The following is a 55134-nucleotide window of genomic DNA, read 5'->3' as shown; positions in this document are numbered from 1 at the left end:
TGCCGAACTCAGAAGTGAAACGCCGTAGCGCCGATGGTAGTGTGGGGTCTCCCCATGTGAGAGTAGGGAACTGCCAGGCATCAAACAAGTGAAGAGGCCATCCGCAAGGATGGCCTTTTTGCGTTTGTACGTCGAAAAACGATAGGCCGGGTCAGGCGAAGCCGTCACCCGGCAGCTTTCAGACTGCACACCACGCCAAAATAAACTCTGCAATCCCCTCCACATTATTCAAATCCAGAACCGGTACTTCCAGCGTCAACGCAGCGTCACTGGCCACAGCAATCACATGTTCATCCAGCGTTAACTCACTTACATCATGCCCGGCACCGTTTCTGAACAGCAGGATCTTCGCAACAGCCTCGTGCTTAAACCCCTCAACCAGCACCAGATCCAGCGTGGAATGATCCATCCGGCTGACAAGATAAGCGAGATCCAGCGGTGCTTCATCCGGAGTTTCTGTCATTAACGCCCAGCGCTGGTTACTCGCCACCATCGTTTGTGCAGCGCCAGCCTTACGCAGCTCATAGCTATCTTTCCCCGGCTTATCGACATCCATGTTATGGTGCGTGTGCTTAATCAATCCGGGACGAATACCTTTAGCGCAAAGTGCAGGTATCAGCTTTTTTAGCAGCGTAGTCTTCCCGGTGCCGCTCCAGGCAGAGATCGCTAATACGGGTATCATTTCTTCTCCTGCATCATCTGCAAATCTTCCGTCGTGTTTACATTCACAAACGCCGATTTCATGTCGCTGAAATCAACGGAATGCCCTCCCGACTGGCGCATAAATACCATAACGCGTCGCTCTCCTGCGGCCAGGTAATCTTCCAGCGCAGATATTAACGAGCGATTAATCAATGCGATCGTCGGATGGTCGCGTTCGCCGTCGTGTACCCAGACGACGGGAGCACCCTCGCACCGCTGCACCAGACGTTCAACCAGACAGGACGGGATGAAGGGCGTATCACATGAACAAAAGAGAAACCACTCTCCATGCGACTGCTGCATAACGGAAAGCATTCCCGCCAGCGGGCCGGGGTAGTCCACAAGCTTATCCTGATAAACCGGATATCCACTGCGCTGGTAAATATCAACATGTCGGTTAGCGCTGATCGCCATCGACGACACCTGATTTGCCAGGGTATCAGCAACATGCTGCCATAAGGGGGTGTTGTTCAGGAGCTGAAGACCTTTATCTTTTCCGCCCATTCGCGTTGCCCTGCCTCCGGCAAGAACGACCCCGATGATTTCCTGGCATTGATTCACGAATATCGCCTCTTTTATTGTGGGATTGACCCTGCTAACGTGTCTCTCTAAATGAAAGGAGCACTACCATGAAATGTAAACGTCTTAATGAAGTCATTGAGCTTCTCCAGCCGGCCTGGCAAAAAGAGCCAGAGCTGAATCTGATGCAATTTTTACAGAAACTGGCGAAAGAGTCAGGTTTTGATGGCGAACTGGCAGACCTTTCTGACGACATCCTGATCTACCACCTCAAAATGCGTGACTCGGCTAAAGATGCTGTTATTCCTGGTATTCAGAAAGATTATGAAGAGGATTTTAAAACCGCATTACTGCGCGCCCGAGGCGTAATTAAAGAGTAAAAGCTTGTAAGCGGAGCCACCGAAATCGCCACAAGATGATATCCTGAATCATTCGTATAATTTCCGGATGATCGGATGAACGACCAGGCTTTTACTTTCCAGACACTACACCCGGATACCATTATGGATGCGCTGTTCGAGCAGGGTATTCGGGTGGATTCCGGGTTAACCCCTTTAAACAGCTACGAAAACCGTGTCTACCAATTTCAGGACGAAGAGCGGCAGCGCTTTGTCGTAAAGTTTTACCGGCCACAGCGCTGGTCCGCAGAACAAATTCAGGAAGAGCATCAGTTTGCCCACGATCTGCTGGATGACGATGTTCCCGTTGCGGCACCGCTCAAATTTAATAACCAAACGCTGCTGACCCATCAGGGTTTTTACTACGCGGTATTTCCGAGCCTGGGCGGAAGACAGTTTGAGGCAGATAATATCGATCAGATGGAATGGGTTGCCCGTTATCTGGGGCGCATTCATCAGACGGGACGTAAAAAATCGTTTGTTGCCCGACCGACGATTGGTGTTCAGGAATATCTTATTGAGCCGCGAGAGGTATTCGAAACATCGGCGCTGATCCCAAAGGCGCTTAAGGATAATTTCCTCACGGCGACCGATAAGCTTATTGATGCTGTAAAAGCCTGCTGGCGGGATGATATTACCGCTCTACGCCTGCACGGTGACTGCCACGCCGGGAATATTCTCTGGCGCGACGGCCCGCTATTTGTCGATCTTGATGACGCTCGTATGGGACCTGCGGTGCAGGATCTGTGGATGCTGCTCAACGGTGATAAAGCCGAGCAGCGCATGCAGCTTGAGACCATAATTGAAGCTTATGAAGAATTTAGCCCCTTTAATTCAGACGAAATTGCCCTGATTGAGCCTTTACGTGCGATGCGATTTGTTTATTATCTCGCGTGGTTAATCAGGCGTTGGGAAGACCCGGCTTTTCCCCGAAATTTCCCCTGGCTTACCGGGGAGGATTACTGGCGCAACCAGATATCCACATTTACCGAGCAGGTTAAGGTTCTACAGGAACCCCCTCTGCAATTAACGCCGATGTATTAATTGGACACACCCAGGAGAGAGTTAATCATGAAAAAAATTTGGCTGGCGCTGGCTGGTATGATTCTGGCATTTAGCGCAACTGCTGCGCAGTTTACCGACGGTAAGCAGTACATTACGCTGGACAAGCCTGTAGCTGGCGAGCCTCAGGTGCTGGAGTTCTTCTCCTTCTACTGCCCGCACTGCTACGAGTTTGAGCAGGTACTTCATGTTTCTGACAACGTGAAGAAAAAGCTGCCGGAAGGCACCAAAATGACGAAATACCACGTTGAGTTCCTTGGCCCATTGGGTAAAGAGCTGACTCAGGCATGGGCGGTTGCGATTGCGCTGGGTGTGGAAGATAAGATCACCGCGCCTATGTTTGAAGCCGTACAGAAAACCCAGACCGTACAAACTACGGCAGATATCCGTAAAGTGTTTGTTGATGCCGGTGTGAAAGGTGAAGACTACGACGCTGCCTGGAACAGTTTTGTGGTGAAATCTCTCGTGGCACAGCAGGAAAAAGCTGCCGCTGACTTCCAGTTGCAGGGCGTGCCAGCGATGTATGTTAACGGTAAATACCAGGTAAATATGCGTGGTATGGACACCACCAGTATGGATATCTTCGTACAACAGTACGCTGATACCGTGAAACACCTGGTTGAGATGAAGTAACAAACATAAAGAAAACGCCGGTCATTGACCGGCGTTTTTGTATGAAGATTTTAACTCCGCTATCTGTTCGTCTTTCTCTTTCCAGAGTGTATTGAGCCAAAGCTGGAAACGACGTTTGAAGTTTTTATCGTTAACGTAATCACCGTGCAGTTCCGTATCGATGGGCAACAGATCAACGCGGACTACGATACGCGTCAGCTTGCCGCTGAGCATATCGTAGAACGGCGTCCTGTCGTTTTCCGGATAGCAGAGCGTTACGTTCAACAATTTATCAAACTGCTCACCCAGCACGTTGAGGGCCATTGCGATACCCGCTGCCTTTGGCGGTAACAGGTGCTGATACGGAGAGCGAGTCTGCTGGCGCTTCTCTTCGGTAAAGCGCGAACCTTCGACGAAATTAACTATGGTGGTGGGATGCGCGCGAAACTTCTCGCAAGAACGGCGCGTAGTTTCCACGTCCATACCGCGGCGTTCCGGATGACGAATCAGATAGCTGCGTGAATAGCGTTTCATAAACGGCATATCCAGCGCCCAGCAGGCCAGACCAATGAAAGGCACCCATGCCAGTTGCTGTTTCAGAAAGTATTTGTTCATCGGAATATGTTTGCGAAACAGCACGCACAATACAACGATGTCGGCCCAGCTGTGATGATTGCAGATCAGCAGATACCAGTTCTTTTTATTCAGCTTCTCGAGGCCCTGAACGTCCCACTTTAACCAGGGGTTCAGATACAACAGGATCGCCAGCCCTTCACACCAGCAGTACATCATAAAATTACAAAAAGCAGACACTGCACGCCATACCGGAGGGACGGGCAGCAGGAGCTTAATTATTCCGGCAACGATGATTGGCACAGAACAGGCGATGGTAACCAGAATAGTTAAAATGACGCTTAGCAATAAGGTTATCGCAGCGAGTATTTTCGACATAATGAATTTTTTCAGATAGTTAGCTGTAATTAAGCAGCCGGCTATCCGGTGCTGGGCGCCGATCTTATCAGATATTGGCCCAGACCAGGGCGCTTTCACACGAAGAGGCTGCGGCTTTTCCTGCCATGCAGCGAAATTTTCTATATAGACAGGGTGCTTACGTCTTATATCCACATAGACTAAATAACCATCAGTGGGATGGGATCTTAAGTGATCTAATTTCAAATTATTGATTTTATTTGATAAATAATTTTTCAGTATCAGTTTTATAGAACTGTTATTCACCTGTATTAAAAATATGCACAAACTTATCCACAGTTTGTTTTTGCGAGCGATCTTCACGATCGCAAAATCTTTTTCTGTATAAAGCGCTAAAACCTGATGTTTTCATCCTTCTGTGGCATCCTTTACCCATAAATTAATTAAAGGCACGGACATTATGGTTCAGATCCCAGAAAACCCACTTATACTCGTCGATGGCTCTTCTTACCTTTATCGGGCGTATCATGCGTTTCCTCCTCTGACCAACAGCGCAGGGGAACCTACCGGCGCAATGTACGGCGTGCTGAATATGCTACGCAGCCTGATTCTGCAATACCACCCAACCCATGCGGCCGTGGTGTTTGATGCGAAGGGGAAAACCTTCCGCGATGAATTATTTGAGCATTACAAATCTCACCGTCCTCCCATGCCTGACGATCTGCGTGCGCAGATTGAACCGCTGCACGCTATGGTCAAAGCGATGGGGCTGCCTTTGCTGGCTGTCTCGGGCGTTGAGGCTGACGACGTTATTGGCACCCTGGCGCGCGAAGCTGAAAAGGCTGGCCGCCCGGTGCTTATCAGTACCGGTGATAAAGACATGGCGCAGCTGGTAACACCTGGGATCACGCTGATTAATACCATGACCAACACCATTCTTGGCCCGGAAGAAGTGGTTGCCAAATATGGCGTGCCGCCAGAACTCATTATTGATTTCCTCGCCCTGATGGGGGATTCCTCGGATAACATCCCTGGCGTGCCGGGCGTGGGCGAAAAAACAGCTCAGGCGCTGCTGCAAGGGTTAGGTGGGTTGGATACGCTGTACGCTGAGTCCGACAAAATTGCCGGACTTACCTTCCGTGGTGCAAAAACCATGGCCGGAAAGCTCGCCGATAACAAAGAGGTGGCTTACCTCTCTTATCAGTTAGCCACCATCAAAACCGACGTCGAGCTGGAGCTTACCTGCGACCAGCTTGAAGTGCAGGAACCCGCCGCAGAAGAACTGCTTGGCCTGTTCAGAAAATACGAATTTAAACGCTGGACCACGGATGTCGAAGCCGGGAAATGGCTTCAGGCGAAAGGGGCAAAAGCTGCGGCGAAGCCGAAAGAAACTATCGTTGTCGATGCCGAAGAGCAGGCAGAAGAAGCAGCGGCAGCACTCTCATTCGATAACTATGAAACCATCCTTGAAGAGTCGCAGCTCGTCGCCTGGATTGAAAAGCTGAAAAAAGCACCGGTATTTGCGTTCGATACCGAAACGGACAGTCTCGATAACATATCTGCCAATATGGTAGGTCTGTCATTCGCGACGGAGCCGGGTATGGCAGCCTATGTTCCGGTAGCGCATGACTATCTGGATGCGCCGGAGCAGATCTCGCGCGAGCGCGCCTTAGAACTGCTGAAGCCGATTCTGGAAGACGAGAAAGCGCTGAAGGTCGGGCAAAACTTGAAGTACGACCGCGGTATTCTGCAAAACTACGGCATTGAACTGCGTGGTATCGCTTTTGACACCATGCTGGAATCTTACATTCTGGACAGCGTGGCGGGCCGCCATGATATGGATTCCTTATCCGATCGTTGGCTGAAACACAAAACCATCACCTTTGAAGAAATTGCCGGTAAGGGCAAAAATCAGCTGACCTTTAACCAGATCGCGCTGGAAGAAGCAGGCCGCTACGCCGCGGAAGACGCTGACGTCACGCTACAGCTGCATCTCAAAATGTGGCCGAAATTGCAGAAGCACGAAGGGCCGCTGAATGTTTTCCAGAACATTGAGATGCCGCTGGTGCCTGTGCTGTCCCGCATTGAGCGTAACGGCGTCAAAATCGACCCAACGGTGCTGCATAATCACTCTGGCGAGCTGGCGCAGCGCCTGACCGAGCTTGAACAGAAAGCGCATGAGCTTGCTGGAGAGGCATTTAACCTGTCGTCACCGAAACAGCTGCAAACCATCCTGTTTGAAAAGCAGGGTATCAAACCGCTGAAGAAAACGCCGGGCGGCGCGCCTTCAACCTCTGAAGAGGTGCTGGAAGAGCTGGCGCTGGACTATCCGCTGCCAAAAGTTATCCTGCAGTACCGTGGTCTGGCGAAGCTGAAATCGACCTATACCGACAAACTGCCGTTGATGATTAACCCGAAAACGGGCCGCGTGCACACCTCCTATCACCAGGCTGTGGCGGCGACCGGGCGACTTTCGTCAACCGATCCTAACCTTCAGAACATTCCGGTGCGTAATGAAGAGGGCCGCCGTATACGCCAGGCTTTCATTGCCCCAGAGGATTATCTGATTGTCTCAGCAGACTACTCGCAAATCGAACTGCGTATTATGGCGCACCTGTCGCGTGACAAAGGCCTGCTGACGGCATTTGCCGAAGGGAAGGATATCCACCGGGCGACAGCTGCCGAAGTGTTTGGCCTGCCGCTGGACAGCGTGACAAACGAACAGCGTCGTAGCGCAAAAGCGATTAACTTTGGCCTTATTTACGGCATGAGCGCATTTGGCCTATCACGCCAGCTCAACATTCCGCGTAAAGAGTCGCAGAAGTATATGGATCTCTACTTTGAGCGCTATCCGGGCGTGCTGGAATATATGGAGCGTACCCGCGCGCAGGCGAAAGAGAAAGGCTACGTTGAAACGCTGGATGGCCGTCGTCTTTACCTTCCGGACATCAAATCCAGCAACGCCGCGCGCCGTGCTGGCGCTGAACGTGCTGCTATCAATGCCCCGATGCAGGGCACTGCGGCAGACATCATCAAACGCGCGATGATCGCCGTTGATGCCTGGCTGGAAAAAGAGAAACCGCGCGTGAAAATGATCATGCAGGTACACGATGAACTGGTATTTGAAGTCCATAAAGACGACCTGGAAGAGGTCTCTCAGAAGATCCATGAACTGATGGAAAACAGCATGAAGCTGGACGTTCCGTTGCTGGTGGAAGTGGGTAGCGGCGAAAACTGGGATCAGGCTCACTAAGCGTTATCGGAATAACGCGCTTTTTATGTAAGTAAGCAACATAAGTACGCGCGTTTTGTGACGATCATTAGAATTCCCTATGTAAAGAATGAAAAAAAACTACAAAAAGTGCTTTTTCAAGAGACAAAAAAAGAGTAGAGTTAACGACGTAGGGTACAGAGGTAAGATGTTCTATCTTTCAGACCTTTTACTTCACGTAATCGGATTTGGCTGAATATTTTAGCCGCCCCAGTCAGTAATGACTGGGGCGTTTTTTATTGCGGAAAGGAAAGTTTCGGGCGAAAAAAACGCGGTCATCGCCGCGCCTGTTGTTACTCTGCTTCCGCTTCTGTCGCCGGTTCCAGATCGTTAAACCAGCTGTCTAGCTTCTGTCGCAGTTTGTCCACACCCTGCTTTTTCAGCGAGGAGAACGGTTCAACCTGTACATCACCGTTGAATGCCAGCACCGCTTCACGCACCTTGTTCACCTGCGCCTTGCGCGCGCCGCTCGCCAGCTTATCCGCTTTTGTCAGCAGCACCAGCACCGCAATATCGCTTGCCACCGCCCAGTCAATCATCTGCTGGTCGAGATCTTTTAGCGGGTGTCGAATATCCATCAGCACCACCAGACCTTTCAGACACATGCGTTTTTCCAGGTATTCACCCAGCGCACGCTGCCATTTGATCTTCATCTCTTCCGGTACCTGCGCGTAACCGTAGCCCGGTAAATCGACCAGGCGTTTGCCTTCAGCCACTTCAAACAGGTTAATCAGCTGAGTACGGCCAGGTGTTTTTGAGGTACGCGCCAGGTTTTTCTGATTGGTCAGCGTATTCAGGGCGCTGGATTTTCCCGCATTGGAGCGGCCAGCAAATGCCACCTCAATCCCTGTGTCTGAGGGCAGGTGGCGAATATCGGGCGCACTGGTGACAAAATGCGTCTGTTGGTAGTTCCAGGTAGTCACGTGGTCGTCTCCAAAAATCGTAATCTGCGGGGGATTATACCTGAATGCGGGCAAAAGGCTTTTCCCTTCGTCATTGACGTGTAAGTGAAAGCCCTACGGAATGTAAGAGATCTGCCCTTAAGCTTATGAGAAATTTAAGAGAAATCGCAGGCGCTAAAAAACTCAAAATATTAAAATTCAAAGAGTTATTAATGAGTAATTATCTGAAAATCCGGTTTAGTACCTTTTCGTTGCTTGTTAGTTTAAGAGAACAAGGTAAAGTGTGCGTCAAGGCGAGGATGCCAGCAGGAAAACGACTTAAGGATAAGGGTCAGGAGCGCCAGGAGGCGAAGACTCAGGATTGTCAGGACGACCGGCGCCTGGAGGCGTTTTTAACAGGAAACGGAACCGTATCACGGACGGTAGTAGCCAAGGGATAAACAGGGTTTGTTGAAGGCAAACAGGGAATGTCTGACCCGTTAAGGGTTGTGAGTCAGGAAAAAAGGCGACAGATTGCTCTGTCGCCTTTTTTCTTTGCTTGCTTTCTGCTAGATTTCGCCGCAATTCTATACTGAAGAAAACGACTTAAAGATAAAACATCATGAAAAAACCGACCTCCGCTGCGGGCGCGAAACGCCCTGCAAAAGCCCGCCGCAAAACGCGCGAAGAACTGAATCAGGAAGCGCGCGATCGCAAACGCGATAAAAAGCATCGTGGCCATACTGCGGGTAGCCGTGCTAACGGTGGCGGTGCCGCAGGCGCTTCTGCAAAAGGCAAACAGCAGAAAGATCCTCGTATCGGCAGTAAAACTCCCATTCCACTGGGCGTGACAGACACGCCGGTCACTAAGCAGCACAAACCAAAGAGCGAGAAACCTATGCTTTCACCGCAGGCTGAGCTGGATATGCTGGAGAACGATGAGCGCCTGGATGCGCTGCTGGAACGTCTTGAAGAGGGTGAAACCCTGACCGCTGAAGAGCAGTCCTGGGTAGATGCCAAACTGGATCGCATTGATGAACTGATGCAGAAGCTGGGTCTGTCCTACGATGATGAAGAAGACGAAGAGGAAGACGAAAAGCAGGAAGATATGATGCGTCTGCTGAAAGGTGGAAACTAACATTTGCACCCGGCAGGTACACTCGTCCTGCTTATAACCCTTCCGGTTATATGTTATCTGGTGTGGTTATTCGTTAAACTACGGCGGTTGTCGCGGCGACAGAAGTGGCTGCGCACCCGAATGATGGCCCGCAACGGGACCAGAACGGGCCGCCGTATACGAACGCGACACCAACGGAAGGAGTGAGCATGTCTGTACCATCTATCGACTGGGATTTGGCCCTGATCCAGAAATATAACTATTCCGGGCCGCGTTATACCTCATACCCCACCGCGCTGGAGTTTTCTGACGCTTTCGGCGAGGCGGATTTTCAGCATGCTGTGGCGCGCTATCCCGAGCGCCCGCTGTCGCTCTACGTCCATATTCCGTTCTGCCACAAGCTCTGCTACTTCTGCGGCTGCAATAAAATCGTTACCCGCCAGCAGCACAAAGCCGATCAATACCTCGATGCGCTTGAACAGGAAATTCTGCACCGCGCACCGCTGTTTAAAGGCCGTCACGTCAGCCAGCTTCACTGGGGCGGCGGTACGCCAACCTATCTGAATAAAGCGCAGATCAGCCGCCTGATGGCGCTACTGCGCGGCAATTACAGTTTTAACCACGACGCTGAAATTTCGATCGAGGTCGATCCGCGTGAAATCGAGCTGGATGTGCTGGATCATTTACGCGCCGAAGGCTTCAACCGCCTGAGTATGGGTGTACAAGACTTCAACAAAGAAGTACAGCGCCTGGTCAACCGCGAGCAGGATGAAGCGTTTATCTTTGCCTTACTCAACCATGCGCGTGAAATCGGCTTTACCTCAACGAATATAGACCTGATTTACGGCCTGCCGAAGCAGACGCCGGAGAGCTTCGCCTACACGCTTAAACGCGTGGCTGAGCTCAACCCGGACCGTCTGAGCGTCTTTAACTATGCGCACCTGCCGACGCTGTTCGCCGCGCAGCGCAAAATCAAAGATGCGGATCTGCCTTCCGCCCAGCAGAAGCTGGACATTTTGCAGGAGACCATCGCCTCGCTGACCGAAACCGGCTATCAGTTTATCGGGATGGATCACTTTGCCCGCCCTGACGACGAACTGGCGATTGCCCAGCGCGAAGGTGTTCTCCATCGTAACTTCCAGGGATACACCACCCAGGGAGATACCGATCTGCTCGGAATGGGTGTCTCCGCTATCAGCATGATTGGCGACTGCTACGCCCAGAACCAAAAAGAGCTGAAGCTGTATTACCAGCAGGTTGATGAAACGGGCAACGCGCTGTGGCGCGGCATTGCGTTAACGCGCGACGACTGCATCCGTCGTGATGTGATTAAGGCGCTTATCTGCAACTTCCGTCTCGAATTCCGCGAGGTGGAGTCGCAATGGGATCAGCGATTCAGCGATTACTTTGCCGAAGACCTGAAGCTTCTTGCGCCGCTGGCGAAAGACGGGCTGGTGGATGTGTCGGAGAGCGCGGTGGTCGTCACGCCGAAGGGGCGTCTGTTGATTCGTAATATCTGCATGTGCTTCGATGCCTATCTGCGCCAGAAAGCGCGTTTACAGCAGTTCTCGCGCGTGATTTAAGTTGCAATGCCGGGAGGCGCTTCGCTTACCCGGCCTACAACTCGCACTTATGTAGGCCGGGTAAGGCGAAGCCGCCACCCGGCTTTTCATCGACAGCTCGTTAGCTAAACAGCCCAACCAGTGCCGCACACAATACCGCCGCAACGGCAGTTTGTGGCGTGTGGCTTTCTGCTGCACCGCTCGAAAGCAAGGTCACTAATGATTCCAGCATGATGCTCCCCCCAGTTTCCGGGCACGATCATACAAAACTCATCGGAACAGTAAAGCGCAAAATAACGGCACTTTGCGCTCAATTAGTAACCTTTACACAGCGGAGTAAGATCACTCCATTCCCAGCTCTTTCAGCTTGCGCGTGAGGGTGTTTCGACCCCATCCCAACAGGCGAGCCGCTTCCTGTTTGTGGCCTTGGGTATGACGAAGCGCGGTGGTCAACAGCGTGCGCTCCATTTCAGGCTGTGCTTCAGAAAGCAAGTTTTGATGACCGGAACGCAGCGCGCGATCTGCCCACTGCGCCAGCAGCGTTGCCCAGCTGTCCGGCAGCGTATGTCCTGCGGTGCTCTCGGGCACGGTGGCTTCAAACAGTTCTGCTGGTAAATCCTGAATCAGCACTTCCTGGCCGGCGGCCATCACCGTCAGCCAGCGACAGGTGTTTTCCAGCTGACGCACGTTGCCCGGCCACGCCAGACGGGTGAGGGCGGCATCCGTTTCCGGATGAAGCTGCTTGGCTTCCACGCCCAGCTCGCGGGCCGCCACCTGCAGGAAATGGCGCGCCAGACGCGGGATATCTTCCCGACGCTCGCGCAGCGGCGGCAGGTGGACGCGGATCACGTTCAGACGATGGAATAAATCCTCACGGAATTTCCCCTCCTGTACGCGCAGCTCCAGGTTCTGGTGCGTCGCGGCGATAATGCGTACGTCCACCTTCACCGGCGCATACCCGCCCACACGGTAAAACTGTCCATCTGCCAGCACGCGCAACAGTCGGGTCTGTACATCCAGCGGCATATCGCCGATTTCATCCAGGAAAAGCGTGCCGCCGTCAGCCTGTTCAAAGCGTCCCTGACGAATGGTATTGGCTCCGGTAAATGCCCCTTTTTCGTGGCCGAACAGCTCAGATTCAATTAAATCCTTAGGGATCGCTGCCATGTTCAGGGCGATAAAGGGGGCTTTCGCCCGCGGGCTGTGGCGATGCAGGGCGTGTGCGACCAACTCTTTACCGGTCCCTGATTCACCGTTAATCAAGACGCTGATAGACGAACGCGACAGACGCCCGATGATGCGAAACACGTCCTGCATGGCCGGCGCTTCACCGATGATGTCCGTCGTTGGTCCAAAGTCGGGGGCATTGCGGGGCTGCTGTTGCTCCTGATAGTGGCTGATAGCGCGCTCAACCAGCGCAACGGCTTCGTCGATATCAAACGGTTTTGGCAGGTAATCAAACGCGCCCTGCTGGTACGCGCTGACGGCAGCATCCAGGTCGGAGTGGGCGGTCATTATGATGACCGGAAGCATAGGGTGGCGCTGTTTGATCTGCTTTAAGAGCGCCAGTCCGTCCATACCCGGCATGCGAATATCCGAGAGCAGAACGTCCGGCGTTTTGGTGGTGAGTGCGTCGAGCACCTCGCTGCCACTCTCAAACGTCGTGCAGCTTAATCCCGCTCCTGTGAGCGCGCGTTCAAGCACCCAACGGATGGAGCTATCGTCATCGACTACCCAGACTATCCCTCGTTGCATAAACGTCACCTTTATTTTTTAATCGGCAGGAAAACCGAAAACTCGGTATGTCCCGGCCAACTGGTAAATTCAATTTTGCCGGAGTGTTGGTCAATCAAATTTCGGGCTATGGATAACCCCAGCCCGGTGCCGCCTTCGCGACCGCTGACCATCGGGTAGAACAGGGTGTCCTGGAGATGCGGCGGGATCCCCGGTCCGTTATCTTCCACATCAATACGTGCTGCCAGACGATAACGTACGCCGTGCAGCGTCAGCTGGAACGCGGTGCGGGTACGCAGAATAATTTCGCCACCCTCCGGGCCCAGCGCCTGCAACGCGTTACGCACAATGTTCAACAGCACCTGTTCAATCTGGTCCGGATCGTGCGCCAGCTCCGGCAGGCTTGGGTCATAGTCACGCACCAGCGTGACGTTATCCGGCAGCTCCATCGAGACGAGTTTCACCACCCGCTCCGCGACCTTATGAATGCTTTCTGAAACGTGCATCCCTGGCTGCTGCGGCCCGAGCAGGCGATCGACCAAATTACGCAGACGGTCCGCCTGCTCAATAATGACGTTGGTATACTCCGCCAGGGCAGGGTCAGGCAGCGCTTTGGTCAAAAGCTGTGCCGCACCGCGTAAGCCGCCCAGCGGGTTTTTGATCTCATGGGCCAGCCCGCGCACCAGGTCGCGCGCCGCAATCTGCTGCGCATGCTGAAGCTGCTCCTGGCTGAGACGACGCTGGTTATCCATCGGCGCCATTTCCAGCAGAATCATGCCATCTGGCAGGCGCTGTGCGGTGAGGGACAAAATATGCGAGCGTCCGTCAATCACCAGTGTCACTTCGTTATCGGTGAAGCCCTGACCCGCCTGCAAACTCTCCTGCATCAGGCCAATATTCAGCGAGAAATAGCTCAGCAGTTCTGGCAGCGGCGTGCCAAACAGTTTACGGGCGCTTTGGGCGAGCAGCTGCTGCGCCGCTGGGTTGGCGTAATGCACCGCCAGCTCGTCGTCGACCAGCAAAATACTGTTAATTAAAGAATTGAGGATCTGCCCAGCATCGGGCAGCGTGCCAGTTGCCATTCAGCAGTCTCCTGGAGTCGTTGCACTATTTTAGTGCAGTATAGCGTTTTAGAGGTAAAAAGCGCGTGAGATCAGGTTGTTGGTGGAGAAAAAAGCCCATCCGAAGATGGGCTAAAGTTTCCACGGCAACGACTCCCGACGCGTATGCGCCGGGTAAAACAAATCAATTAAACGCTGTAGTACAGTTCGAACTCAACCGGGTGCGGCGTCATGCGAACGCGGTCGTTTTCTTCGGTACGCAGCGCGATGTAAGCGTCGATAGCTTCATCGGTGAACACGCCGCCAGCGGTCAGGAACTCGCGGTCTGCGTCCAGCGCCTGGAGGGCTTCTTCCAGAGAGCCGGCAACCTGTGGGATCTCTTTCGCTTCTTCTGGCGGCAGGTCGTACAGGTTTTTGTCCATGGCTTCGCCCGGGTGGATCTTGTTCTTGATACCGTCCAGACCGGCCATCAGCAGTGCTGCGAAGCACAGGTATGGGTTAGCCGCCGGGTCCGGGAAGCGCACTTCGATACGACGCGCTTTCGGAGACGCAACCACCGGGATACGGATAGAAGCAGAACGGTTACGGGCAGAGTACGCCAGCATTACTGGTGCTTCGTAGCCAGGGACCAGACGCTTGTAGGAGTTAGTGGTTGGGTTCGCCAGGGCGTTGATCGCTTTAGCGTGTTTGATAACACCACCGATGTAGTGCAGCGCCTGCTCGGACAGACCCGCGTACTTGTCGCCAGAGAACAGGTTAGTACCGTTCCTGGAAAGGGACATGTGGCAGTGCATGCCGGAACCGTTGTCGCCAAACATGGGTTTTGGCATGAAGGTCGCGGTTTTACCGAAACGGTGCGCAACGTTGTGCACAACGTATTTGTAGATCTGAATCTCATCCGCTTTTTTGGTCATGGTGTTGAAGCGGGTAGCGATCTCGTTCTGGCCAGCCGTTGCCACTTCGTGGTGGTGCGCTTCAACAACCAGGCCCATCTCTTCCATGATCAGACACATGGTAGAACGGATGTCCTGAGAAGAATCGACCGGAGGAACCGGGAAGTAACCGCCTTTCACGCCCGGACGGTGACCTTTGTTACCACCTTCGTACTTGGTGGAAGAGTTCCATGCGCCTTCGATGTCATCGATAGCGACGTGGGAGCCAGAAATGGAAGCACCAAAACGGATGTCGTCGAACAGGAAGAACTCTGGCTCTGGCCCGAACAGAACGGTGTCTGCGATGCCGGTAGAGCGCAGGTACTCTTCAGCGCGTTTTGCGATGGAGCGTGGGTCACGGTCATAGCCTTGCAGCGTGCCAGGTTCCAGGATATCGCAGCGGATGATCAGCGTAGGTTCTTCGTAGAACGGGTCAATGAGCGCAGTGGTTGCATCTGGCATCAGAACCATGTCGGATTCGTTAATGCCTTTCCAGCCGCCAATGGAGGAGCCGTCAAACATTTTGCCTTCTTCAAAGAATTCGGCGTTCACCTGATGAGCAGGGATCGTGACGTGCTGTTCTTTACCTTTGGTATCGGTGAAGCGCAGATCAACAAACTTCACTTCATGTTCGTTCAGCATCGTCAAAACGTGTTCAGCGGACATACTTAACTCTCCAGATTGGTCATTGTCGTCGTGGTAACGAGGTCTTCAAATCGGCTGGGCTGCCATATTTTTACTGTATTTCTGTAAAGCGAAATCTGTGCCAACTTTTAAAACACCCCAAAAAGGCGTTATCATGCGCACCATAGTGCAGAAGGGCTGCACCACATTGGATTCGTTGCACCATTATAGTGCTTCAGTGTGAACATTGAGCACCATATTGGTGCAATTTACGTTAAAGTGCCCTTTTACCGCTCCGTGAAAGCGATCACAAAGCATCTCTGCAATACTTGTTTGCGGGGGATGTTTGTGATCCTGTTTTGTAGTGCGATTAATCCGTGTACAATAACGCGCTATTTCTAAATGCCTGAGGCAAAGTTGTGATCGAAAAATTGCGTAATATCGCCATCATCGCGCACGTCGACCATGGTAAAACTACCCTGGTTGACAAGCTGCTACAGCAGTCCGGTACGTTTGATGCTCGTGCCGAAACTCAAGAGCGTGTGATGGACTCCAACGATTTGGAGAAAGAGCGTGGGATTACCATCCTCGCCAAAAACACCGCTATCAAATGGAATGACTACCGTATCAACATCGTTGATACCCCAGGGCACGCCGACTTCGGTGGTGAAGTTGAGCGCGTGATGTCCATGGTGGATTCCGTGCTGCTGGTGGTTGACGCATTTGATGGCCCTATGCCGCAAACGCGCTTCGTGACCAAAAAAGCATTTGCCCACGGCCTGAAACCTATCGTTGTGATCAACAAGGTTGACCGTCCTGGCGCGCGTCCTGACTGGGTTGTTGACCAGGTCTTCGACCTGTTCGTTAACCTCGACGCGACCGACGAACAGCTGGACTTCCCTATCGTTTATGCGTCTGCGCTGAACGGTATCGCCGGTCTGGATCACGAAGACATGGCGGAAGACATGACTCCGCTGTACCAGACGATTGTTGACCGCGTTCCTGCGCCAAACGTTGACCTGGAAGGCACCCTGCAAATGCAGATCTCCCAGCTCGACTACAACAACTATGTTGGCGTAATCGGCATTGGTCGTATCAAGCGCGGTAAAGTGAAGCCTAACCAGCAGGTCACTATCATCGATAGCGAAGGCAAAACCCGTAACGGTAAAGTCGGTAAAGTACTGACTCACCTGGGTCTTGAGCGTATCGAGAGCGACATCGCTGAAGCGGGCGACATCATCGCTATTACCGGTCTGGGTGAACTGAACATCTCCGACACCATCTGCGATCCGCAGAACGTCGAAGCGCTGCCAGCCCTGTCTGTTGATGAACCAACCGTATCCATGTTCTTCAACGTCAACACCTCTCCGTTCTGTGGTAAAGAAGGTAAGTTCGTTACCTCTCGTCAGATCCTTGACCGCCTGAACAAAGAGCTGGTGCACAACGTTGCGCTGCGCGTTGAAGAAACCGAAGACGCTGATGCATTCCGCGTTTCCGGTCGTGGTGAGCTGCACCTGTCTGTTCTGATTGAGAACATGCGTCGTGAAGGTTTCGAGATGGCGGTATCCCGTCCGAAAGTTATCTTCCGCGAAATCGATGGCCGTAAACAAGAGCCATTCGAAAACGTAACGCTGGACGTTGAAGAGCAGCACCAGGGTTCTGTCATGCAGGCACTGGGTGAGCGTAAAGGCGACCTGAAAAACATGAATCCAGATGGCAAAGGCCGCGTACGTCTCGACTACGTGATCCCAAGCCGTGGCCTGATCGGCTTCCGTTCTGAGTTCATGACCATGACCTCCGGTACCGGCCTGCTGTACTCCACCTTCAGCCACTATGACGACATCCGTCCGGGCGAAGTGGGCCAGCGTAACAACGGCGTACTGATCTCCAACGGTCAGGGTAAAGCGGTTGCGTTTGCGCTGTTCGGTCTGCAGGATCGCGGTAAGCTGTTCCTGGGTCACGGTGCTGAAGTTTACGAAGGCCAGATCATCGGTATTCACAGCCGTTCTAACGACCTGACGGTAAACTGCCTGACCGGTAAGAAACTGACCAACATGCGTGCGTCCGGTACTGACGAAGCAACGGTTCTGGTTCCACCGATCAAGATGACGCTGGAGCAGGCTCTGGAATTCATCGATGATGACGAACTGGTAGAAGTGACGCCTCAGTCAATTCGTATCCGTAAACGTCACCTGACCGAGAACGATCGTAAACGTGCTATGCGCGGTGCGAAAGAAGAGTAATTCGGTTATGCCGTAGGCCGGGTAAAGCGCAAGCGCCACCTGGCAACGAAAAGCCGCTGAGCGATCAGCGGCTTTTTTATTAGAACGAATAACGTAACCCTAAACGGATCCGGTACTGCTCGCGGTTGCAATCATTCCATCGGTCCAGCCACTGTAGCTCAAGATACGGCAGCCAGTTTCTGTCGATTTTATAGCTGAACTTGTTGGTAATTTCCCAGTGATGATCTTTGCCATTTTTGCTGTGGTAATCATTCACCCGCTGGAAAAAGTGCGGCTCAAAGGTGTAGAAAAACGCATCCGTCATTTTGAAATTCCAGTAGTTGGCGAATTCGTGCGTGTCGTTTTTATCCATCTGTCCGTTATAGTCCGGCGTATCGTAATTGTTATGGTTATAGCGATAGCGGAACGTCAGATTGAACCAGTCCGTAAATTTATAGTTAGTATCTAAATAGAGTGCTCCACCTGATCCTGCGCTGCTGTCATTGATCAAGCCGCCGGGCTGGAAGGTGAGTTTGTCGGTCGGTTTGAAGAGCGGATACCAACCCTCGATTTCGTTATAGCTGTGCTTCAGTTCGTCCCATTTCCCCACGTTATAAGCGTTGGTGAACATCAGCCCCGCGCCCATATCGAAGTTATAGCCCGCACGCAGGATCACCTCGTGCAGCTCAGAGGCCGTATTGTACGCTTCGCGCGTTTCGACATAGGCCCCGGCAAAAACCGGGCAGGACACAGACGACACGATCAGTACGGTGATGATTCTATTCATAATTTGTCCATGTATCAGGTACAGAAAGGCCTCCCTCCTGATTAACAGGAAGGACATATTGGCCGGATTTATAGTTATAAAGTGACTGCTGACGCTTTATTGTTGGTGGTTATCTCAGGGGTATTTGCTGTCTGTTTTTTCCGTTTTCCAATCTCCTCGATAATAAAGGCGAAGCGCGCTTCGTTGAGTTTATAAAACAGCCCCATGGTCACGGCAGCAACGATCGCCAGGCCGCACGGCCAGAGGAAAATCAGCTGACGCAAACCCAGCAGCGTGCCCGCGCTCTGCACGGCATGAGGAACGTAGCCAATCTGGGTCAGCATGATACCGGGCAGAAAACCGGCGAGCGCCGCGGAGATTTTGCGCGAGAAGGTATAGCCGGTATACACCGACCCTTCGGCGCGAATCCCGGTTTTCCACTCGCCGTAATCAACCGTATCCGGCACCAGCGCCCAGTTCAGGCTGTTCACAAACGCCGTGCCGAAGAAGGCCATGCAGGAAAAGAGCACGAACAGCAGGGAGCTGGTTCCCCAGAAGAAATTCAGCACGTCGCCCACCGCCCACAGCGCCAGCCCGCCCAGATAGACCGGTTTCTTGCCAAAGCGCTTTACCGCGCCAGGCACCAGAAACACGCCAATCAGAATGCAGCCCATACTGAAAAAGCCCATCCACGACAGGAGATGCAGATCGTTCAGCACGTACTGGGTGTAGTAGACCTGAATCGCCAGCTTGATGTTAAACGCGGCGAGGGTACAGAGGTTGGCGATGCACAGCACCAGCAGCGGCGGATTGCGGAAAATTGCGCAGAATGATTTCAGAATGCCGGGCTTATGGTGATCGGGCGTAAGCTCGACGTAGCGCTCTTTCACCCCGCTGTAGCACCACCACATGCAGAACAGCCCCCCGGTGACGAACACCAGCGCGGCCACCAGATAGCCGATTGAGGGCTGGCTGACGAACAGAGCCTGAATCGGCATAAAGCCGACGGTGCAGAGCAACAGTCCTACCGTTGCGCCGCCCTGACGCCACGCCGCAAGCTGCGCGCGCTCGTTCGGGTTTTTGGTGATGGCCGGAACCATTGCACCGTAGGCGCAGTTCATCAGGCTGTAGCAGAGGCCAAACATCATGAAGAGCACGGTGGCGAGGGCCGTTTTCACCGTCAGGCTAAAGTCGTTGGCCATAAACTGCGCCGTGGCCACCAGCGCCACCGGGACGGAGGCGTAGAGAATGAATGGCCGGAATTTCCCCCGCGCGCCGATATTACGCCGGGAGTCCAGCAGCACCCCGGTCAGCATGTCGGTAAACGCGGTAAAGAACTTGGCGACCAGAAAAATGATGCCGCCGTAGAACGCGGGCATGCCCAGCTCGTCCGTGTAAAACTTCAGCAGATACAGCGTGCCAATACAGAGCATCAGGTTCGAGCCAAAATCGCCCATCCCGTAGGCGCACTTCTCTCGCAGGCTCAATTTCAGGGTTAACGGATCAGTATTGTGTGTCATGGTCGATCCTCAAAGCGCCCCGCAGGGCGCTCAATCACGTCATTTATGCCGTACGTTTGCGCAGCTCAATTTCTTCCACGATGCGCACATACATCTTCTCGTTGAGGTTGTAGAAGCAGCCCATCGCCACGATGGTGATGACCGCCAGCAGGCTCGGGTAGATAAATATCAGCTGCCGCAGCCCTTCAACCGTGCCGGCGGATTGCACCACGTTGGGCACATAGCCAATCTGCGTAAGCATGATCCCCGGGAAGAAGCCCGCCAGCGCCTGCGATACCTTGCGGAAGAAGGTAAAGCCGGTATAGACCGTCCCCTCGGAGCGTACGCCGGTGCGCCACTCGCCGTACTCCACGGTATCGGAGACCAGCGCCCAGTTCAGGCTGTTCACGAACGCGGAACCGAAAAACGCCAGGCAGGAGAACGCCACAAAGCTCACCGAGCCGCCGCCGAAGAAGTAGTTAAGCAGATCGCCTGCCACCCAAATTGCCAGCCCGCTGATATAGACCTTTTTCTTACCAAAGCGCCGCACCGCGCCAGGCATCATAAAGACGCCGATAAAAATACAGCCCATGCTGAAGAAGCCCATGTACGACAGCAGGATCGGGTCGTTCAGCACGTACTGCGTGTAGTAGACCTGAATGGCGAGTTTGACGTTAAAGGCACCCAGCGTGCACAGGTTAGCGATGCACAGGATAAACAGCGGACGGTTCCCGGCGATGGCGCGAAACGACTGCAACAGCCCCGGTTTCTGCGCCGGGTTAGCAGGTTGCGTCTCAACGTAACGCTCGGTTACGCCCTTATAGCACCACCACATAAAGAACAACCCGAACAGCGAGAAGAGGGTGGCGGCAAAGATGTAGCCAAGCTGGTCATTGCCCTCAATGAGGTTCATCACCGGGACAAAGCCCACCGTACAGAGCAGCAGGCCGAGCGTGGCGCCGCCCTGACGCCAGGCCGCCAGCGAGGCTCGCTCGTCCGGGTTTTTGGTAATGGCGGGCACCATCGCGCCGTAAGAGCAGTTCATCATGCTGAAGAACAGGCCGTACAGCATGAACAGCACCGTTGCCATCACCGTTTTGCCGGTCATCTCAAACGGTGTGCCGACGAAGTTGGCAATCGCCAGCAGCGTCACAGGGAAGGCTGCATACAGCACGAACGGGCGGAATTTCCCTTTCGGGCCAATCTTGCGCCGGGAGTCGAGCATGATCCCGGTGCCCATATCGGTGAAGGCGGTAAAAAACTTCGCAATCAGGAAGATAATCCCCCCGTAGGTACCGGGCAGTCCCAGCACGTCGGTGTAGAACTTCAGCAGATACAGCGTGCCGATATCCAGCAGGATGTTAGAGCCGAGATCGCCCATCCCGTAGGCGAGTTTTTCTTTAAACGGCAGGCGCAGGGTTGCCGGGTCAGAAGTATGTTGACTCATTATTGTTCTCCGTCTGCCCGCAGGTTTCCCCGCGGGCGAGCCTTATCAGATATGACGTAAGGTGCTAAACAGATCTGCCCATTCGCTTTGCTGGCGATAGAAGACCGGCGGTTTGCCGAGCGGGGCATCAACGGTGATGTCACCGCCCTGGCAGGTTTCCCCCGTCCACGCATTGACCCAGCTGTCCTGCGGCAGATAGAGCGACCAGTCGCGGCGTCCCTCTTCATGAACCGGGGCCACCAGCAGATCGCGGCCAAACAGGTACTGGTATTTCAGCGTGTAGGCGCGCGCGTCGTCCTCGTAGTGCAGGAACAGCGGACGCATCACCGGCAGGCCGCTTTTCGCGTTCTGCGCAACCGCAGCTTTGATGTACGGCTTCAGAGTGGTGAACACGGTGGTCATGCGCGCGAAGTGCGCGATGGTTTCGGCGTCGCCGTCGAACTGCCAGTTGTCGCCAGGGCGATTGCCCTCGTGGGTACGCATCATCGGCGTAAAGGCGCTGAAGTCGCACCAGCGCAGCAGCAGCTCTTTGCTGCGCTTCATCTCGAACAGCGTCGTATAGCCGCCAATGTCGCTGTGGTGCAGCCCGTGCCCGGTCATCGCCAGAGACAGCGCCGCCGGTACGACGGACGCCAGACCATCGTCCAGGCTCCAGTCGACGTTCTGATCCCCCGCCCACATCATCACCGAGTGCTTCTGGCTGCCGGTGTAGCCCGCGCGCATGAAGAACAGGATCTCCCCGAGCTTGCCGGTCTCCTCCAGTGCTTCGTAGTTACATTTCGCCCACAGGGCAGGCCAGGCGTTATGCATGATCTCCGCGCTAACGCCGTTGTGCAGGAAGGTATCGGTCGGCAGATATTCCCCGAAATCGGCCATCCAGCCGCCGCAGCCCAGTTCGATCAGGTTCTTTTTGATGACCTCTTTGTACCAGCCGTAGGCTGCCGGGTTGGTCAGGTCGATAACGCCCGCGTAGAATTCGCCGAACTCAACGTGGTAATCCTCGCCGTTGGCGTTTTTGGTCAGATAGCCGCGTTTCGCCGCCTCTTCGCAGAGATCTTTATCGCTGGCGACGTACGGGTTGATATAGGAGAGGAACTGCACGCCTTCCTGTTTCCACTGCGCAATCCGCTCATCAAGCTGCGGATAGAGCGCGCTGTTCCACTTCCAGTTCCACATCACGCGTTTGCCGAAGGAGGTCATCCGGATGCCGGACCAGTCCTGCGCCCAGATGCCGTTCACCTTCACGCCGCCCTCGCGCATGGCGTCGAGCTTCTGCTGACACACCTCGGTGCCACCCTGAATACCCAGCGTCACGCCGTCGTAAACCCAGTCCGGCAGTTCAGGCTGACGCCCCAGCAGGCCGGTCAGTTTTTCCAGCAGATCGACGTAGGTTTCTGCGCATTCGAAGCGCAGCGTGGCGTTATCTTCCCAGAACGCCAGCTCGTGGAAGTCCGGCGCGCTGAAGTCGAAGTTCATATAACAGCTGTTATCCACGTGGCAGTAGTACTTCTGGGTGCTCACGAAGGTAGGCTGCGGGAAGAAGGTCCAGTAGTAATCGCCGCCCGCGTTCTCTTTGCAGTCGGCCTGCCAGGTGACATAGGTCTGCTTATTGCGGCCCACGCCCTGCTCGCTGGTCCACAGCGGAAACGGCTTGCCGCGCAGATCGAAATACGAGAACTGCTCGCCGCAGCCGTAAATATGATCGTCAGGCTGAGCTGCCAGCCGCAGCCAGATGCGGTTATGGCTGGCGGCGTCATTTTTCAGCTTCAGCTCCAGACGGCCTTCAGCATCTACGCTCACCAGCAGTGTCGCGCTCACCGCGTCGCCGCGGGTAAAGCGGATTGCCCAGCCCGTGCTTTGCTGCGTAACGGTCGCGTTCGTCAGGGCAATCTTTTCGTTGAGCTTGTCTTTGATGCTGAAGTTGCCGCGAAACATCTCGATATCCGCCTCACCTGCGCCGATCCACAGGCAAGGGGCATCCGCAGAGTGGGATAAAATCAGACGGTCCTGCCAGCGCAGGGTAAAACCACTTTCGTTATTTTTCAGGTCAATATTGTGTAGGGTACGCATAAAAACTCCGTCTTTATTATTTGGCCAGGCTATCCAGTAATCCGGCGGCTACGGCAGGCGCTAAGCCCGGCGCCAGCGGCAGGCGGGGGATCACCAGGCAGTGCAGCAGATGGTAAATATCCTGCTTGCCGTCCCAGACTTTGGTGGTCACTTCGTTATTGGTGTCCAGCTCCTGCCACCATGAACCGTTTTCGTAATCCATCAGGTACTTGATGCAGTAATCCCACCACTTCTGATACCAGGCTTCGTACTGCGCCTCACCGGTGACGGTGTAGAGCGTGTAAGCCGTACCCATCGCTTCGACGATTGGCCAGCGCACGCGTTCGCGGACGATAGGTTTACCGTCCCAGCCCACGGAGTAGACAAAGCCATCGGCCCCGTCGGGTGCCCAGGCGTCCCGGATGGTGGCGTGGAACAGTCCTTTCGCATCTTCCAGCAGCCATTCCGGCGGGGTTTCAAAGCGGGCTTCCAGCGCGGCGCGCAGGTGCAGCATCAGGCGACCCCACTCAATCCAGTGCCCCGGCGTGCCGCCGTAGGCGCGGAAGCGGTGGGCGGGGTTATCGATGTTGTAGTCGCGGATCGGGTTCCAGTTGGTGTCGAAATGCTCGTTAACGCGGTACTCCCCTTTGCGCGCCACGTCGTGAATAATCACCGAGGCGATGCGCAGGGCGCGGTCGAGCCATTTACGGTCGTGGGTCACGTCATAAACGATCAGGAAGGCTTCCACGGCGTGCATGTTGACGTTACCGCCGCGGTAATCTTCCGTTTTGCTGAAGGCTTCATCCCAGGACTCCAGGCACATCTGCTCCTGTTCGCTCCAGAAGTAGCGCTCAATCACCTCGATGGCGTCGTCCAGCAACTTGCGTGCCTGCGGATGGCCGGTGGTGACGGCGCTCGCCGCGCCCAGCAGGACGAAGAAATGCTGATAGCCCTGCTTGGAGGCATCAATTACGCCTTCATCGTTTACGCAGGCGTACCAGCCGCCGTGCTGTTTGTCGCGCAGCGGACCGTTCAGGGCATTAATGCCGTGCTCAACCAGGGCGTACGCACCAGGACGTCCCATGTTCGCCGCCACCGCGTACACGTGCAGCATGCGGGCTGTGATCCACAGATGGGTGCCCATATCGCTACGCACCTGCCCGTTATTGCCCAGCCAGCCAAAGCCGGTCGGTACGGCGGCGTTTTTACCGAAATCGAGAATGCGGTCGGTCTCTTGTTCGAGCCAGCGGTTATGGCTCAGGGTATTAAACCATTTCATGTTCGGATCCTTTCTTAACGGCGAGCCATCATTTCGTCGACGATCTCACCCAGACGCTGAAGTTTTGGTACGGAAATATCACGCAGCATCAACTCGGTGTCCGGCAGGCCAATCACAGAGGACCAGACGGCGCGACCGGCTAAAAAGCCCGATGCCCCCGCCTGCATCGCCACGCTCACCGCGCGCGGGAATAACTTATCGTCCACGCCGGAGGAGAGGATCACCCACGGCATGGCGATGTTCTCGTTCAGCTTCTGCGAGGCCGTCAATAGCTCGTGCTGCGTGCCCTTACCAAACAGCGGCATTTCCACTTTGTAGAGGTCGGCACCGCTGTCGCCCAGCTCTTTGGCCGCATCGATAATCGCCTGCTCGCGGTCAAACGCGGCGCCGCGGCGCGGTGGACGCACAACCGGCTCGATAATGCTCAACAGACCGTTATCGTGGCACAGCGTATTGAACGCTTTCACCATCTCCAGGCGCTGCTGCGGATCTTCATCGCTGCGCCACAGCACCAGCAGCTTCAGCGCCTTGCCGCCGTCGCGTTTGACCGCCTGCGCGTCAATGCTCTTGTCGATCACCACGCTGTCGACCGGAATACCGTTCCCTGGAATAAACTCGTCGGCTGCCACAATCATCGCGCAGCTTTTGGCCACGGCCCGCTGCTCGACAATCTGGCGATAGCAGAACTGCTGGTCGACGAGAATGGCAGAGGCGTACGGCGACAGAATTTTTGCCGCGTTGACTTTAAAATCCGTCAGGTGCTCGTCGGTTACCGGTACCGGCGCGCCTGCCGCCGCAAACATCAGGCGCATCGCTTCGCGCTGATCCACGGCCAGCATCGCAAAACCGCCGGAAGGTCGGGTGATATCTTTCAGGGTGTACATCGTCATTCCTCAGTCCTTTCGTATCAGTGTGATTTTTTCAGCCCGGCAGATGCGCGAACCTGTTCAAGAATGGCTGTCCAGTCTTCGCGCCCGCGCCCGGCGGCGCGTGCCTGGTTGTAAACTTCGCGGGAAGCCGCGCCCAGCGGCATTGGGACATGCAGCTGGTTGGCCACGTCGAGGGCGATCCCCAGATCCTTATGCGCAAGGTCGATCATGAAGGCGGGTGAAAGATCCCCTTTCAGCACCTTGTTCGGCCATGACGTGGTGAAGTGGCCTTTGCCCGCAGGTGTGCCGCTCATCACCTTGAGCGCCACGTCAAAGGAGAGGCCAAGCGCTTCGCACAGTACGGCGGCCTCGGCGGAAAGGGCGTTCAGGGCGATGCTCATGTAGTTATTGATGAGCTTCACGCGGATGCCCATTCCCGGCCCGCCGGCGTTAATCAGTTCATTACCCATCGCCATTAAGACGGGGGTGGCGCGCTCAACCTGCTCTGCCGTGCCGCCTGCCAGCAGGAGTAGCGTACCGGCGATGGCATGATCAGAGGTGCGCCCGACGGGCACGTCCATCAGGCTGAAGCCTTGCTCAGCCATGTCGCGGATCAGCGCGTCGGTTTGCAGCGGGTGAATGGTGGACATATCAATGACCAGCGCGTCGCGGGACAACCCTTCGCACACGCCGTGCTCGCCGAACAGCACGCTGCGCACCAGGTCGCCGTTTGGCAGCATAGTGATCACGAATTCGGCATCCGTTGCTGCCTGTGCGGGCGTTGCCGCCGCCCGGGCGCCGCTCTCTACCAGCGCCTGAACCGCCTGCGGGTTCACATCAAAAACGTTAAGCTGGTGGCCCTGTTTCAACAGATTCTTCGCCATGGGCGCGCCCATCTGTCCTAAACCGATAAATGCGATTGCTGACATGCCTCTCTCCTGTCACATCGTGTCAATTTTTGCGCGTTTGTGGTGTCTGTTTTTGATCGTATTTGTAATTTATAGTCAAAAAATTGACATGGGTCACTTTTTAAACATTTGGTGAAATTAAAATGAAGGCATCAGAAATCGCAGAAGGAATCACCATGACTCGCATCGTTTGTGTCGGCATTACCGTGCTGGATCGCATCTGGTATCTCGATGATTTACCAAAAGAAGGTGGGAAATATGTCGCAAAAGACTACACGGAAGTGGGCGGCGGCCCGGCGGCAACGGCGGCAGTGGCAGCCGCGAAACTGGGCGCGGAAGTGGATTTTATTGGTCGGGTGGGGGACGACGATACCGGCAGACGGTTGCTTGCGGAGCTGGAATCCCTGGGGGTGAACACCCGCTATACGCGCGTAGTTAAGGGGGCCCGATCGTCGCAATCGGCGGTGCTGGTGGACGCAGGTGGGGAAAGAGTGATTGCCAACTACCCCAGCCCCGATCTGCCCGCCGAGGCAGGCTGGCTGCATGAAATCGACTTCTCTCAGTGGGACATTGTCTTAGCCGACGTGCGCTGGCATGACGGGGCAAAACAGGCATTTACCCTGGCCCGTCAGCAGGGCGTTCCGACGTTGCTGGATGCGGATGTTACCCCGCAGGATATCGCGGAGCTGATCGCCTTAAGCGATCACTCGGCCTTCTCTGCGCCGGGACTGCGGCGTTTAACGCAGTTGGATGAAACAGAAGACGCATTAAAAAAAGCACAAATGCTCACAAATGGACATGTGTATGTCACGCAGGGGCGAGACGGCTGTTTCTGGCTGGAAAACGGCGCGCTATGTCATCAGCCTGGATTTGAAGTGAAGGTCATTGATACCACCGGCGCGGGCGACGTGTTCCACGGTGCGCTGGCGGTCAGCCTGGGGCAGAAATTGCCCGCCGCAGACGCCGTGCGTTTTGCCAGCGCCGTCGCAGCACTGAAATGCACAAAGCCCGGCGGGCGCGCGGGTATACCCGACTGTGATCAAACCCGCTCTTTTTTGTCACTTTTTGTATAAAATGCGGGGCGTGATGGTTTTCAGAGGACAGCCCATGAGCCTTACCGAACTGACCGGCAACCCGCGTCACGATCAGCTGCTGACGCTGATTGCCGATCGCGGCTATATGAACATTGATGAACTGGCGCAGCTGCTGGATGTGTCGACGCAAACCGTGCGCCGGGATATCCGTAAGCTCAGCGAGCAGGGGCTGATCACCCGTCATCACGGCGGTGCGGGCAGGGCATCCAGCGTGGTCAATACGGCGTTCGAACAGCGTGAAGTTTCGCTTACCGAAGAGAAACGGGCGATTGCCGAAGCGATTGCGGACTATATCCCGGATGGCTCGACCATCTTTATCACTATCGGGACGACCGTGGAGCACGTTGCCCGGGCACTGCTTAATCATAATCATCTGCGCATCATCACCAACAGCCTGCGGGTGGCGCACATTCTTTATAAGAACCCGCGTTTTGAGGTGATGTTACCTGGCGGTACGCTGCGCCCGCATAACGGCGGCATTATCGGGCCTGCGGCAACGGCGTTTGTGTCTGGCTTCCGGGCGGACTACCTCGTGACCAGCGTGGGGGCGATAGAGCACGACGGCGCGATGATGGAATTTGACGTTAACGAAGCCAGCGTGGTGAAAACCATGATTGCCCACTCCCGTCACATTTTACTGGCGGCCGATCATACGAAATACCACGCCTCCGCGGCGGTTGAAATTGGCAACGTGGCGCAGGCGACGGCACTGTTCACCGATGAGCTGCCCGGCCCGGCGCTGCAAAGTCACCTAAAATCCAGCAAGGTTGAGGTTGTCGAAGTGAATTCCGGAGAAGAGCAGCAGGCTGGCTGATCGTCTTATGGCCCGATATTGCGATTCGGGCCTTTCCTTTCTCTAAGCTGAATCTGGCGCATAGCTAAACTTTCTCTTTCCCGCTACAGTTACTTTTCCACGGCGAAAGGAGATAAACATGCTTTATATCTTTGACTTAGGAAATGTAATCGTCGATATCGATTTTAACCGGGTGCTGGGCGCATGGAGCGATTTTAGCCGTGTTCCGCTGGCGACGTTAAAGCAGAATTTCGCGATGGGTGAGACTTTCCATTTGCACGAGCGCGGTGAGATCAGCGACGAAGCGTTCGCAGAGCGTTTCTGTCAGGAAATGGGTCTCTCGTTAAGTTACGAGCAATTTTCCCATGGCTGGCAGGCTATATTTGTCGCGATCCGCCCCGAAGTGATCGACATCATGCACAAGCTGCGCGAGCAGGGGCATCGCGTTGTCGTGCTGTCTAATACCAACCGCCTGCATACCACCTTCTGGCCGGATGAATACCCGGAAATTCACGCGGCGGCAGATAAAGTGTATCTCTCCCAGGAGATGGGGATGCGTAAACCTGAGGCGCGCATCTATCAGGCGGTATTGCAGGAAGAAGGATTCACGGCAGCGGATGCGGTCTTTTTTGACGACAACGCCGATAATATAGAAGGGGCTAATCAGTTAGGTATCACCTCCATTCTGGTGACCGGAAAAGAGACGATACCGAACTACTTTGCGAAGCAGTTATGCTAAAAACCGTTCATCAAAAAGCCAATCACCACACGCGCCCGCTGAGGGCGTGGCTGAAACTCCTCTGGCATCGCATTGATGAGGACAACATGACCACGCTGGCGGGCAATCTCGCTTACGTGTCCTTGCTTTCGCTGGTTCCGCTGGTGGCGGTGATTTTTGCGCTTTTTTCGGCTTTTCCGATGTTTGCCGATGTGAGCATGCAGCTTCGCCATTTTGTTTTCGCAAACTTTATTCCTGCCACCGGCGATGTGATCCAGAACTACATTGAACAGTTTGTCGCTAACTCCAGCAAGATGACGGCGGTGGGGGCGTGTGGGCTTATTGTTACCGCGCTGCTGCTGATGTACTCCATCGACAGTGCGCTCAACACTATCTGGCGGAGCAAAAAAGTCCGCCCAAAGGTCTATTCCTTTGCCGTCTACTGGATGATTTTAACCCTCGGCCCCTTGCTGGCGGGGGCGAGCCTGGCGATCAGCTCCTACCTTCTTTCGCTGCGCTGGGCGAGCGATTTAAACAGCGTGATCGATAACGTGCTGCGCATCTTCCCGCTGATTTTATCGTGGCTTTCGTTCTGGCTGCTTTATAGCGTGGTGCCAACTACGCGCGTACCCAACCGTGATGCCGTGGTGGGTGCGCTGGTCGCGGCGTTGCTCTTTGAGTTGGGCAAGAAAGGATTCGCGCTTTATATCACCATGTTCCCCTCTTATCAGCTGATTTACGGCGTACTGGCGGTGATCCCCATTTTGTTTGTCTGGGTCTACTGGACGTGGTGCATCGTCTTGCTTGGCGCCGAAATAACTGTCACTCTCGGGGTCTACCGCGAACTTAAAAAAGCAGCAGAAGCTGAAAAACAACAAGAAGCAGACCAACCATGATTGCATTGATTCAGCGCGTAACCCGTGCCAGCGTCACCGTGGCGCATGAGGTGACGGGTGAAATCGGCCCAGGACTTTTGGTGCTCCTGGGTGTCGAAAAGGATGACGACGAACAAAAAGCCAACCGCTTGTGTGAGCGCGTGCTGGGCTACCGCATTTTCAGCGATGCGGAAGGCAAGATGAACCTGAACGTTCAGCAGGCGGGCGGCAGCGTGCTGGTGGTGTCCCAGTTTACGCTGGCTGCGGATACCGAACGCGGCATGCGGCCGAGTTTTTCGAAGGGCGCGGCACCGGATCGCGCAGAAGCCCTTTACGAGTACTTTGTTGAGCGCTGTCGCCAACAGGACATGAATACACAAACCGGACGATTCGCTGCGGATATGCAGGTTTCGCTGGTGAACGATGGCCCCGTCACATTCTGGCTCCAGGTATGAGCCAACTGGCGGCCTGGCCGCGGGTAACAAGAGAGAGTACAGCTATGTATCACCTTCGAGTACCGCAAACGGAAGAAGAGTTAGAGGTTTATTACCATTTCCGCTGGGAAATGCTGCGCAAGCCACTGCATCAACCTAAAGGGTCTGAACGCGACGCCTGGGACGCGATGGCGCACCACCAGATGGTGGTTGATGAAGAGGGCAATCTGGTTGCCGTGGGGCGTCTGTATATCAATGCCGACAACGAAGCTTCAATCCGCTTTATGGCCGTTCACCCCTCCGTGCAGGACAAAGGCCTCGGAACGCTGATGGCAATGACGCTGGAATCCGTCGCCCGTCAGGAAGGGGTCAAGCGCGTCACCTGTAGCGCCCGTGAAGATGCCGTTGAGTTCTTTGCCAAGCTTGGTTTCGTGAATCAGGGGGAAATCACCGCCCCGCAAACTACGCCGATTCGTCACTTTTTGATGATCAAACCCATCGCCACCCTGGACGATATTCTCCATCGTGCCGACTGGTGCGGGCAGCTCCAGCAGGCGTGGTATCAGCACATTCCGCTCAGTGAAAAAATGGGCGTGCGTATTCAGCAATATACCGGGCAAAAATTTATTACCACCATGCCGGAAACCGGCAACCAGAACCCACACCATACCCTGTTTGCCGGTAGCCTGTTTTCACTCGCCACGCTCACCGGCTGGGGACTGATCTGGCTGATGCTGCGCGAACGTCATCTCGGCGGCACCATTATTCTGGCCGATGCCCATATCCGCTACAGCGCGCCGATCAGCGGCAAGCCGAGCGCGGTAGCTGACCTGGGTGCACTGGGCGGCGATCTCGACCGTCTGGCGCGTGGGCGTAAAGCACGCGTACAAATGCAGGTTGAGCTGTTCGGCGATGAAACGCCGGGCGCGGTGTTTGAAGGCACCTATATCGTTCTGCCTGCGAAGCCGTATGGCGCGTATGAAGAGGGCGGGAACGAGGAGGAGTAGCAGTCGTCTGGAAAGCGGCTCGCAAATACACAACGTAGCAGGAATTATACTTCGCTTTATTCAGCGTATCCCATTAACGTAATCAGCTAGGGGTACGTCATTGACGTACATTGGATGTTTGCTACTATAAGCCAATGGCGTACGATATATGCTATTCATTGAAACGGATATTTTTACAGAAGACGTCAAAACGTTACTGGATGACGACGAATATCATAGGTTCCAAATATTCCTGGCAACGCAACCGGATTACGGCGATCTGATCCAGAATACGGGAGGCTTGCGAAAGATTCGCTGGCTTGCTGGCGGTAAGGGAAAGCGTAGTGGAGTCAGAGTTATCTATTTTCACCGTACGCGTGAGTGTGAAATCAGGTTGCTGCTCATCTATCGCAAAGGGATCAAAGATGACCTCTCCGCGGGTGAAAAAGCCATACTGAAAAAGATGATTGAGAGGTGGTAAATGGATAAGGCGCTGTTTGAGCGATTAACCCAAAGCATTGCGCAAATCAACGAAATTGCCGAGGGCCAACGAGAGCCGTCGCGTACGTTTCAAATTGATGCGATGAAAATAAAAGAAATTCGTCAGGCGTCCGGGTTGTCGCAGAGTAAATTCGCGAACTTAATCTCAGTTAGCGTTGATACGTTGCGTAACTGGGAACAAGGCAGACGCTCACCTACAGGCCCCGCTAAAGCGCTATTGCGCGCCATTGCTAACGACCCTCAACATGTCATCCCAGCCCTATCGCAGTAAATAGCCCGGTTGCACAGAGGCTCGCCGGGCTTTAGTGGAGATTACTCCCCTTCCCCCGGGAACAGGAACGGGTTGATCGAGCTACGGGCAAAGCCCTCCTGCTCCATCTTCGCGTCCAGGATCAGCGAGGCGAGATCGTCGGCTACCGCTTCGACTTTCGGGTCTTTTTCCTGATACAGAATCTTCAGGTAGGTCCCGCAGTCGCCGCAGCTTTCGGCTTTCACCGCCGCGTCTTCGTTTTCCAGCGACCAATAGTTCAGATCGCGGGTCTGTTCGCAGTTGCTGCACTTGATGCGCACTACGTGCCACTCGGTTTCACACAGGTTGCAGTGCAAGTAGCGCAGCCCCTGCGTCGTACCAATCTGTACCATGCTGGAGACCGGCATTGAGCCGCACACCGGGCAAAACTGGCGCGCTTCGCCATATTCAGCGCGGGCTTTACCCGGGATCAGGCTCGCCATTTGCGCCCAGTAGAGCGACAGCGCAGCCCAGATGAACGGCGCTTTATCGCTGCTCACCAGCGAGAAGTCGGAGGCAAACAGCGCGCTCGCCATCTCTTCCAGCTCTTGCTCTGAGGCTTTTTCCAGGTTCTCAATGACCGCCAGCGCCGTGCCGCTCATTTCGGGCTTCAGCTCGGCAATCAGCGAATGCAGCAGCTTATGCCAGTGCTTGTCGCGCGGCAGAACGTGAATGTCCAGCGGCGGCTTGCCCTGCGCATTGGCTTCTTTGATGCGTGCGGTCAGATCCATTTGCAGCGGGTGGTCGTATAGCACCACTTCCTGCGCATGGGCGACCAGCGCGGCAAAACGCAGAAAATCGCCCAGCGGGTTGTTCTCTGCCAGTTCGCGCAGACGCTCTGCGCGGCGGTTGTAGAGGTTCTTGAGTCTGGGGAACAACAACGGCGGAATATAATCCGCCGTGCGTTTCTCGCTCGACCCCAGCTCATCTTGCGGGATTATGCGAATACTCATTCAGATGACTTTTCCTGTTTCTGGCGGACTTCACGGTACCAGCGCGGGTGATGTTTCTTCGCCCACGTACTGGTTACCCATCCTTCCACCATCGCGGTAATGGTGCCTTTCACCCAAAGGGCGGCGTAGATATGCACCATGATAACCACAATTAACGCCACTGCGGCAAATGAATGCAGCATCAGCGCAAATCGGATCACCGGGATTGAGAAAGCAGGCGCAAAGTACGGACGCCAGATGATCACGCCGCTCACCAGCAACAGGACCAGGAAGATAATCGCCGCCCAGAATACGCATTTCTGGCCGAAGTTATAACGCCCGGTATCACCCACTTCCTCGTTGACGACGATCTTACGAATATTCTTCGCCCAAAAGATATCATCCCGATTGATTAGGTTATGGTGCCAGTAGCGGAAAAACATGATGATAAACGAGGCAAACATCACCACACCCACGAACGGGTGCAGGATGCGCGCCAGCTGCGGCGTGCCCAGTATCTGCATCAGCCAGTTGAAGGAGGGGAAGAAGAACCCCAGCCCGCTTATCGCCGCCAGCATGAAGCAGAAGGCGGTGACCCAGTGGTTGATGCGTTCCGGCGCGGTGTAGCGCACGATGGTGTCACGTTTTCTCATTTGCGCACCTCGTCTTTCTCTTCATGCAGGTTGTCGTCTTCCTCTTCCGCGCGGTTCGGACCAACGCCGACGTAGTGGAAGATGCTCGCTGCAAAGGTGGCCGCAAAACCGACCGCGGCCAGCGGTTTCCAGATACCTTTCCAGAACTTCACGGTGGCGCTGATTTCCGGGTTCTCCGGCAGGCCATGGTACAGATTCGGCTTGTCGGCGTGGTGCAGCACGTACATCACGTGCGTACCGCCAACCCCGGCCGGATCGTACAGGCCCGCGTTATCGTAACCACGGGTTTTCAGCTCGCCCACGCGCTCTGCCGCCAGCGTTTTCATATCCTCTTTAGAGCCAAAGTGGATAGCGCCGGTTGGGCAGGTCTTCACGCAGGCTGGCTCCTGACCGACATTTACGCGGTCAACGCACAGCGTACATTTGTAGACGCGGTTGTCTTCCGGGTTCATGCGCGGCACGTCGAACGGACAGCCCGCGATGCAGTAGCCGCAGCCAATACACTGCTCAGACTGGAAGTCGACGATGCCGTTGGCATACTGAATGATAGCCCCTTCTGACGGACACGCCTTCAGGCAGCCCGGATCCGCACAGTGCATACAGCCGTCTTTGCGGATAAGCCATTCCAGTTTGTCGTTCTGTTCCACTTCCGAGAAACGCATTACCGTCCAGGACTTGGCGGTCAGGTCCGCCGGGTTGTCGTACACCCCGACGTTGTGACCCACTTCGTCACGGATGTCGTTCCACTCTGAACAAGCCACCTGACAGGCTTTACAGCCGATACAGGTGGTCACGTCGATAAGCTTCGCCACTTCCTGCTGGTGGTCCCGCGCCTGAGGCGCGGGCGTGAAACCGTTAGTCGCGGAACGACGGATAATGTCTTGAGATTGATAAGCCATAAGTCGTCTCCGTTACACCTTTTCCACGTTCACGAGGAAGGCCTTAAACTCCGGCGTCTGCGTGTTCGCATCACCGACGAACGGCGTCAGGGTATTCGCAATGAACCCTTTCTTCGCCACGCCCTCATAACCCCAGTGAATTGGGATGCCGATGGTATCCACCTGCTGACCATGAACGTTCAGCGTGCGAATACGCTTGGTCACCACCGCCTTGGCTTTGATGTAGCCGCGGTTAGAGGAGACCTTCACGGTATCGCCATGGGCGATGCCGAGCTTGTCCGCCAGCTTCTCGCCGATCTCCACAAACTGTTCCGGCTGCGCGATGGCGTTAAGCAGCGCGTGCTTGGTCCAGTAGTGGAAGTGCTCGGTCAGACGGTAGGTGGTGCCGACATACGGGAACTTGTCCTTTTTACCCAGCGCTTCAAAATCGCCCTTGAAGATACGGGCTGCCGGGTTAGAGACCACGTTCGGGTGCAGCGGGTTAGTACCCAGCGGCGTCTCAAACGGCTCATAGTGTTCCGGGAACGGACCTTCCGCCATCTTATCGATAGCAAACAGGCGCCCCATCCCTTCAGGCTGCATGATAAACGGCCCGACATCGCTGCCTGGTGCGGCAGTGCTGTAGTCCGGAATATCCACGCCGCCCCATTTCGCGCCGTCCCACTTCAGTAGCTGACGCTTCGGATCCCACGGGTTGCCCTGCGGGTCAGCAGAGGCACGGTTATAGAGGATGCGGCGGTTAAGCGGCCATGCCCATGCCCAGCCCAGCGTATTACCGAGGCCCGACGGGTCGGCGTTATCGCGGTTGGCCATCTGGTTGCCTTTCGGCGTCCAGCTACCGGCAAAGATCCAGCAGCCGCTTGACGTCGTACCGTCGTCACGCAGGTGTGCGAAGGTGCTGAGCTGATCGCCTTTCTTCGCCAGCACGGTGCCGGTCGCCGGGTCGATAACGTCCGCCAGCGCCTTACCGTTGCTCTCCATGGCCACTTCTTCCGGCGCAGGGTTTTCCGGCGTCGAATAGTTCCAGGTCATGTTCAGCACCGGCTCAGGCGTTGCGCCGCCTTCAGCCGCGTACATTTTACGCAGGCGTAAGAAGATACCGGCCAGGATCTCGCCGTCGTTCAGGGCGATGCCCGGGGCGTCCGCGCCTTTCCAGTGCCACTGCAACCAGCGGCCAGAGTTGACGATAGAGCCGTTCTCTTCCGCGAAGCAGGTGGACGGCAGACGGAACACTTCGGTCTGAATCTTCGACGGGTCGACATCGTTCGACTCACCGTGGTTCTGCCAGAACGTCGAGGTTTCGGTATTGAGCGGGTCAATCGTCACCAGGTACTTCAGTTTCGACAGAGACTCGACAACCTTGTTCTTGTTCGGGAACGACGCCACCGGGTTAAAGCCCTGGCAGATATAGCCGTTGACCTGGCCCTGGTGCATCATTTCGAAGTACTGGAGGACGTCGTACCCTTTGTCCCACTTCGGCAGCCAGTCAAAGCCCCAGCTGTTTTCCGCCGTCGCCTTGTCGCCGTAGAAGGCTTTCATCAGCGAGACGAAGAACTTCGGATAGTTGCCCCAGTAGTTTACCTGGCCTTCGAGCAGCGGTTTTGGCGTGCTGGCCGTCAGATAGGTTTGCAGGTCGGTCTGTTTCTCGCTCGGCAGGTTCATGTAACCCGTCAGGCTCTGAGACAGCAGGCCAAGGTCGGTCAGACCCTGAATGTTGGAGTGACCGCGCAGGGCGTTAACGCCGCCGCCTGCCATCCCCATGTTGCCGAGCAGCAACTGAACCATCGCCATGGTGCGGATGTTCTGCGCGCCGATGGAGTGCTGCGTCCAGCCGAGTGCATACAGGAACGACGCGGTTTTATCTTTCGCGCTGGTTTCCGCAATCAACTCGCACACCTTCAGGAAGTCCGCCTTCGGCGTCCCACAGATGTTTTCGACAACCTCTGGCGTATAGCGGGACACGTGCTCTTTCAGCAGGTTCCACACGCAGCGCGGGTGTTGCAGGGTGGTGTCGCGCTTCGCAAAGCCGTTTTCGTCCAGCTCGTAGTTCCAGCTGGTTTTGTCGTACCTGCGTTTTTCGGCGTCATAACCGCTGAACAGGCCATCTTCGAAGTGGTAATCCTCACGCACGATCAGGCTGGCGTTGGTATAGGCTTCGGTGTACTCGCGGTTATATTTTTCGTTGGTCATCAGGTACAGCAATACGCCTGACAGGAAAGTGATGTCAGTACCTGAACGAATAGGGGTGTAGAAATCCGCCACTGACGCTGTACGCGTAAAGCGGGGATCGATCACAATCAGCTTCGCGCCGTTGTGGATTTTGGCTTCCATCGCCCAGCGGAACCCGACAGGGTGCGCTTCAGCGGCGTTACCGCCCATCACCACAATAAGGTTGGCGTTCTTGATGTCGACCCAGTGGTTGGTCATCGCACCGCGACCAAATGTTGGAGCAAGACTTGCTACCGTTGGTCCGTGTCAGACACGCGCCTGGTTGTCGACCGCGAGCATACCGAGTGCGCGCGTAAATTTCTGGGTTAAATAGCCGGTTTCGTTACTGGACGCTGAAGCACACAGCATGCCGGTGGAGAGCCAGCGGTTAACGGTGGTGCCTTCGGCATTCTTCGCAATAAAGTTGGCATCGCGGTCTTCTTTCATCAGCTTAGCGATGCGATCGAACGCCTCTTCCCAGCTGATTTGTTGCCATTTGTCAGAGCCGGGAGCACGGTACTCAGGAAACTTCAGGCGGCTTTCAGAGTGGATAAAATCTACCAGACCGGCCCCTTTCGGACACAGCGCACCACGGTTGACCGGATGATCCGGATCGCCTTCGATGTGGAAAATAGATGCTTTGGCGTTTTTCGCACCGTCGCCGAGGCTATACATTAACAGCCCACAGCCGACGGAGCAGTACGTACAGGTGTTACGGGTTTCGCGGGTGCGCAGCAGTTTATACTGCCGAGTTTCCGCCAGCGCTACGCCGGGCGCAAAGCCCAGTGCCGCCGCCGTGGTGCCTGCCATACCGCCAGCGCAGATCTTAAAGAACTGCCTTCTGCTGACCTGCATGGGTCACTCCTTGGTTCATTACGACATTGCTATGTAGTTTTACTTTGCGGTTGAGAATTAACCGCAAAGGAGAAAAATTTGCGTTAATCCCTCATTTCTCCGAGGGATAAGCCCAGAATACCACAATGTCGGTACGCCTGTTCCAACGGCGTTAAAACAAAGTGAACGTATTATCACGGCATTGATTATAAAGTGTGATATCAATCACATTTCTCTCTGCGGATGTTAAGGGTGTGTAGCAGATGACCGGTTGCACCCCTCCGAATTGAGTAGGAGAATGGATGCTGAAAAGTTGATCCATACTATGCGTAAGGTCCGCTGTTTGTGGTGCAATAGCAGGCTCACTTCCGTGGTTGTTCAGGAATACCGTCGTGTTTAAACAAAACCGTGCTACCCACGCGTCGCCACTGCCTGCGGGCATTGTGGAACTGTCGGTACACAGACCGCCTCACATTTCACATGCCACGCCGGATTTTCTGGCGGAAGAGGTCCCCGTCGCCCTGGTTTACAACGGGATTTCGCATGTGGTGATGATGGCCTCGCCGAAAGATCTCGAGCTGTTCGCCATCGGTTTCTCCCTCTCGGAAGGCATCATTGCGCATCCGCAGGAGATCTACGGCATGGACGTCGTACCGGCCTGTAACGGTCTCGAAGTGCAAATCGAACTCTCCAGCCGCCGCTTTATGGGGCTGAAAGAGCGCCGCCGGGCGCTGGCCGGACGTACCGGCTGCGGCGTGTGCGGTGTTGAACAGCTTAACGATATCGGCAAACCCATTATCCCGCTGCCGTTCACCCAGACGTTCAATCTGGCGCATCTTGATCGGGCGCTTGTGCACCTGAATGACGTTCAGCCCATCGGCCAGCTCAGCGGTTGTACGCATGCGGCGGCGTGGGTATTGCCGTCGGGGAGCATTGCAGGCGGGCATGAAGATGTTGGCCGCCACGTCGCGCTGGATAAGCTGCTGGGCCGTCGCGCTCGGGAAAACAACGTCTGGCTGCAAGGGGCCGCGCTCGTTTCCAGCCGCGCCAGCTACGAGATGGTGCAAAAATCCGCCATGTGCGGCGTGGAAATTTTGTTTGCGGTGTCAGCGGCAACCACGCTGGCGGTTGAAGTGGCGGAGCGCTGCAACCTGACGCTGGTGGGGTTCTGTAAGCCAGGCAGGGCGACAATTTACACCCATCCGCAGCGATTAATTGTTAATCAGTAATTTTGAATGAGTATAGCAAATCCTTCCGCTTTTAGTTGTTCATGATGAGGTCTAGTATTTATCTCATCAAGGCATGGTGCCTTATCTAAACAACTTAACGAAAGGGTTTATCTCATGAAAAGCATCAAAACTTTTGTCGCAGTAATCGCTCTGGCTACATCTTTCGGTTCTTTCGCTGCGCAGACTGTGACCGCATCCGCCTCTACGCTGGACGGTGCAGAAGCTAAAATCGCCGCACAGGCTCAGGAAGCGGGCGCGTCATCCTACAAAATTACTCAGGCATTCACCGGTAACCGCGTACACATGACCGCTGAACTGAACAAATAATTTCGCAGTACCGTCGAAAGAGCGCCCCTGGGGCGCTTTTTTAGTTTATGCCCGCCAGACGCAGCAGAGCCGTCACCACCGCCGCCGCGACGATCACCACAATTAACGGCATTTTGCGCCAGGCCAAAAACACCGCGAACCCCACCCCCAGCACGCGCGCCATCCCGGCAAAATGGTCCCCTTCATAAAACGTTGTCGCCAGCGCGACGGAGAACAACAAAACGGTAGCCGCGTCTGAAAGCAGCGCCTGCGAACGTTCAGAAAGCGCCAGCCGGCTGCCGAGTTTTGCCCCGCCGAGACGCATCAGATAGGTTCCGGCAGAAAGAATGGCGATGCCGAGAATAAAGACCGTCATGTTTTCCATTATTTTTTCCTCGCGGCAAGGCCGAGCAAAGAGAGCAGCACCGGCAGGCCAACCGGCGCAAACGGTACGGCGGCCAGCGACAACACCGCGCCGCTACAGGCGCGGATCAGCGTGGTACGGTTTTTAAATGCCGGCACCACTAACGCCAGCAGGATCGCCGGGAACACCGCGTCCAGCCCGATGGTTTCCGGGTCTGGCAGTAGCTTGCCGACCATCGCCCCCAGCACCGCGCCCAGCGGCCAGATGATTGCCACGCCTAACCCGCACAGCCAGTAGGCCGCTTTACGCTGCTCGGCGGTTTTTTGCGACAGGCCAAACACCACGCTTTCATCGTTCATGATATGACAGCCCAGAAAGCTTAGGCCGCGCTTGCCCACCAGGTCACGCACCGTCACGCCGAACGGCACATGGCGCGCGTTTACCAGTAAACCGGCTGCGGCCGCCGCCAGCGGATTGCCGCCGCTCGCTACGATGCCGATAAACATAAACTCGGATGCGCCTGCCAGCACCGTGAGGGAGAGGACAAATGGCACCCACAGCGGGAAGCCGTAGGCCATCGCCAGCGAGCCGTAGGACATGCCGACCACGCCCACCGCGAGGCAGACCAGGACGATCGCTTTTATCGTGTCGCCTTTCAGGCAAGAGAGGTGATTCTTCATACCATTTTAGCCATATCGAACGTATTTCCATTATAATGAACGCATCAAAAACGTTTTACAAGGCGAACGATTCGTTCGTTATAGAGAGAATGAGGCCGTTATTATGACGCAGCCAATCAGCGTAATCGCCAGAAGCCTGGTGCGAGAACGCCTGCGAACCGGACTTTCGCTGGCGGAGATCGCCCGCCGTGCCGGGATCGCCAAATCCACGCTTTCACAACTGGAGTCTGGCAACGGCAACCCTAGCCTGGAAACGCTCTGGTCGCTTTGCGTGGCGCTGGATATTCCGTTTGCCCGGTTACTGGAGCCACAGCAGCCCGTCACGCAGGTGATCCGCCGCGGCGAGGGCACAAAAGTTGTCGCCGGGCAGGCGAACTACGAGGCGATTTTGCTCGCGGCGTGTCCGCCGGGGGCGCGTCGTGATATCTACCTGCTGCTGACTCAGCCGGGGGCAGACCGTATTTCCCAGCCGCATCCGCCAGGGTCGGTTGAGCATATTATCGTGACCCAGGGGCGGGCGATGGTCGGCCTGATCGACGCGGCGGAAGAGCTCGGCCCGGGGGATTACATTTGCTATCCCGCTGACCAGCCGCATATCTTTAAGGCGCTGGAGCCAGATACGCACGCGCTGCTGGTGGCGGAACAAAGCTAAACAGCGGCAAACCCGCTGCCGGTAAGACGACAGCGGGGCGATAAAATGAGACTAAGATCATAAAACTAAATATCCATATTAAATATATTCGACCATTAAATCATTTATGGCGTGAATTGTTCTTTGTACTTTAATTTAAGTTTAATACAGTTTTTAGAATATTTAATCATTTGGATTATAAATAAATATGAAAGACTAATTGTTCGTTTATGCGAGAATTCATTGGGTTAGGTGGGAGACGTCACGTTTAATGGCGATACTTTATCCTGTTAACCTATTTTTGTTATTCATGGAATTTATGTGTGATTACCTTGTTTTTTCGCAGGGCTGCTTATTTTTATGATTTGTTAACCTCTGAAATATATTTACACATAATTTTTATAGGGGTATGTTTGTTCTAAGAAATAATCATTATTCGCGCATTGGCTCTTATAACGATAAGGGCATGTAAAGGAGACAATAAAAATGAAAAAAAGAGTGCTAGTAGCATTTATTGTATCTGTCGGAGTAAGTGGCGCTGTCTATGCAAATAATACCGTACGTTTTTTAGGAGAAGTTACCGATCAAACCTGTACCATAAAAATTAATGGCACCGATTCTTATCCGGTTGTCCTGTTGCCTGCCGTCAGTAAAAGCGAGTTGACGGCCGCGGGGTCCAGCGCAGGGCAAACGCCTTTCACTGTGACGTTGAGCGGCTGCGATGTTACTGCGACGTCGTCATCTTCGGCAGGCGTACGTTTTGTCAGTAATTATCTGGACGGTAACAACCTAAAAAATATCGCGGCGGCAAGCCCGGCGACGAACGTTGCTATTCAGCTACTTGAAGGCACGACCGAGCTGGACTTCACCAGCGGCATAGCAAAAACGTCTATGCAGACGGTAGGTGGAACGAGCGGTCCAGACTCTGTCTCCTTTGATATGGCTGCACGTTACTACTCTTCTGCTGGCGGGGCTACGGCCGGAGCAGTAGAAGCGCAAGCACAGTTCGCAATTACCTATTTGTAACTCTTTTAGGCGCTACTTAACGTAGCGCCATTTATTCCCTATTAATTAGGGAGGTGTATATGCTGTACACTAATAAATGCTGTTTTATTGCTGTAATGGCATTTTTGTCTTCTATTTTTATATCGAACATAGCATCTTCCAGTGTTATTCTTAAAGGTAATAGAATAATTTATTCTGCCGATGCAAAAGATAAGGTTGTAGAATTTTCTAACAATGGTGATACACCGATGCTGGTGCAGGTGTGGCTGGATAAAAATAACCCAGATTCAACGCCAGACACAGCGGATGCACCTTTTATCGTCACGCCACAAATATTTCGGATTAATGCGCTGAATGGTCATGCGCTGCGGCTAAAATTTACAGGGCAGACCCAACCGCTCCCACAGGATCGCGAGTCCGTGTTCTGGTTTAATTATTTGCAATATCCCGCCATTAAATCGTCCGATCTTGCACAGAATCGCCTGGCATTGATTGTAAAAAGCCGGCTCAAAGTATTTTATCGCCCGCCCGGTCTGCGCGGCGACGCCAGTCAGGCTCTGACGCAACTTCAGGTGCAGCGTAAAGGAAATATGCTGACGTTACAAAACCCTACGCCATGGCATATTTCACTGCGCAACGCGCTGTTAACCCGAGGTGAGAAATCTACGGCAGTTGGCCAATCGGTGATGATTCCACCATTTGGCGACACACGCTGGGTTTTAACCGATCCGGTGGCCACATATGTCACGGTTTACGCCATGAATGATTATGGCACGGCGGTGAGCCACACCTTCACGCTGCCTCGCTAGAAGTCGACATGGAAAGAGTGGGCAGGGAGGGTTTTATGCTCCGACATCGCGCGTATCCCCGGTGTTGTCTGTTTGTCTCGACGCTGACGTTAATCAGCACCTCTTTCGTGCAAGCGCAAGAAGCGTATGTCTTTGACGCGTCGCTACTTCGCGGGTCTGGCCTGAATAAGGTTGATATTGAACAGTTAAACCAGGATTCAATGATCAAGCCCGGCAGTTATACACTGGATCTATATGTTAACGGTACGCTGGCCGCGAGGGATGACATCGTATTTACAGCCGTGGAACATCGCGTAATGCCGTGTTTTAGCTGGGGTACCTTAAAAAAGATTGGGCTGAAATCGTTGCCGGAAGAGCCTGGAGAAGGCTGCTATCGTCCGGACAATGCGCTTTTTTCCGGCATCACGGTGAGCAGCGTGATGTCGCAAATGCGTGTTGATTTTTCGGTACCACAAACCCTGCTGGATAAACTGCCGCGAGGAGGAATACGTGAAGAGAGCCTGGAGTCCGGAGAAAGTATGCTCTTTCTCAACTACATGGCTAACCAGTACCACGTCACGCAAAAGCAGGATGGCGGTGGCACGACAGATTCCACTTACCTGAACCTGAATGGCGGGTTAAATCTGGGACTGTGGCGCTATCGTCAGCAGTCTGCGCTCAACTATGACAGCGATCTGGGCAGCCATTGGACAACAACGCGGCGCTATGTCCAGCGAGCGATTGTGCCGCTGCGCAGTGAAATGATGATTGGCGAAGGCTACACCGACGGCAGATTTTTTTCCGGGATCAGCTTTCGCGGCGTGCAGCTCACCTCCGATACCCGAATGCGTCCGGAATCTCAGCGCGGCTACGCGCCAGTGGTGCGTGGGATTGCGCGAACCAACGCCAAAGTAACCATTCGCCAGGGCAACAACACGCTCTATGAAACCACGGTCGCGCCCGGTGCGTTTGCGATTGACGATCTTTATCCCACTAATTACGCAGGCGATCTGAACGTCATTGTCACGGAAGCGGATGGGAGTGAAAGTACGTTTAACGTACCCTTTTCCGCGCTGGCGGAATCCATGCGCGCGGGGTTTTCGGAATACAGTGCGACAGTGGGGCGCGTGCGGGACGTGGGCAACAATGACGAATTCAGTGAAATTGTCTGGCAGCACGGGGTAACGAATGCGCTCACTATCAATGCGGGCAATCAACTGGCAAACGGCTATCAGGCGTTTATGCTCGGCGGCGTTTACAGTTCCACGCTGGGCGCATGGGGGATGGACAGCACTTTCTCGCGCGCACGGCTGAACAGCGACGATTACCAAACCGGCTGGATGTCCAGGCTCAACTACAGTAAACATTTTCCACAGACGGGGACGTCGGTTGCGTTGGCGGGCTACCGCTACTCTACAGGCGGCTATGCTGAGCTGTACGATGTGCTCGGTTCACGCGCTGCGCATAATGAGGAGTGGCAATCCTCCACCTGGCGGCAGCGCTCCAGGGTTGAGCTTTCGGCCAGCCAGGCGCTGGACTGGTTGGGTAATATTAATCTTTCCTTCTCTTCACAGGACTATCGCGACCAGAAAAGCCGCGATAAGCAGCTTCAGGCCAGCTGGAGTAAGGCATTTGCCTACGGCATATCGGTGAACCTTACGGCGGCGCGCACCCGACGAATCACCCCATCTTCACAAAACGGCATGGGGAACGCCGTCGACTGGAGCGACGCCTGGCAGGCAAAAACGCAAACGCTGTGGTCATTATCGTTTTCTATTCCGCTTGGGCAGAGTCGCTACTCGCCAATGCTTTCGATTAGCGCTAACCATAGTGATGATGACGGCGGAGATTATCAGTCGACGCTTAGCGGGGTGATGGGTGAGCGCGATCCGCTGAGCTACAGCCTCAACTACGCCACAAACGATCGCGGGGAGCAGTCCGTCTGGGGAGCAAATTTTCAGAAGAATTTCCCTTGGGCCAGCGGCGGCGCGTCGTGGTCTTCCTCCAGCGATTACTGGCAGGCGTCGGCATCGTTACAGGGGGCACTGGTATTGCATCGTGGAGGTATCACGCCGGGACCGTATCTTGGTGACACCTTCGCATTGATTGAAGCACCCGGTGCGGATGGCGCTCGGATATCCGGCGGGCAAGGGGCACAGGTGAACGCGTTTGGCTATGCGCTTGCACCATCGTTGGTGCCTTATCAGTTCAATACTGTCAGCCTGGACCCGCAAGACATGGCCGACGATGTGGAACTCCAGACATCGGTTCAGCGTGTTGCGCCATTCGCCGGGGCGATGGTTCGCCTGCGCTACACCACGCTTCAGGGACAGGCCATGTTGATCACTGCGCAGAGGCTGAAAGGTGAGGTTATCCCGATGGGGGCCGCCGTTTACGATGAGTATGACAACAGCATTGGCATGATGGGGCAGGCGAGTCAGCTTTATTTTCGCGCCAGCGACGAGAAAGGCATATTGCGGATTAAGTGGGGGGAGGCCCAGCAGGAAAGCTGTCGGATAGCCTGGCAAAATACGCAGCCGTCGGAACCGTTACGGGTATTAACGTTGCCTTGCCGTTAAGCCCACCAGGGAGGAAATCATGAACAGACTACGTTTTGTCGTCGCGGCATTTTGCCTGATGAGCGTGGCGGCGTTTGCCCAGTGCGAAAAAGGGCCAAAATTCGAGCACACCGAAGAGGACGGAATGGGGACAGGGCTTGCGCTGGGGCGTATCAATGTCAGCAGCATTGACGTTCAGCCGGAAGGTACAGTTTTGGCTAGTAGCGTGGTGCGCTTCTCTGATAATCCGCTCTATAGCAGCCCCGATAATATTTTGTGGGTCTGCGATATTAGCGATAAAAATAACATCTTCGAAATCATTGCCACTAACGGGGATGACCGTTACGGCGGCTACTGGGATATGGGGCAGGCAAGCGGTAATCCGAATGTTTACGGCACCTTATTTAAAAAAGTCGGGGTGCGTTTAACGCACCTTAACTCAGGCACTGTGTTTACCCGAAATTATCAACGGATACCGATGACCCGTTACGCGGTCTCAGACGATGGCAAAAAAATTTATATTCGGGTCAAGGATTTTAGCCCCATTCGCGCCGAGGCGATTCGTCTCAGCGCAGATGTTCCCACCAACACGGGAGCCGGAACCTGGTGTGGCGCTCCGGTGAGTAGCGGCAGCTATAGCTGTAATCAGCCCAATGGCTACGTCAGTTTTTGTTCGCCGGGCAGTAAAAATAACGATGCTTACTGTGATTCCGGAGACTCGGCAACCAGTTACACCGGGTGGGGTTACGATAACTGGATGGCGTTAAACATGGGAACGGCACCTGTCTCAACGCTGACCACCATCGCTACGTGCGTGGCGAAAAACGTCACGCCTGTGGTCGTGTTCCCTTCTATTTCGCGAACTGAGCTGGAAAGCGGCAAAGCGGCGCAAGCCAATTTCAGCGTGACGGTTCGTTGTGAAAATACAGCCGTCGGCGGTGTGGCGCAAAACCAGACGGCGCTGGGGTTACAGGTGCCTTACGAAAGCTTTCTCGCCGCGCAAACTCTTGGGCTGGTAAACAGCAGCGGCGGGGTGAGCCATCTCCTTTCCGAGAATTACGGACAAACCGGTATGGCAAGGGGAGTAGGGATACAGATTGCTAATGCCAGCGACGGTATAGTTCGCCAGTTCCTCGGTTGGGATCGCTGTACGACCACCAGTTGCGCAACGGGCAATAGCGGTGGCTGGTATCCCGTCAATGTAGGGGCAACCCGAATTGCAGGATCAGGGAATACCCAGGACTACCTGATTAACTTTAATGCTTCACTGGTGCGTTTACCTGACGAGGCGATCGCTGCCGGTAAGGTAGATGCCAGGGCGTATGTTTGGGTGAAAGTGCAATGATGCGTATTTCTCTGTTATTGCTATGGATGCTTGTGTCCTGGCCCTGCGCAGCGGGCATTATTGCCTCCGCAACGCGTGTGATTTTTCATGAAGGCGAAGCGCAACAGAGTCTGATGCTGGTGAATACCAATCCGTGGCCGGTAGTCGTGCAAACCTGGGTGGATGATGGCGATATCAATCGCGAACCGGGAAGTGTTAAAACGCCGTTTGTTGCGGTGCCGCCGTTGTTTCGTCTGGAGCCTAAGGGCGTACAAGGGCTACGTATCATGCACAACAAAGCGCGTATGCCCACTGACCGGGAATCGGCATTCTGGCTGAACATCTATGAAATCCCGCCTACCGGAAGTGTTGCCACACAACAACAAAGCATGGTGCTGACGATGAATACACAGATGAAAATATTCTGGCGTCCGGCGTCGCTCAACAATCCAGAAAGCGCGTGGGCGCGATTAACCTTTCATCGCGAGGGTTCTGTGCTGGTTTGTCATAATGATTCGCCTTACTTTGTCTCTTTTGCGGGCATTAACTTTAAGGCAGGCGAAAAGCTGTATCCGGTGACACAACTACCCGACATGATGGTTGCCCCCTTCGGGGAGAAGCGCTACGCCTTTGCCGCCAATGCCCCCTTCTCCGGGCAGGTGCAGGGGGAGTTAATCGACGACAACGGTAATAGCGCTGTTTATAACTGGCCGGTTAAATAACGCGACCCGACACAATATGCCGGGCCATGGCTCAGTCCAGGTAAAACACCTCGTTCAGCTCCGCACTCACCGGGCTGTTGTCCGGGTTAGACGGCATAACGTCAGCCATATGTTTCCACCAGCGCTGGCAGACGTCGGTGTTTGCCACCGCGTTCCAGCGCTCCTCCGATTCAATCTCCACTGTCGCAAACAGCAGGTTGCGGGCTTTGTCGAGGAAAATGGCGTAGTGGTGCGCGCCGTGGGCTTTCAGTACCGCTTCCAGCTCAGGCCAGATCGGGTTGTGGCGGCGCGCATACTCCTCGTGCGCATCCGGGTTTACCTGCATCACAAACGCTTTGCGGATCATAATGCCTCCAGGTACAGCTCGCGGACCTCATCGCGGCTGGCGGTACGTGGGTTGCACGGCGCACACGGGTCAGCGAGCGCTTTATCCAGCCAGCCTTCAATATCGGCTTTGGTGACGCCGAGCTGGCTAAATCCGGACGGAATGCCGACCCGGGCGCTCAGATCGCGAATCGCCTGAATGGCGGACATGCTGGCCGCTTCGTCGCTCATGCCGCGCGTGTCAACGCCCATCGCCTGCGCCACACGGGCGAATCGGGCGACCGCGTTCGGGCGGTTAAAGTTTTCGATGATCGGCAGCAGGATGGCGTTGCACACGCCGTGCGGCAGGTTGTGCGTCGCGCCCGGCTGGTGCGCCAGAGCATGCACCAGCCCCAGCCCGGCGCTGTTAAACGCCATGCCCGCCAGATACTGCCCAAAAGCCATCTGCTCGCGCGCTTCCAGGTTGTGACCGTCGTCGACCGCTTTCGGCAGCCAGAAGTTGATCAGACGAATGGCTTCCAGCGCGTTGGCATCGGTCAGTGGGTGTGCGCCCACGGAGACGTAAGCTTCAATGGCGTGGGTTAGCGCGTCCATGCCGGTTGCGGCGGTCACGGAGGCCGGAATATCGAGCATCACGCTGGCATCGTCCACGGCGATATCCGGGATGATGTTCGGGTCGATAATCACCTCTTTAACCTGACGCGCGGCGTCGATGATCACCGCGTTGCTGGTCATCTCCGCTGCCGTGCCTGCGGTGGTGTTGATCGCCACCAGCGGCACGCCCGCGTTTTTCACCTTGCCGACGCCGGAATAATCGGTTGACGGACCGGGGTTGGCGGTGAGGATTTTGATTGCCTTGGCGGTATCAATCGGGCTGCCGCCGCCAAAGGCAATCAGGTAATCACACTCCGCATCCTGATATGCCGCATAGCCTTTTTGCACCAGCGCTTCCGTCGGATTCGGGAATACCTCATCGAACAGGTGATACGACATCTGATGGGCGTCCAGCGCGTTAAACAAACTGTCGAGCAGGCCCAGCTTCACCAGCTGGCCGTCGGTGACAATCAGCGCTTTTCCCCACTGTTTGTTTGCCACCAGATTGACCATATCGCCGATCGCGCCCGCGCCGTGCAGGCTGATTTTGGGGAGTGCCAACATAAAGCTCATGATAATTCTCCTTAATATGCTTTTGAGGTAATCCGTTCCCCTCACCCTAACCCTCTCCCCGGAGGGGAGAGGGGACTGCTCGGTGCGGCTTTTCACCCTCTCCCCTCAGGGAAGAGGGCAGGGGTGAGGGGCAATTTAATTCCGTCTTCGCTGCATCATCCGGCGGGTAATAATCGGCAGCGAAATCACCACGATCAGCATCGCGCCGATAATCACCGACATCACAATGCCGGGCACGTTGAGCAGGCTCAGGCCGAAGGTCACCAGCCCCATCAGGAAGGCGGCGATAATCACGCCCACCATGCTGCCGGACCCACCGAGAATATTGACGCCGCCGAGCACCGCCATCGTCACCACCGCCAGCTCCCAGCCCATCGCGATGGTCGGGCGGGTGCTGCCCAGACGCGAGGTAAGCAGCACCGACGCCAGGCCGGACATCAGCCCAACCAGCGCGAAGAGGATCAGGTTGTGGCGCTTCACGTTGATGCCGGAGTACCACGCGCCGGTCGGGTTGTTGCCGATGGCGTAGGTGCGGCGGCCAAAGTTGGTGCGGTGCAGCACAAAGGCAAACAGAGCGGCCAGCACGATAAACAGCGCGAATTCAAACGACAGCGCGCCCCAGACGTAGCCCTGGCCGAACCAGGCGAAGCTCTCAGGGTAGCTGTTCAGCGCCTGGTCCCCGAGCAGAATGTAGGTGATCCCGCGGTACAGGCTCATGGTGCCGATGGTGATGACGATGGACGACAGGTTAAAGCGCGTCACCAGAATGCCGTTGAACAGCCCGCACAGTAGCCCGACGCCTAATCCGACGCAGACCAGCAGCGGCGTATCGACGCCCGCCGCCGCGCAAAAGCCCATCACCGTGGAGCTGAGCGCGATGGTGGAGGCTACCGACAGGTCAATTTCCCTGGCGATAATCAGCATCGCCATCGGCAACACGATGATCGCTTTTTCGGTGAAGTTGAACGTCGCGTCGGAGAGGTTCCAGATATTGAGGAAGTAGGGTGAGGCGAGCGCGTTCACCACAAACACCGCCAGCGTCACCGCCAGCAGGAAGCCCTCCCAGCACAGCAGACGCTGGAAGAAGCCCGGCGCAGAAGTGGGTTTGATTGCTTCAGATGTCATCATTTTACTCATGATTTCACCGCCAGTTTCTGACGTGCCAGCGCCGCATCGCGCAGTATCAATCGGCCTTTACGTTTATTGCCGCGCTCGTTCAGCAGCACCGCTATCACAATTACCGTGCCGGAAATCGCCATCTGCCAGAACGGTGAGACGCCGATCACCGGCAGGGCGTTGTTAATCACCCCGAGGAACAGTGCGCCAAACAGACAGCCGAGCACGCGCCCGGTGCCGCCCATGGTGCTGATCCCCCCAATCACACAGGCTGCCACCACCTGCAATTCAAAACCGTTAGCGACGTCAACATACGCAACGGCAAAGCGCGATATCCACAGGTAGCCGCAGAACCCGGCCAGCAGACCGGAAAGGCAGAAGCTAATGAACTGCATTTTTCCGGCGTTGATCCCGGTGTAGTACGCTGCCGTGGCATTACCGCCTGCGGTGTAGAGCGCTCGTCCGGTGCGGCTGTAGCGCAGGAAGTAGCCCACCAGCAGCAGCGCGGCGATGGCGCACCAGCTCAGCACCGGCAAGCCCAGCACTGACGCACGTGGCAGGCCGAGGAAATCTGTACCCATCTGGTTTGAGTTCACCCAGCCGCCGCCGGAGAGCAAAAAGATCATTCCGCGGTAGATGCTCATAGTGCCGAGCGTTACCACAATCGCCGGAATGCCCAGCTTCCACACCAGCAGGCCGTTTATCGCGCCCATCAGCAGCCCAAGCACGCTGGCAAGGATCAGCAGCGCCCAGACGGGCACGTCCGGGTAATGGAAATTAATCAGGGCGACAATCATCCCGGTCAGGGCCAGATTGGCCGCCATCGACAGGTCGATGCCTTTCGTGAGCAGCACCATCATCTGCCCGAGCGCGAGGACGATCAGAATGGCGGTGTCGTTAAACATCTCCACCAGGTTGCCCGGCGCGATAAACGATGGCACGCGGCTGCCAATGGCGACGATCATCAGGATAATCACCGCGCCCAGCAGGGCTTCGCGGTGTTTTAAGAGTGAGCTAAGCATTATGCCGCCTCCTGTTTTGCACCGCTGGCGGCGCTGACGATGGTTTCCGCCGTCGCGTCTCCCGCCTGGTACTCGGCCACCATCAGCCCCTCGTGCATGACGATAATGCGATCCGCCATGCCCATCACTTCCGGCAGTTCGGACGAGACCATAATTACCGCCAGCCCCTGACTGACCAGCTCGGACATAAACTGATGCACGGCTGCTTTTGAGCCGATATCGATGCCTTTTGTCGGCTCATCGAGGATAATCACGTCAGGGTGCGTCGCCAGCCATTTGCCGATCACGACCTTTTGCTGGTTGCCGCCAGAGAGGGTCTCCACCGCCTGCTTCCAGCTGAAGGCTTTCACTTGCAGGCGTTTGGCGTACTCGTCCGCCAGCTTCCATTCACGGTCGTCATGCAGCACACCGTTCGGATTGAGCTTGCTGAGCTGAGGTAGGCTGATGTTCTGGGCAATCGGCAGGGCGATAATCGCCCCCTGTTTCTGTCTTTCTTCCGGCACGCAGACGATACCGGCTTTGATCGCATCCCCAGGCTGGCGGAAGCGCCGGGGCTGTCCGTTGAGGATAATTTCCCCGGACGATGGCCGCGTGACGCCGGAAAGCGCCTGCATCAGCTCGGTACGCCCGGCCCCCACCAGCCCGTAAAAGCCGAGGATTTCTCCTTTACGCAGGGAGAACGAGATATGCGCAAACTCGGTCGGATGGCAGAGGTTTTTCACCTCCAGCACCGTCTCGCCTTTTTCGCAGTCTATTTTAGGGAAAGTTTGGGTAATGGCGCGCCCGACCATCATCGACACCATGCGCTCCTCGGTGATCTCATTTATTGCACCTGCGCCGACGAACGCGCCGTCGCGCAAAATAGTGTAGTGATCGGCCAGCTCAAAAATCTCGTCGAACTTGTGGGAAATAAACAGGATGGCTTTGCCCTCCTGCTTTAAGCGCTCCACAATCTGGTAAAACTCGAGGATTTCATGCTGCGACAGCGCCGCCGTCGGTTCATCGAGGATCACCACCTGCGCCTCAAACGACAGCGCGCGGGCAATCGCCACCATGTGACGCTGGGCGATGCTCAGGGTTTTCAGCGTCGCGCGCGGGTCGATTTGCACTTCCAGCCGCGTGAGGATCGCCTGCGCCCGGCGGTGCATTTCCGGCCAGTCGAGCTTTTTCAGGAAGCCTTTGTGAAGGTACTGACCGACAAAAATATTCTCGGTGACCGAGAGTTCATCAAACAGCACGGTTTCCTGGTGAATGGCGGTGATGCCCATTTTATGCGCCGACTCCGGCGTCGGGAGATGAACGGGGATCGCTTTATAGAGAATTTCGCCCTCGTCGGGCTGGTAAATGCCGGTCATCACTTTGACCAGCGTCGACTTGCCCGCGCCGTTTTCGCCTATAAGCGCCGTCACTTTGCCGGGCCACAGCGCAAGCTGCACGTTCTCAAGGGCACGCACGCCGGGGAACACCTTGGTGATGCCAGAAAGCTGTAGCAATGGGGTCATGATAGTTCTCCTGGACAGAGGAATTTGTAGGGCGGGTAAGCGGCAGCGCCACCCGCCTTTTGCCGGATGGCGCTACGCTTATCCGGCCAACAAATCGCATCAAAAGATTTTCGAGAACTTATCAATATTGCTGGCATCGTAGACGAACGGCTCGGCCATCGCGCCGTTGCCGTCAGCATCCAGCTTCACTTTGCCCAGTCTGCCCATGCTGGCCTCACCTTTCGTGGCCGTGCCTTTCACCAGGTCATCCGCCAGGTAGGTTGCCGCATAGCCGAGGTCAATCGGGTTCCAGATGGCAAAGCTCTTGCTCGCGCCGGACTTCACCGCGCCCGCCATCTCGGACGGCAGGCCTAAACCGGTGACGTACACTTTGCCAATCTTGCCCTGGTCCTTCACCGCCTGCGCAGCGGCCACGATGCCCACGGACGATGGCGAAACAATCACTTTCAGTTCGGGGTAGGTTTTCAGCAAGCCGACCGCTTCGCGGTAGCTTTTGTCAGAGAGATCGTCTCCGTAGGCCACGGTCACCAGATTGACGGACGGGTACTTCGGCAGCACCTTTTTCATCTCCGCAATCCATGTATTCTGGTTGGTGGAGGTTGGCGTGGCGCTCAGCACCGCCACGTCGCCCTTCTCCACGTTCAGCGCTTTCAGCGCGTCGGCGGCGAGCTTCACGTTGGTTTCGCCAATCAGGGCATTATTGGACGGGTTGAGGTGGATCTGGCGTCCGGCTTTCGCCACCCCGGAGTCCCACGACACAACCTTAATGCCGCGCTGCATCGCTTTTTTCAGCACCGGCACGACGGCGTCCGGATCGTTCGCGGAAATCGCGATCGCATCCACGCCCTGGGCGATCAACCCGTTCAACACCTCGATCTGCGCTTCCGCCGTGGTGGTGGTCGGGCCGGTATAAATCACTTTCACATCGCCTAACTCTTTGGCCGCCTCCTGCGCGCCGACGTTCGCTGCCTCGAAGAATCCATTTCCTAAGGACTTCGCCACCAGGGCGATTTTCACTTCTGCTAAAGCGGAACCGGACAACGCCAGAGCGGCAACGGTGAGGATCAAGCTTGCTTTTATTTTCATTGCTTTTACTCCACTGACTTGAGTTAGTTGTAGGGATTGCAGGTGGTTTTCGCCCCGTCTCAATGAGCGGGGCGCGATGTTGTTATTGGTACAGATCTAACGCCGACTGCATGGGGGTGACGCCAAAGCGTTTGCCCAGGGCGATCAGCTCTTCCCGGGTGATGGTCTGCTTCATGCCGCCCATGGAATAGACCTTCACCAGCACTTCCGCGGATTTCTCGGCGGTGTCGATCAGGCCGAAGGTTTCATCCAGCGTCGGGCCGCTGCCGAAGACGCCGTGGAACGGCCACAGCACCAGTGAGTGCTTCTGCATGTCCGTTGCGGTTGCCTGACCGATTTCGTCGGTGCCCGGCACCATCCACGGCAGAATGCCGACGCCGTCCGGGAACACCACCAGACACTCGGTACTGCCTTCCCACAGTTTGCGGGTGAAGAAATCAGAATTATTTTCCAGCACGTAGGTCAGGGCGATCAGGTTGGTGGCGTGGCAGTGCATGATCACGCGGTCTTTGCCATTGGTCGCCTTGATGCGTTCGCAGTGGGAGAGGAAGTGCGCCGGCAGTTCAGAGGTCGGCACCGCGTCGTCCGTCAGTCCCCAGAGAATGTGGTAGCCCGCGCCGTCGCTGTCCACCTTCACCACGCCAAGGTTGGCCTGCGGGTCGAGCTGGACGTTGCGGAAGAACTTCCCGGAACCGGTGACGATAAACGGCGTGTTGGCGAGCAGCGGCATCGGCTGGCTCAGGGCGATATAGCGCGGCTTCTGGTGGAAATCGGCGGCAAATGGCTCGATATCCGCGTCGTCCAGGCGTAGCGTCAGGTTGCCGCCGTTGCGCTCATCCCAGCCTTTGAGCCAGGCGTCAGAGGTGGCTTTGATCATGCCCTGGACGAACCAGGAAGTGGTGATGGTCTGCATAGTTTTCATTTCCAGTTATCGCGGTGAGGTTGAACCCCTCACCCTAACCCTCTCCCCAAAGGGGAGAGGGGATGGTTTGCTCCCTCTCCCCTTTGGGGAGAGGGCAGGGGTGAGGGGGCAGTTACCCGCGCTGACTCAACACGTCTTCCTCATATGCCCGCACGTTGTCCAGCCACTGGCTGCCCGCAGGCGCATCGTGACGCTGGCAGTACATCTCCCATACCGCCTGCCACGGCAGGGATTTCTGCTCTTCCAGCAGCGCCAGGCGCGCGGTGTAGTCGCCGTTTTCTTCCAGCTGTTTCAGGGCGGCGACAGGCTCCAGCAGCGCGCGCAGCAGGGCTTTCTTCATGTTGCGGGTGCCGATAACCCACGCCGCGATGCGGTTGATGGAGGCGTCGAAGAAGTCGAGGCCAATGTGTACGCGGTCAAAGAGGTCGTGGCGGATGATTTCGCTGGCAATGGCCTGGGTTTCGTCATCCAGCAGCACCACGTGGTCGCTGTCCCAGCGAACCGGGCGGCTGACGTGCAGCAGCAGACGCGGCACGTAGAGCATGGCGGCGGAGATTTTGTCGGAGATCACCTCGGTTGGGTGGAAGTGGCCGGCATCCAGGCACAGCGCGGTCTGGCGGCTGGTGGCGTAACCCATGTAGAACTCGTTTGAGCCCACGGTGTAGCTCTCTGCGCCAATGCCGAACAGCTTGCTCTCGACGGCGTCGATGTGGTGCGCCGGGTCCAGT

General features: G+C 55.4%; 52 protein-coding genes (1 of these 52 cut by a window edge). 23 read left to right on the top strand and 29 right to left on the bottom strand.

Translation table 11 applies throughout. The features are described 5' to 3' along the window. Positions 1-178 precede the first annotated feature (178 nt). Both mobB and mobA read right to left on the bottom strand, forming a co-directional pair. The gene (gene mobB, locus IM282_RS14330; protein WP_022649861.1) at positions 179-682 is read right to left on the bottom strand and encodes a molybdopterin-guanine dinucleotide biosynthesis protein MobB; all 504 of its coding nucleotides are present in this window, start codon (positions 680-682) and stop codon (positions 179-181) included. After that, a complete protein-coding gene (gene mobA, locus IM282_RS14325) occupies positions 679-1263 on the bottom strand; it encodes a molybdenum cofactor guanylyltransferase MobA (RefSeq protein ID WP_022649860.1) in 585 nt (194 codons plus the stop codon). The genes mobB and mobA overlap by 4 nt, the downstream gene beginning before the upstream one ends. Positions 1264-1331: 68 nt before the next feature. Here mobA and IM282_RS14320 point away from each other — a divergent pair, with 68 nt between their 5' ends. The 3 genes from IM282_RS14320 to dsbA all read left to right on the top strand — a co-directional run bounded on the left by IM282_RS14320 (position 1332) and on the right by dsbA (position 3314). Continuing rightward, positions 1332-1601, top strand: coding sequence for a YihD family protein (locus IM282_RS14320; protein WP_003861904.1), 270 nt, complete (start codon positions 1332-1334; stop codon positions 1599-1601). Positions 1602-1676: 75 nt separating this feature from the next. Further along, on the top strand, positions 1677-2663 hold the full coding sequence (locus IM282_RS14315; protein ID WP_022649859.1) for a serine/threonine protein kinase: 987 nt from the start codon (positions 1677-1679) through the stop codon (positions 2661-2663). 27 nt (positions 2664-2690) lie between these two features. Further along, positions 2691-3314, top strand: a complete 624-nt coding sequence (gene dsbA, locus IM282_RS14310; protein WP_192970512.1) for a thiol:disulfide interchange protein DsbA — start codon at positions 2691-2693, stop codon at positions 3312-3314. 21 nt (positions 3315-3335) lie between these two features. Here the strand turns inward: dsbA and IM282_RS14305 are convergent, their stop codons facing one another. After that, on the bottom strand, positions 3336-4244 hold the full coding sequence (locus IM282_RS14305) for an acyltransferase (protein ID WP_022649857.1): 909 nt from the start codon (positions 4242-4244) through the stop codon (positions 3336-3338). 439 nt (positions 4245-4683) lie between these two features. Between IM282_RS14305 and polA the strand changes: the two genes are divergently transcribed. Beyond that, positions 4684-7476: a DNA polymerase I gene (polA, locus tag IM282_RS14300; protein WP_192970511.1), complete on the top strand. Its 2793-nt coding sequence runs from the start codon at positions 4684-4686 to the stop codon at positions 7474-7476. A 311-nt stretch (positions 7477-7787) separates the two neighbouring features. Here the strand turns inward: polA and yihA are convergent, their stop codons facing one another. Next, a complete protein-coding gene (gene yihA / locus IM282_RS14295) occupies positions 7788-8417 on the bottom strand; it encodes a ribosome biogenesis GTP-binding protein YihA/YsxC (RefSeq protein WP_003861913.1) in 630 nt (209 codons plus the stop codon). Between the two features lie 580 nt (positions 8418-8997). Between yihA and yihI the strand changes: the two genes are divergently transcribed. Both yihI and hemN read left to right on the top strand, forming a co-directional pair. Beyond that, positions 8998-9513: a Der GTPase-activating protein YihI gene (gene yihI / locus IM282_RS14290; protein WP_022649854.1), complete on the top strand. Its 516-nt coding sequence runs from the start codon at positions 8998-9000 to the stop codon at positions 9511-9513. Between the two features lie 188 nt (positions 9514-9701). Then, positions 9702-11075, top strand: coding sequence for an oxygen-independent coproporphyrinogen III oxidase (hemN, locus tag IM282_RS14285; protein ID WP_192970510.1), 1374 nt, complete (start codon positions 9702-9704; stop codon positions 11073-11075). A 100-nt stretch (positions 11076-11175) separates the two neighbouring features. Here the strand turns inward: hemN and IM282_RS14280 are convergent, their stop codons facing one another. The 4 genes from IM282_RS14280 to glnA form a co-directional block, all read right to left on the bottom strand. Next, positions 11176-11286, bottom strand: coding sequence for a YshB family small membrane protein (locus IM282_RS14280; protein ID WP_017382667.1), 111 nt, complete (start codon positions 11284-11286; stop codon positions 11176-11178). Positions 11287-11396: 110 nt separating this feature from the next. Then, a complete protein-coding gene (gene glnG / locus IM282_RS14275) occupies positions 11397-12809 on the bottom strand; it encodes a nitrogen regulation protein NR(I) (protein WP_022649852.1) in 1413 nt (470 codons plus the stop codon). A gap of 11 nt (positions 12810-12820) precedes the next feature. After that, on the bottom strand, positions 12821-13870 hold the full coding sequence (glnL, locus tag IM282_RS14270; RefSeq protein ID WP_003861923.1) for a nitrogen regulation protein NR(II): 1050 nt from the start codon (positions 13868-13870) through the stop codon (positions 12821-12823). 167 nt (positions 13871-14037) lie between these two features. Then, complete coding sequence (gene glnA, locus IM282_RS14265; protein ID WP_023298930.1) at positions 14038-15447, bottom strand: glutamate--ammonia ligase; 1410 nt, start codon at positions 15445-15447, stop codon at positions 14038-14040. A 377-nt stretch (positions 15448-15824) separates the two neighbouring features. Here glnA and typA point away from each other — a divergent pair, with 377 nt between their 5' ends. After that, positions 15825-17648, top strand: a complete 1824-nt coding sequence (typA, locus tag IM282_RS14260) for a ribosome-dependent GTPase TypA (protein WP_022649851.1) — start codon at positions 15825-15827, stop codon at positions 17646-17648. A 79-nt stretch (positions 17649-17727) separates the two neighbouring features. On the opposite strand, the gene ompL is transcribed toward typA, so the two are convergent. The 7 genes from ompL to yihU all read right to left on the bottom strand — a co-directional run bounded on the left by ompL (position 17728) and on the right by yihU (position 26465). Beyond that, complete coding sequence (gene ompL / locus IM282_RS14255) at positions 17728-18414, bottom strand: porin OmpL (RefSeq protein ID WP_192970509.1); 687 nt, start codon at positions 18412-18414, stop codon at positions 17728-17730. Between the two features lie 74 nt (positions 18415-18488). Beyond that, positions 18489-19913 (bottom strand): MFS transporter, encoded by a 1425-nt coding sequence (locus tag IM282_RS14250; protein ID WP_046621291.1) that lies wholly within the window; start codon positions 19911-19913, stop codon positions 18489-18491. A 43-nt stretch (positions 19914-19956) separates the two neighbouring features. Continuing rightward, the gene (locus IM282_RS14245) at positions 19957-21339 is read right to left on the bottom strand and encodes an MFS transporter (protein WP_022649848.1); all 1383 of its coding nucleotides are present in this window, start codon (positions 21337-21339) and stop codon (positions 19957-19959) included. 45 nt (positions 21340-21384) lie between these two features. Beyond that, positions 21385-23409 (bottom strand): alpha-glucosidase, encoded by a 2025-nt coding sequence (locus IM282_RS14240; protein WP_192970508.1) that lies wholly within the window; start codon positions 23407-23409, stop codon positions 21385-21387. 16 nt (positions 23410-23425) lie between these two features. Next, on the bottom strand, positions 23426-24667 hold the full coding sequence (gene yihS, locus IM282_RS14235) for a sulfoquinovose isomerase (protein ID WP_192970507.1): 1242 nt from the start codon (positions 24665-24667) through the stop codon (positions 23426-23428). A gap of 14 nt (positions 24668-24681) precedes the next feature. Next, positions 24682-25557 carry a sulfofructosephosphate aldolase gene (gene yihT / locus IM282_RS14230; protein ID WP_046621299.1) on the bottom strand — a complete coding sequence of 292 codons (876 nt, stop codon included), beginning with the start codon at positions 25555-25557 and terminating at the stop codon, positions 24682-24684. Between the two features lie 17 nt (positions 25558-25574). Further along, positions 25575-26465: a sulfolactaldehyde 3-reductase gene (yihU, locus tag IM282_RS14225; RefSeq protein WP_022649844.1), complete on the bottom strand. Its 891-nt coding sequence runs from the start codon at positions 26463-26465 to the stop codon at positions 25575-25577. Between the two features lie 155 nt (positions 26466-26620). Between yihU and IM282_RS14220 the strand changes: the two genes are divergently transcribed. The 8 genes from IM282_RS14220 (at position 26621) to nadS (ending at position 32116) form a co-directional block, all read left to right on the top strand. Then, the gene (locus IM282_RS14220; protein ID WP_048966000.1) at positions 26621-27517 is read left to right on the top strand and encodes a sugar kinase; all 897 of its coding nucleotides are present in this window, start codon (positions 26621-26623) and stop codon (positions 27515-27517) included. Positions 27518-27551: 34 nt separating this feature from the next. Next, complete coding sequence (locus IM282_RS14215) at positions 27552-28352, top strand: DeoR/GlpR family DNA-binding transcription regulator (protein ID WP_154850591.1); 801 nt, start codon at positions 27552-27554, stop codon at positions 28350-28352. 118 nt (positions 28353-28470) lie between these two features. Continuing rightward, positions 28471-29070, top strand: a complete 600-nt coding sequence (gene yihX / locus IM282_RS14210) for a glucose-1-phosphatase (protein WP_003861947.1) — start codon at positions 28471-28473, stop codon at positions 29068-29070. Next, entirely contained in the window at positions 29064-29945 is an 882-nt protein-coding gene (locus IM282_RS14205) for a virulence factor BrkB family protein (RefSeq protein ID WP_023298923.1), read from the top strand. Before yihX ends, IM282_RS14205 begins: the two co-directional genes overlap by 7 nt. Beyond that, positions 29942-30379, top strand: coding sequence for a D-aminoacyl-tRNA deacylase (gene dtd, locus IM282_RS14200; RefSeq protein ID WP_063150747.1), 438 nt, complete (start codon positions 29942-29944; stop codon positions 30377-30379). The genes IM282_RS14205 and dtd overlap by 4 nt, the downstream gene beginning before the upstream one ends. Positions 30380-30423: 44 nt before the next feature. Beyond that, on the top strand, positions 30424-31365 hold the full coding sequence (gene fabY, locus IM282_RS14195; RefSeq protein ID WP_022649838.1) for a fatty acid biosynthesis protein FabY: 942 nt from the start codon (positions 30424-30426) through the stop codon (positions 31363-31365). A 148-nt stretch (positions 31366-31513) separates the two neighbouring features. Beyond that, positions 31514-31825, top strand: a complete 312-nt coding sequence (locus tag IM282_RS14190; protein WP_022649837.1) for a hypothetical protein — start codon at positions 31514-31516, stop codon at positions 31823-31825. Next, positions 31826-32116, top strand: coding sequence for a NadS family protein (gene nadS / locus IM282_RS14185; protein ID WP_032626927.1), 291 nt, complete (start codon positions 31826-31828; stop codon positions 32114-32116). 41 nt (positions 32117-32157) lie between these two features. Here the strand turns inward: nadS and fdhE are convergent, their stop codons facing one another. The 4 genes from fdhE to fdnG are packed head-to-tail and all read right to left on the bottom strand — an operon-like array spanning position 32158 to position 37681. After that, entirely contained in the window at positions 32158-33087 is a 930-nt protein-coding gene (gene fdhE / locus IM282_RS14180; RefSeq protein WP_022649835.1) for a formate dehydrogenase accessory protein FdhE, read from the bottom strand. Beyond that, positions 33084-33719 (bottom strand): formate dehydrogenase cytochrome b556 subunit, encoded by a 636-nt coding sequence (gene fdoI, locus IM282_RS14175; protein ID WP_006808711.1) that lies wholly within the window; start codon positions 33717-33719, stop codon positions 33084-33086. Before fdoI ends, fdhE begins: the two co-directional genes overlap by 4 nt. After that, positions 33716-34618 (bottom strand): formate dehydrogenase subunit beta, encoded by a 903-nt coding sequence (fdxH, locus tag IM282_RS14170; RefSeq protein WP_003861960.1) that lies wholly within the window; start codon positions 34616-34618, stop codon positions 33716-33718. The genes fdoI and fdxH overlap by 4 nt, the downstream gene beginning before the upstream one ends. A 12-nt stretch (positions 34619-34630) precedes the next feature. Next, complete coding sequence (fdnG, locus tag IM282_RS14165) at positions 34631-37681, bottom strand: formate dehydrogenase-N subunit alpha (protein ID WP_100248971.1); 3051 nt, start codon at positions 37679-37681, stop codon at positions 34631-34633. Positions 37682-38052: 371 nt separating this feature from the next. Between fdnG and fdhD the strand changes: the two genes are divergently transcribed. Both fdhD and IM282_RS14155 read left to right on the top strand, forming a co-directional pair. Further along, positions 38053-38889 carry a formate dehydrogenase accessory sulfurtransferase FdhD gene (gene fdhD, locus IM282_RS14160; protein ID WP_192970506.1) on the top strand — a complete coding sequence of 279 codons (837 nt, stop codon included), beginning with the start codon at positions 38053-38055 and terminating at the stop codon, positions 38887-38889. Between the two features lie 114 nt (positions 38890-39003). Then, complete coding sequence (locus IM282_RS14155) at positions 39004-39216, top strand: DUF1471 domain-containing protein (protein ID WP_003861966.1); 213 nt, start codon at positions 39004-39006, stop codon at positions 39214-39216. A gap of 40 nt (positions 39217-39256) precedes the next feature. Here IM282_RS14155 and IM282_RS14150 read toward each other — a convergent pair whose 3' ends face one another. Together IM282_RS14150 and IM282_RS14145 are read right to left on the bottom strand one after the other, a co-directional pair. Next, a complete protein-coding gene (locus IM282_RS14150) occupies positions 39257-39580 on the bottom strand; it encodes an AzlD domain-containing protein (RefSeq protein ID WP_022649832.1) in 324 nt (107 codons plus the stop codon). Then, positions 39580-40239 carry an AzlC family ABC transporter permease gene (locus tag IM282_RS14145; RefSeq protein ID WP_003861971.1) on the bottom strand — a complete coding sequence of 220 codons (660 nt, stop codon included), beginning with the start codon at positions 40237-40239 and terminating at the stop codon, positions 39580-39582. Before IM282_RS14145 ends, IM282_RS14150 begins: the two co-directional genes overlap by 1 nt. A gap of 103 nt (positions 40240-40342) precedes the next feature. Here IM282_RS14145 and IM282_RS14140 point away from each other — a divergent pair, with 103 nt between their 5' ends. The 6 genes from IM282_RS14140 to IM282_RS14115 all read left to right on the top strand — a co-directional run bounded on the left by IM282_RS14140 (position 40343) and on the right by IM282_RS14115 (position 47267). Then, on the top strand, positions 40343-40891 hold the full coding sequence (locus IM282_RS14140) for a helix-turn-helix domain-containing protein (protein ID WP_022649830.1): 549 nt from the start codon (positions 40343-40345) through the stop codon (positions 40889-40891). Between the two features lie 465 nt (positions 40892-41356). Then, positions 41357-41896 carry a fimbrial protein gene (locus IM282_RS14135; protein WP_022649829.1) on the top strand — a complete coding sequence of 180 codons (540 nt, stop codon included), beginning with the start codon at positions 41357-41359 and terminating at the stop codon, positions 41894-41896. 59 nt (positions 41897-41955) lie between these two features. Then, complete coding sequence (locus tag IM282_RS14130; protein WP_192970505.1) at positions 41956-42684, top strand: molecular chaperone; 729 nt, start codon at positions 41956-41958, stop codon at positions 42682-42684. A 35-nt stretch (positions 42685-42719) separates the two neighbouring features. After that, positions 42720-45242, top strand: a complete 2523-nt coding sequence (locus tag IM282_RS14125; RefSeq protein ID WP_192970504.1) for a fimbria/pilus outer membrane usher protein — start codon at positions 42720-42722, stop codon at positions 45240-45242. A gap of 19 nt (positions 45243-45261) precedes the next feature. Then, positions 45262-46566, top strand: a complete 1305-nt coding sequence (locus IM282_RS14120; protein WP_038416936.1) for a fimbrial protein — start codon at positions 45262-45264, stop codon at positions 46564-46566. Beyond that, positions 46563-47267 carry a molecular chaperone gene (locus IM282_RS14115; protein ID WP_022649825.1) on the top strand — a complete coding sequence of 235 codons (705 nt, stop codon included), beginning with the start codon at positions 46563-46565 and terminating at the stop codon, positions 47265-47267. Before IM282_RS14120 ends, IM282_RS14115 begins: the two co-directional genes overlap by 4 nt. 31 nt (positions 47268-47298) lie before the next feature. Here the strand turns inward: IM282_RS14115 and rhaM are convergent, their stop codons facing one another. From rhaM to rhaA, 8 genes are all read right to left on the bottom strand, one after another. Further along, positions 47299-47613, bottom strand: a complete 315-nt coding sequence (rhaM, locus tag IM282_RS14110) for an L-rhamnose mutarotase (protein WP_192970503.1) — start codon at positions 47611-47613, stop codon at positions 47299-47301. Further along, entirely contained in the window at positions 47610-48758 is a 1149-nt protein-coding gene (gene fucO, locus IM282_RS14105; RefSeq protein WP_192970502.1) for a lactaldehyde reductase, read from the bottom strand. Before fucO ends, rhaM begins: the two co-directional genes overlap by 4 nt. Before the next feature lie 135 nt (positions 48759-48893). Next, a complete protein-coding gene (locus IM282_RS14100; protein WP_046621318.1) occupies positions 48894-49895 on the bottom strand; it encodes an ABC transporter permease in 1002 nt (333 codons plus the stop codon). Further along, a complete protein-coding gene (locus IM282_RS14095; RefSeq protein WP_023305096.1) occupies positions 49892-50896 on the bottom strand; it encodes an ABC transporter permease in 1005 nt (334 codons plus the stop codon). The genes IM282_RS14100 and IM282_RS14095 overlap by 4 nt, the downstream gene beginning before the upstream one ends. Then, positions 50896-52398: a sugar ABC transporter ATP-binding protein gene (locus IM282_RS14090; RefSeq protein WP_192970501.1), complete on the bottom strand. Its 1503-nt coding sequence runs from the start codon at positions 52396-52398 to the stop codon at positions 50896-50898. Before IM282_RS14090 ends, IM282_RS14095 begins: the two co-directional genes overlap by 1 nt. Before the next feature lie 99 nt (positions 52399-52497). Further along, positions 52498-53484: a rhamnose ABC transporter substrate-binding protein gene (gene rhaS / locus IM282_RS14085; protein ID WP_023298909.1), complete on the bottom strand. Its 987-nt coding sequence runs from the start codon at positions 53482-53484 to the stop codon at positions 52498-52500. Between the two features lie 82 nt (positions 53485-53566). Then, positions 53567-54397: a rhamnulose-1-phosphate aldolase gene (gene rhaD / locus IM282_RS14080; protein ID WP_022649818.1), complete on the bottom strand. Its 831-nt coding sequence runs from the start codon at positions 54395-54397 to the stop codon at positions 53567-53569. 121 nt (positions 54398-54518) lie between these two features. After that, positions 54519-55134 carry the final stretch of an L-rhamnose isomerase gene (gene rhaA / locus IM282_RS14075; RefSeq protein ID WP_192970500.1) on the bottom strand. Its footprint extends 644 nt past the window's final position, so the window shows 616 of its 1260 coding nt (coding positions 645-1260); its start codon lies beyond the right edge, outside the window; its stop codon occupies positions 54519-54521.

The sequence above is a fragment of the Enterobacter cloacae complex sp. P29RS genome, from assembly GCF_014893445.1.
Classification (GTDB): Bacteria; Pseudomonadota; Gammaproteobacteria; order Enterobacterales; family Enterobacteriaceae; genus Enterobacter; species Enterobacter intestinihominis.
This window is presented reverse-complemented; position numbering and strand designations above follow the sequence as displayed.

Excerpts from the sequence above, each read along its gene's own strand:
- fdhE (WP_022649835.1), bottom strand. The coding sequence starts at position 33,087 with ATGAGTATTCGCATAATCCCGCAAGATGAGCTGGGGTCGAGCGAGAAA.
- ompL (WP_192970509.1), bottom strand. The coding sequence starts at position 18,414 with ATGAATAGAATCATCACCGTACTGATCGTGTCGTCTGTGTCCTGCCCG.
- glnL (WP_003861923.1), bottom strand. The coding sequence starts at position 13,870 with ATGGCAACTGGCACGCTGCCCGATGCTGGGCAGATCCTCAATTCTTTA.
- fucO (WP_192970502.1), bottom strand. The coding sequence starts at position 48,758 with ATGAGCTTTATGTTGGCACTCCCCAAAATCAGCCTGCACGGCGCGGGC.
- dsbA (WP_192970512.1), top strand. The coding sequence starts at position 2,691 with ATGAAAAAAATTTGGCTGGCGCTGGCTGGTATGATTCTGGCATTTAGC.
- yihS (WP_192970507.1), bottom strand. The coding sequence starts at position 24,667 with ATGAAATGGTTTAATACCCTGAGCCATAACCGCTGGCTCGAACAAGAG.
- IM282_RS14240 (WP_192970508.1), bottom strand. The coding sequence starts at position 23,409 with ATGCGTACCCTACACAATATTGACCTGAAAAATAACGAAAGTGGTTTT.
- yihX (WP_003861947.1), top strand. The coding sequence starts at position 28,471 with ATGCTTTATATCTTTGACTTAGGAAATGTAATCGTCGATATCGATTTT.
- IM282_RS14250 (WP_046621291.1), bottom strand. The coding sequence starts at position 19,913 with ATGACACACAATACTGATCCGTTAACCCTGAAATTGAGCCTGCGAGAG.
- IM282_RS14095 (WP_023305096.1), bottom strand. The coding sequence starts at position 50,896 with ATGCTTAGCTCACTCTTAAAACACCGCGAAGCCCTGCTGGGCGCGGTG.
- IM282_RS14145 (WP_003861971.1), bottom strand. The coding sequence starts at position 40,239 with ATGAAGAATCACCTCTCTTGCCTGAAAGGCGACACGATAAAAGCGATC.
- yihT (WP_046621299.1), bottom strand. The coding sequence starts at position 25,557 with ATGACGATGTACACCCTGAAAGATATCACCCGACCTTCCGGCGGTTTT.
- IM282_RS14130 (WP_192970505.1), top strand. The coding sequence starts at position 41,956 with ATGCTGTACACTAATAAATGCTGTTTTATTGCTGTAATGGCATTTTTG.
- mobB (WP_022649861.1), bottom strand. The coding sequence starts at position 682 with ATGATACCCGTATTAGCGATCTCTGCCTGGAGCGGCACCGGGAAGACT.
- IM282_RS14315 (WP_022649859.1), top strand. The coding sequence starts at position 1,677 with ATGAACGACCAGGCTTTTACTTTCCAGACACTACACCCGGATACCATT.
- IM282_RS14305 (WP_022649857.1), bottom strand. The coding sequence starts at position 4,244 with ATGTCGAAAATACTCGCTGCGATAACCTTATTGCTAAGCGTCATTTTA.
- IM282_RS14245 (WP_022649848.1), bottom strand. The coding sequence starts at position 21,339 with ATGAGTCAACATACTTCTGACCCGGCAACCCTGCGCCTGCCGTTTAAA.
- IM282_RS14320 (WP_003861904.1), top strand. The coding sequence starts at position 1,332 with ATGAAATGTAAACGTCTTAATGAAGTCATTGAGCTTCTCCAGCCGGCC.
- IM282_RS14135 (WP_022649829.1), top strand. The coding sequence starts at position 41,357 with ATGAAAAAAAGAGTGCTAGTAGCATTTATTGTATCTGTCGGAGTAAGT.
- yihI (WP_022649854.1), top strand. The coding sequence starts at position 8,998 with ATGAAAAAACCGACCTCCGCTGCGGGCGCGAAACGCCCTGCAAAAGCC.
- IM282_RS14190 (WP_022649837.1), top strand. The coding sequence starts at position 31,514 with ATGCTATTCATTGAAACGGATATTTTTACAGAAGACGTCAAAACGTTA.
- IM282_RS14100 (WP_046621318.1), bottom strand. The coding sequence starts at position 49,895 with ATGAGTAAAATGATGACATCTGAAGCAATCAAACCCACTTCTGCGCCG.
- polA (WP_192970511.1), top strand. The coding sequence starts at position 4,684 with ATGGTTCAGATCCCAGAAAACCCACTTATACTCGTCGATGGCTCTTCT.
- IM282_RS14090 (WP_192970501.1), bottom strand. The coding sequence starts at position 52,398 with ATGACCCCATTGCTACAGCTTTCTGGCATCACCAAGGTGTTCCCCGGC.
- IM282_RS14125 (WP_192970504.1), top strand. The coding sequence starts at position 42,720 with ATGCTCCGACATCGCGCGTATCCCCGGTGTTGTCTGTTTGTCTCGACG.
- dtd (WP_063150747.1), top strand. The coding sequence starts at position 29,942 with ATGATTGCATTGATTCAGCGCGTAACCCGTGCCAGCGTCACCGTGGCG.
- IM282_RS14280 (WP_017382667.1), bottom strand. The coding sequence starts at position 11,286 with ATGCTGGAATCATTAGTGACCTTGCTTTCGAGCGGTGCAGCAGAAAGC.
- IM282_RS14215 (WP_154850591.1), top strand. The coding sequence starts at position 27,552 with ATGAGCCTTACCGAACTGACCGGCAACCCGCGTCACGATCAGCTGCTG.
- rhaM (WP_192970503.1), bottom strand. The coding sequence starts at position 47,613 with ATGATCCGCAAAGCGTTTGTGATGCAGGTAAACCCGGATGCGCACGAG.
- fdxH (WP_003861960.1), bottom strand. The coding sequence starts at position 34,618 with ATGGCTTATCAATCTCAAGACATTATCCGTCGTTCCGCGACTAACGGT.
- IM282_RS14205 (WP_023298923.1), top strand. The coding sequence starts at position 29,064 with ATGCTAAAAACCGTTCATCAAAAAGCCAATCACCACACGCGCCCGCTG.
- hemN (WP_192970510.1), top strand. The coding sequence starts at position 9,702 with ATGTCTGTACCATCTATCGACTGGGATTTGGCCCTGATCCAGAAATAT.
- rhaS (WP_023298909.1), bottom strand. The coding sequence starts at position 53,484 with ATGAAAATAAAAGCAAGCTTGATCCTCACCGTTGCCGCTCTGGCGTTG.
- rhaD (WP_022649818.1), bottom strand. The coding sequence starts at position 54,397 with ATGCAGACCATCACCACTTCCTGGTTCGTCCAGGGCATGATCAAAGCC.
- nadS (WP_032626927.1), top strand. The coding sequence starts at position 31,826 with ATGGATAAGGCGCTGTTTGAGCGATTAACCCAAAGCATTGCGCAAATC.
- glnG (WP_022649852.1), bottom strand. The coding sequence starts at position 12,809 with ATGCAACGAGGGATAGTCTGGGTAGTCGATGACGATAGCTCCATCCGT.
- fdoI (WP_006808711.1), bottom strand. The coding sequence starts at position 33,719 with ATGAGAAAACGTGACACCATCGTGCGCTACACCGCGCCGGAACGCATC.
- IM282_RS14155 (WP_003861966.1), top strand. The coding sequence starts at position 39,004 with ATGAAAAGCATCAAAACTTTTGTCGCAGTAATCGCTCTGGCTACATCT.
- IM282_RS14115 (WP_022649825.1), top strand. The coding sequence starts at position 46,563 with ATGATGCGTATTTCTCTGTTATTGCTATGGATGCTTGTGTCCTGGCCC.
- IM282_RS14150 (WP_022649832.1), bottom strand. The coding sequence starts at position 39,580 with ATGGAAAACATGACGGTCTTTATTCTCGGCATCGCCATTCTTTCTGCC.
- glnA (WP_023298930.1), bottom strand. The coding sequence starts at position 15,447 with ATGTCCGCTGAACACGTTTTGACGATGCTGAACGAACATGAAGTGAAG.
- IM282_RS14120 (WP_038416936.1), top strand. The coding sequence starts at position 45,262 with ATGAACAGACTACGTTTTGTCGTCGCGGCATTTTGCCTGATGAGCGTG.
- IM282_RS14220 (WP_048966000.1), top strand. The coding sequence starts at position 26,621 with ATGACTCGCATCGTTTGTGTCGGCATTACCGTGCTGGATCGCATCTGG.
- fabY (WP_022649838.1), top strand. The coding sequence starts at position 30,424 with ATGTATCACCTTCGAGTACCGCAAACGGAAGAAGAGTTAGAGGTTTAT.
- yihU (WP_022649844.1), bottom strand. The coding sequence starts at position 26,465 with ATGTCAGCAATCGCATTTATCGGTTTAGGACAGATGGGCGCGCCCATG.
- IM282_RS14140 (WP_022649830.1), top strand. The coding sequence starts at position 40,343 with ATGACGCAGCCAATCAGCGTAATCGCCAGAAGCCTGGTGCGAGAACGC.